The 56,305-nt window shown below is 64.9% G+C and carries 50 protein-coding genes and 1 tRNA gene (1 of these 51 running past the window's edge); 27 read left to right on the top strand and 24 right to left on the bottom strand.

The window, feature by feature from the left end:
- From olsA to mog, 9 genes are all read left to right on the top strand, one after another.
- A protein-coding gene (gene olsA, locus IE101_RS04355; RefSeq protein ID WP_189632544.1) for a lyso-ornithine lipid O-acyltransferase crosses the window boundary here: on the top strand, window positions 1-736 show its 3' portion. The gene continues 92 nt to the left of window position 1, outside the view; 736 of the gene's 828 nt are visible here — the last part of the coding sequence; its start codon lies off the left edge, out of view; its stop codon occupies window positions 734-736.
- Between the two features lie 173 nt (window positions 737-909).
- Complete coding sequence (locus IE101_RS04350; protein ID WP_189632543.1) at window positions 910-1,587, top strand: GntR family transcriptional regulator; 678 nt, start codon at window positions 910-912, stop codon at window positions 1,585-1,587.
- Between the two features lie 123 nt (window positions 1,588-1,710).
- On the top strand, window positions 1,711-3,108 hold the full coding sequence (locus tag IE101_RS04345; RefSeq protein ID WP_189632542.1) for an aspartate aminotransferase family protein: 1,398 nt from the start codon (window positions 1,711-1,713) through the stop codon (window positions 3,106-3,108).
- Between the two features lie 262 nt (window positions 3,109-3,370).
- Window positions 3,371-4,474, top strand: coding sequence for an ABC transporter substrate-binding protein (locus IE101_RS04340; RefSeq protein WP_189632541.1), 1,104 nt, complete (start codon window positions 3,371-3,373; stop codon window positions 4,472-4,474).
- Window positions 4,475-4,559: 85 nt separating this feature from the next.
- A complete protein-coding gene (locus tag IE101_RS04335; protein WP_189632540.1) occupies window positions 4,560-5,447 on the top strand; it encodes an ABC transporter permease in 888 nt (295 codons plus the stop codon).
- The gene (locus IE101_RS04330; protein ID WP_229804008.1) at window positions 5,444-6,235 is read left to right on the top strand and encodes an ABC transporter permease; all 792 of its coding nucleotides are present in this window, start codon (window positions 5,444-5,446) and stop codon (window positions 6,233-6,235) included. The genes IE101_RS04335 and IE101_RS04330 overlap by 4 nt, the downstream gene beginning before the upstream one ends.
- Entirely contained in the window at window positions 6,235-7,242 is a 1,008-nt protein-coding gene (locus IE101_RS04325) for an ABC transporter ATP-binding protein (protein WP_189632539.1), read from the top strand. Before IE101_RS04330 ends, IE101_RS04325 begins: the two co-directional genes overlap by 1 nt.
- A 96-nt stretch (window positions 7,243-7,338) precedes the next feature.
- Window positions 7,339-7,842, top strand: coding sequence for a DUF2478 domain-containing protein (locus IE101_RS04320; RefSeq protein WP_189632538.1), 504 nt, complete (start codon window positions 7,339-7,341; stop codon window positions 7,840-7,842).
- Window positions 7,839-8,366, top strand: a complete 528-nt coding sequence (mog, locus tag IE101_RS04315; RefSeq protein ID WP_189632537.1) for a molybdopterin adenylyltransferase — start codon at window positions 7,839-7,841, stop codon at window positions 8,364-8,366. Before IE101_RS04320 ends, mog begins: the two co-directional genes overlap by 4 nt.
- A gap of 6 nt (window positions 8,367-8,372) precedes the next feature.
- Here mog and IE101_RS04310 read toward each other — a convergent pair whose 3' ends face one another.
- Entirely contained in the window at window positions 8,373-9,065 is a 693-nt protein-coding gene (locus tag IE101_RS04310) for a sirohydrochlorin chelatase (protein WP_189632536.1), read from the bottom strand.
- Window positions 9,066-9,159: 94 nt separating this feature from the next.
- Here IE101_RS04310 and IE101_RS04305 point away from each other — a divergent pair, with 94 nt between their 5' ends.
- Window positions 9,160-9,828 (top strand): NnrU family protein, encoded by a 669-nt coding sequence (locus IE101_RS04305; RefSeq protein ID WP_189632535.1) that lies wholly within the window; start codon window positions 9,160-9,162, stop codon window positions 9,826-9,828.
- 2 nt (window positions 9,829-9,830) lie between these two features.
- On the opposite strand, the gene IE101_RS04300 is transcribed toward IE101_RS04305, so the two are convergent.
- From IE101_RS04300 to IE101_RS04280, 5 genes are all read right to left on the bottom strand, one after another.
- Window positions 9,831-10,784, bottom strand: coding sequence for a LysR family transcriptional regulator (locus tag IE101_RS04300; RefSeq protein WP_189632534.1), 954 nt, complete (start codon window positions 10,782-10,784; stop codon window positions 9,831-9,833).
- 73 nt (window positions 10,785-10,857) lie between these two features.
- Complete coding sequence (locus tag IE101_RS04295) at window positions 10,858-11,532, bottom strand: DUF1028 domain-containing protein (RefSeq protein WP_189632533.1); 675 nt, start codon at window positions 11,530-11,532, stop codon at window positions 10,858-10,860.
- Between the two features lie 143 nt (window positions 11,533-11,675).
- The gene (locus IE101_RS04290; RefSeq protein WP_189632532.1) at window positions 11,676-12,092 is read right to left on the bottom strand and encodes a RidA family protein; all 417 of its coding nucleotides are present in this window, start codon (window positions 12,090-12,092) and stop codon (window positions 11,676-11,678) included.
- An 11-nt stretch (window positions 12,093-12,103) separates the two neighbouring features.
- Window positions 12,104-13,381: a flavin-containing monooxygenase gene (locus tag IE101_RS04285; protein ID WP_189632531.1), complete on the bottom strand. Its 1,278-nt coding sequence runs from the start codon at window positions 13,379-13,381 to the stop codon at window positions 12,104-12,106.
- A gap of 15 nt (window positions 13,382-13,396) precedes the next feature.
- Complete coding sequence (locus tag IE101_RS04280; RefSeq protein ID WP_189632530.1) at window positions 13,397-14,530, bottom strand: aromatic ring-hydroxylating oxygenase subunit alpha; 1,134 nt, start codon at window positions 14,528-14,530, stop codon at window positions 13,397-13,399.
- Between the two features lie 448 nt (window positions 14,531-14,978).
- On the opposite strand from IE101_RS04280, the gene IE101_RS04275 reads away from it, so the two are divergent.
- The 3 genes from IE101_RS04275 (at window position 14,979) to IE101_RS04265 (ending at window position 18,183) form a co-directional block, all read left to right on the top strand.
- Window positions 14,979-15,632: a protein-L-isoaspartate O-methyltransferase family protein gene (locus tag IE101_RS04275; protein WP_189632529.1), complete on the top strand. Its 654-nt coding sequence runs from the start codon at window positions 14,979-14,981 to the stop codon at window positions 15,630-15,632.
- Window positions 15,633-15,745: 113 nt separating this feature from the next.
- On the top strand, window positions 15,746-17,155 hold the full coding sequence (locus IE101_RS04270) for a TolC family outer membrane protein (protein WP_189632528.1): 1,410 nt from the start codon (window positions 15,746-15,748) through the stop codon (window positions 17,153-17,155).
- A 119-nt stretch (window positions 17,156-17,274) separates the two neighbouring features.
- A complete protein-coding gene (locus IE101_RS04265; RefSeq protein ID WP_189632746.1) occupies window positions 17,275-18,183 on the top strand; it encodes a hypothetical protein in 909 nt (302 codons plus the stop codon).
- A 75-nt stretch (window positions 18,184-18,258) separates the two neighbouring features.
- Here IE101_RS04265 and IE101_RS04260 read toward each other — a convergent pair whose 3' ends face one another.
- Entirely contained in the window at window positions 18,259-18,585 is a 327-nt protein-coding gene (locus IE101_RS04260; RefSeq protein ID WP_189632527.1) for a DUF6280 family protein, read from the bottom strand.
- Between the two features lie 215 nt (window positions 18,586-18,800).
- On the opposite strand from IE101_RS04260, the gene efp reads away from it, so the two are divergent.
- Entirely contained in the window at window positions 18,801-19,364 is a 564-nt protein-coding gene (efp, locus tag IE101_RS04255) for an elongation factor P (RefSeq protein ID WP_189632526.1), read from the top strand.
- Window positions 19,365-19,403: 39 nt separating this feature from the next.
- Here the strand turns inward: efp and ygfZ are convergent, their stop codons facing one another.
- Together ygfZ and IE101_RS04245 are read right to left on the bottom strand one after the other, a co-directional pair.
- Window positions 19,404-20,153 (bottom strand): CAF17-like 4Fe-4S cluster assembly/insertion protein YgfZ, encoded by a 750-nt coding sequence (ygfZ, locus tag IE101_RS04250; protein WP_189632525.1) that lies wholly within the window; start codon window positions 20,151-20,153, stop codon window positions 19,404-19,406.
- Between the two features lie 3 nt (window positions 20,154-20,156).
- Window positions 20,157-21,911: an ABC transporter ATP-binding protein gene (locus tag IE101_RS04245; protein ID WP_189632524.1), complete on the bottom strand. Its 1,755-nt coding sequence runs from the start codon at window positions 21,909-21,911 to the stop codon at window positions 20,157-20,159.
- A gap of 160 nt (window positions 21,912-22,071) precedes the next feature.
- On the opposite strand from IE101_RS04245, the gene IE101_RS04240 reads away from it, so the two are divergent.
- Window positions 22,072-23,280, top strand: a complete 1,209-nt coding sequence (locus tag IE101_RS04240) for a pyridoxal-phosphate-dependent aminotransferase family protein (protein ID WP_189632523.1) — start codon at window positions 22,072-22,074, stop codon at window positions 23,278-23,280.
- Window positions 23,281-23,450: 170 nt separating this feature from the next.
- Window positions 23,451-25,280: an ATP-binding protein gene (locus IE101_RS04235; protein WP_189632522.1), complete on the top strand. Its 1,830-nt coding sequence runs from the start codon at window positions 23,451-23,453 to the stop codon at window positions 25,278-25,280.
- A 32-nt stretch (window positions 25,281-25,312) separates the two neighbouring features.
- Here the strand turns inward: IE101_RS04235 and copM are convergent, their stop codons facing one another.
- Entirely contained in the window at window positions 25,313-25,678 is a 366-nt protein-coding gene (copM, locus tag IE101_RS04230) for a CopM family metallochaperone (RefSeq protein ID WP_189632521.1), read from the bottom strand.
- A gap of 191 nt (window positions 25,679-25,869) precedes the next feature.
- Here copM and IE101_RS04225 point away from each other — a divergent pair, with 191 nt between their 5' ends.
- Window positions 25,870-26,658: a gamma-glutamyl-gamma-aminobutyrate hydrolase family protein gene (locus IE101_RS04225; protein WP_189632520.1), complete on the top strand. Its 789-nt coding sequence runs from the start codon at window positions 25,870-25,872 to the stop codon at window positions 26,656-26,658.
- Window positions 26,659-26,724: 66 nt separating this feature from the next.
- Here the strand turns inward: IE101_RS04225 and IE101_RS04220 are convergent, their stop codons facing one another.
- Together IE101_RS04220 and kynU are read right to left on the bottom strand one after the other, a co-directional pair.
- The gene (locus tag IE101_RS04220; RefSeq protein ID WP_189632519.1) at window positions 26,725-27,966 is read right to left on the bottom strand and encodes a L,D-transpeptidase; all 1,242 of its coding nucleotides are present in this window, start codon (window positions 27,964-27,966) and stop codon (window positions 26,725-26,727) included.
- A gap of 180 nt (window positions 27,967-28,146) precedes the next feature.
- Entirely contained in the window at window positions 28,147-29,343 is a 1,197-nt protein-coding gene (kynU, locus tag IE101_RS04215; protein WP_189632518.1) for a kynureninase, read from the bottom strand.
- Between the two features lie 581 nt (window positions 29,344-29,924).
- On the opposite strand from kynU, the gene IE101_RS04210 reads away from it, so the two are divergent.
- Window positions 29,925-31,499 carry a Re/Si-specific NAD(P)(+) transhydrogenase subunit alpha gene (locus IE101_RS04210; protein ID WP_189632517.1) on the top strand — a complete coding sequence of 525 codons (1,575 nt, stop codon included), beginning with the start codon at window positions 29,925-29,927 and terminating at the stop codon, window positions 31,497-31,499.
- Between the two features lie 15 nt (window positions 31,500-31,514).
- The gene (locus IE101_RS04205) at window positions 31,515-32,963 is read left to right on the top strand and encodes an NAD(P)(+) transhydrogenase (Re/Si-specific) subunit beta (protein WP_189632516.1); all 1,449 of its coding nucleotides are present in this window, start codon (window positions 31,515-31,517) and stop codon (window positions 32,961-32,963) included.
- A gap of 51 nt (window positions 32,964-33,014) precedes the next feature.
- Here IE101_RS04205 and IE101_RS04200 read toward each other — a convergent pair whose 3' ends face one another.
- Window positions 33,015-33,809 (bottom strand): carbonic anhydrase, encoded by a 795-nt coding sequence (locus IE101_RS04200; protein WP_189632515.1) that lies wholly within the window; start codon window positions 33,807-33,809, stop codon window positions 33,015-33,017.
- A gap of 187 nt (window positions 33,810-33,996) precedes the next feature.
- Here IE101_RS04200 and IE101_RS04195 point away from each other — a divergent pair, with 187 nt between their 5' ends.
- Window positions 33,997-35,283 carry a DUF3422 family protein gene (locus IE101_RS04195; RefSeq protein ID WP_189632737.1) on the top strand — a complete coding sequence of 429 codons (1,287 nt, stop codon included), beginning with the start codon at window positions 33,997-33,999 and terminating at the stop codon, window positions 35,281-35,283.
- 76 nt (window positions 35,284-35,359) lie between these two features.
- Here the strand turns inward: IE101_RS04195 and IE101_RS04190 are convergent, their stop codons facing one another.
- The 5 genes from IE101_RS04190 to IE101_RS04170 form a co-directional block, all read right to left on the bottom strand.
- Window positions 35,360-36,280, bottom strand: coding sequence for an ABC transporter permease (locus IE101_RS04190; protein ID WP_189632514.1), 921 nt, complete (start codon window positions 36,278-36,280; stop codon window positions 35,360-35,362).
- Complete coding sequence (locus tag IE101_RS04185; RefSeq protein ID WP_189632513.1) at window positions 36,273-37,280, bottom strand: ABC transporter permease; 1,008 nt, start codon at window positions 37,278-37,280, stop codon at window positions 36,273-36,275. The genes IE101_RS04190 and IE101_RS04185 overlap by 8 nt, the downstream gene beginning before the upstream one ends.
- Before the next feature lie 87 nt (window positions 37,281-37,367).
- Window positions 37,368-39,071 (bottom strand): peptide ABC transporter substrate-binding protein, encoded by a 1,704-nt coding sequence (locus IE101_RS04180; protein ID WP_189632512.1) that lies wholly within the window; start codon window positions 39,069-39,071, stop codon window positions 37,368-37,370.
- A 65-nt stretch (window positions 39,072-39,136) separates the two neighbouring features.
- Window positions 39,137-40,135 carry an ABC transporter ATP-binding protein gene (locus tag IE101_RS04175; RefSeq protein WP_189632511.1) on the bottom strand — a complete coding sequence of 333 codons (999 nt, stop codon included), beginning with the start codon at window positions 40,133-40,135 and terminating at the stop codon, window positions 39,137-39,139.
- On the bottom strand, window positions 40,128-41,150 hold the full coding sequence (locus IE101_RS04170; protein WP_189632510.1) for an ABC transporter ATP-binding protein: 1,023 nt from the start codon (window positions 41,148-41,150) through the stop codon (window positions 40,128-40,130). Before IE101_RS04170 ends, IE101_RS04175 begins: the two co-directional genes overlap by 8 nt.
- Window positions 41,151-41,368: 218 nt before the next feature.
- Here IE101_RS04170 and argE point away from each other — a divergent pair, with 218 nt between their 5' ends.
- Genes argE through IE101_RS04155 form a run of 3 tightly spaced genes read left to right on the top strand, consistent with a single transcriptional unit; the run spans window position 41,369 to window position 45,120 of the window.
- Window positions 41,369-42,550, top strand: a complete 1,182-nt coding sequence (gene argE / locus IE101_RS04165) for an acetylornithine deacetylase (RefSeq protein WP_189632509.1) — start codon at window positions 41,369-41,371, stop codon at window positions 42,548-42,550.
- The gene (locus IE101_RS04160) at window positions 42,550-43,893 is read left to right on the top strand and encodes an NAD(P)/FAD-dependent oxidoreductase (RefSeq protein WP_189632736.1); all 1,344 of its coding nucleotides are present in this window, start codon (window positions 42,550-42,552) and stop codon (window positions 43,891-43,893) included. Before argE ends, IE101_RS04160 begins: the two co-directional genes overlap by 1 nt.
- Window positions 43,894-43,950: 57 nt before the next feature.
- A complete protein-coding gene (locus IE101_RS04155) occupies window positions 43,951-45,120 on the top strand; it encodes a M20 aminoacylase family protein (protein WP_189632508.1) in 1,170 nt (389 codons plus the stop codon).
- 4 nt (window positions 45,121-45,124) lie between these two features.
- On the opposite strand, the gene IE101_RS04150 is transcribed toward IE101_RS04155, so the two are convergent.
- Together IE101_RS04150 and carA are read right to left on the bottom strand one after the other, a co-directional pair.
- Window positions 45,125-47,035, bottom strand: a complete 1,911-nt coding sequence (locus IE101_RS04150; protein WP_189632507.1) for a glycosyltransferase — start codon at window positions 47,033-47,035, stop codon at window positions 45,125-45,127.
- A 94-nt stretch (window positions 47,036-47,129) separates the two neighbouring features.
- Window positions 47,130-48,284, bottom strand: coding sequence for a glutamine-hydrolyzing carbamoyl-phosphate synthase small subunit (carA, locus tag IE101_RS04145; protein ID WP_189632506.1), 1,155 nt, complete (start codon window positions 48,282-48,284; stop codon window positions 47,130-47,132).
- A gap of 188 nt (window positions 48,285-48,472) precedes the next feature.
- On the opposite strand from carA, the gene IE101_RS04140 reads away from it, so the two are divergent.
- On the top strand, window positions 48,473-48,931 hold the full coding sequence (locus tag IE101_RS04140) for a GatB/YqeY domain-containing protein (protein ID WP_189632505.1): 459 nt from the start codon (window positions 48,473-48,475) through the stop codon (window positions 48,929-48,931).
- A gap of 40 nt (window positions 48,932-48,971) precedes the next feature.
- On the opposite strand, the gene IE101_RS04135 is transcribed toward IE101_RS04140, so the two are convergent.
- A complete protein-coding gene (locus IE101_RS04135) occupies window positions 48,972-49,472 on the bottom strand; it encodes a DUF2244 domain-containing protein (RefSeq protein WP_189632504.1) in 501 nt (166 codons plus the stop codon).
- Between the two features lie 167 nt (window positions 49,473-49,639).
- Here IE101_RS04135 and IE101_RS04130 point away from each other — a divergent pair, with 167 nt between their 5' ends.
- On the top strand, window positions 49,640-51,163 hold the full coding sequence (locus IE101_RS04130) for a calcium-binding protein (RefSeq protein WP_189632503.1): 1,524 nt from the start codon (window positions 49,640-49,642) through the stop codon (window positions 51,161-51,163).
- Between the two features lie 119 nt (window positions 51,164-51,282).
- On the opposite strand, the gene IE101_RS04125 is transcribed toward IE101_RS04130, so the two are convergent.
- The 3 genes from IE101_RS04125 to lipB form a co-directional block, all read right to left on the bottom strand.
- Window positions 51,283-52,953 carry a cytochrome c oxidase subunit I gene (locus IE101_RS04125; protein ID WP_189632502.1) on the bottom strand — a complete coding sequence of 557 codons (1,671 nt, stop codon included), beginning with the start codon at window positions 52,951-52,953 and terminating at the stop codon, window positions 51,283-51,285.
- A gap of 236 nt (window positions 52,954-53,189) precedes the next feature.
- Window positions 53,190-53,603, bottom strand: a complete 414-nt coding sequence (locus IE101_RS04120; protein ID WP_189632501.1) for a c-type cytochrome — start codon at window positions 53,601-53,603, stop codon at window positions 53,190-53,192.
- A gap of 151 nt (window positions 53,604-53,754) precedes the next feature.
- Window positions 53,755-54,441: a lipoyl(octanoyl) transferase LipB gene (gene lipB, locus IE101_RS04115; RefSeq protein WP_189632500.1), complete on the bottom strand. Its 687-nt coding sequence runs from the start codon at window positions 54,439-54,441 to the stop codon at window positions 53,755-53,757.
- A gap of 84 nt (window positions 54,442-54,525) precedes the next feature.
- On the opposite strand from lipB, the gene IE101_RS04110 reads away from it, so the two are divergent.
- Together IE101_RS04110 and IE101_RS04105 are read left to right on the top strand one after the other, a co-directional pair.
- Complete coding sequence (locus tag IE101_RS04110) at window positions 54,526-55,950, top strand: peptidoglycan-binding domain-containing protein (protein WP_189632499.1); 1,425 nt, start codon at window positions 54,526-54,528, stop codon at window positions 55,948-55,950.
- 146 nt (window positions 55,951-56,096) lie between these two features.
- Window positions 56,097-56,183: transfer RNA gene (locus tag IE101_RS04105), tRNA-Leu, on the top strand.
- Window positions 56,184-56,305: the final 122 nt, after the last annotated feature.

Below are 56,305 nucleotides of genomic sequence, written 5' to 3'. Positions count from 1 at the left end.
CGTGACCTATGGGGCGCTGCTGGTGTTCCTGCTGTTGCGGGGGATCGAGCGGCCGCTTTATGGTGTCAACCGCCCCTGGACGCCCTGGATCACGCAGGGGGTGTGTCGGGCCGCGCTGGCGATCATGGGGTTCCGCTATCACCGCAAGGGCCGGCCGATGCAGGGGCAGGGGGCGATTGTCGCCAATCACGCGGGCTGGATCGACATCTTTTCGCTGAATGCGGCGGACCGGGTTTACTTTGTGTCGAAGGATGATGTCGCGGGCTGGCCCGCCATCGGGGTTCTGGCGCGGGTGACGGGGACGATGTTCATCGCGCGCAAGGGGACCGAGGCCAAGCGCCAGCAGGAGATGATGGAAGAGCGTCTGCGTGCGGGCCATCGTCTGCTGTTCTTCCCGGAGGGCACATCGACAGATACGCTGCACGTGCTGCCCTTCAAGACACCGCTGTTTCAGGCGTTTTTCACCCATGGCATGGACCGGGTGCTGCAGATCCAGCCGGTGACGGTGGTCTATCATGCACCCAAGGGGCGGGATCCGCGGTTCTATGGCTGGTGGGCAGACATGAGCTTTGCCGGGCATCTGATGCAGGTGCTGGCGACGCCGCGGCAGGGGCGGATCGAGGTGATCTTTCACCCCCCCGTGCCGGTTGACGGATTTCCCGGCCGAAAGGAGCTGGCGGCCTATTGCGAGCGGGTGATCCGCACCGCCCATCCCCTGGTGCTGGAGCAGGGCTGAGCGGGGCAGAAGGCGGGGGCTGTCTGCCCCCGCGGCGCCTTTGGCGCCTTCCCCCGAGGATATTTCAACAACGGGAAGTTGCAGCGGTGTCGGGTCGTTCGGGACCGGGTGCGGGGCTACTTGATCAAATCCGGCCGTGGTGCCTATGGTGCCGGAAAGCCGGGGAGGTGTGCATGGACGAGAACGGGCAGGGGCAGGCAGAAACGCGCAAGGTGCCCACCCATGAGCTGACCTATCTGCGGCTGCGGGACATGGTGTTGTTTGGCGTGCTGGCGCCGGGGCAACCGGTGACGATTCAGGGGCTGATCCGCGATCTGGAGGCGGGCATGACCCCGGTGCGCGAGGCGATCCGACGGCTGACGGCCGAGGGGGCGTTGGTCCTGCATGACAACCGCCGTGTCAGCGTGCCGAAGATGACGCCGCAGCTGCTGGAGCAGCTTGTGCATGTGCGCGAGGCAGTGGAGCCGAAGCTGGCGGAGCTGGCCTGTCCGCAGGTGACGCCCGCGCTGCTGGCGCGGCTGGAGGAGATTGATGCCGGGATCGAGCCTGCGATCCGGGCGGCGGATGTGACTACCTATCTGCGGCTGAACCATGCCTTCCACTTTGCGCTTTACGAGGCGGCGGGGGCGACCGTGCTGGAGGACATTGCGCGGTCGGTCTGGCTGCGGTTCGGGCCGTCGCTGCGGGTGATCCTGTCGCGCTATATCGCGCTGGGATTGCCGGATCGCCATGCCGAGGCCCTGGCGGCCTTGCGGGCAGGGGATGCGGCGGCGCTGGCCACGGCGATCCGCGAAGACATTGCCCAGGGGGTGGATCAGGTGCGTGCGGCGCTGGCGGATGAGGCGATCTGACGGGCTGCGCTTTAATTTGATCAAATTCTTGCGCTGCGGTCGAGAAGGGCCTAGAGTGGGGGAAAGGCGTCGAATCCGGCTTGTCGGCGTTCGATCTGCCCCTATCCCCGTGTCGAGGCCAATATGAACAAGATCACCAATCACCTGCCCACGGCAGAGCTGCAGGCGCTGGACGCCGCCCATCACATGCATCCCTTCACCTCGGATGCGGCGCTGGCCAAGCGGGGCGCGCGCGTCATCACCGCGGCCAAGGGCGTCTGGCTGACGGACAGCGAGGGCAACCGCATCATCGATGGCATGGCGGGGCTCTGGTGTGTGAATGTGGGCTATGGCCGCGAGGAGCTGGCCGAGGCGGCGGCGCGGCAGATCCGCGAGCTGAGCTATTACAACACCTTCTTCATGACGACCCATGTGCCGGCGATCGCGCTGGCGGCAAAGCTGGCCCAGTTGGCGCCGGGCGATCTGAACCATGTGTTCTTCGCGTCCTCCGGGTCGGAGGCCAATGACACCAATATCCGCCTTGTGCGCCGTTATTGGGACATCAAGGGCCAGCCAGAGAAGCGCGTGATCATCGCGCGCCGCAACGGCTATCACGGGTCGACCATGGGTGGCGGCAGCCTGGGGGGCATGACCTATATCCATGCCGCCGGCGGCAAGATCGACGGGATCGAGCATATCGGCCAGCCGCATTGGTGGGCCGAGGGCGGGGACATGACCCCCGAAGAATTCGGCCTGATGCGCGCGCGCGAGCTGGAGGAGAAGATCCTTGAGCTGGGTGTCGAAAAGGTTGCGGCCTTCATCGGCGAGCCGATCCAGGGCGCGGGGGGCGTGATCGTGCCGCCCAGCACCTATTGGCCGGAAATCCAGCGCATCTGCGACAAATATGGCATTCTGCTGATCGTGGACGAGGTCATCACCGGCTTTGGCCGCACTGGCAACTGGTTTGGGAGCCAGACCTTCGGGATCAAGCCGCATATCATGACCATCGCCAAGGGGCTGTCCTCGGGCTATCAGCCGATCGGCGGGTCGATTGTCTGCGACGAGATCGCCCATGTCGTGGGCAGCGCGGATGACGATTTCAACCACGGCTATACCTATTCCGGCCATCCGGTGGCGGCGGCCGTCGCGCTGGAAAATCTGCGGATCATCGAAGAGGACGGGGTCATCGATCACGTGCGCGACGTGGCCCATCCCTATCTGGCCGAACGCTGGCACGCGCTGGCCGATCACCCGATGGTGGGCGAAACCAAGCTGGTGGGGCTGATGGGGGCGCTGCAACTGACCCCGAACAAGGAAAAGCGGGCGAAATTCGCGGCCAAACCCGGCACGGTGGGCCTGCGGACGCGCGAACGCTGCTTCCGCAACAATCTGGTCATGCGCCATGTTTATGATCGCATGATCATCTCGCCGCCGCTGGTGATCACGCCGGAAGAGATCGATGTGCTGATCGCACGGGCGCGGCTGTCGCTGGACGAAGCCTATAAGCAGGTCCGCGAAGAGGGTCTGTGGCAAGAGGCGTGATTCGCGCCAAACCGCACCGAAACGAAGAAAAAAGCGGGCGCAATATTTGCGTCCGCTTTCTTTTTGTCATCGCGCTGCTGTAACCATTCATTCCTGTGAAGTTTCGATGAAGAAAACGTAACGAAAGCGTGACAGAGTCGTTGCGCCATCACGAAATCCGCGCTTACATTCTGGTGTCACGAAAGATGCACGAAACCGTTGCACGACAAGAATAAGACGCCTCAGTCACCAACGGGGCCGAAGTGGCCCAAGGGAGATGAAGATGACGATGAAGAAATCCACCGTCGCCGTGACGCTTGCGGCGCTGCTCGCCTCGACGGGCATGGTCAGCGCGCAGTCGCTGGCTGAGATCGAGGCGGCCGCCAAGGCCGAGGGCAACCTGACGGTGATCGCGCTGCCGCACAGCTGGTGTGGCTACGGCGATGTGATCGCCGGGTTCAAGGCCAAGTATCCCGACATCGCCGTGAACGAGCTGAACCCCGATGCCGGTTCGGCCGATGAGGTCGAGGCCATTAAGGCCAACAAGGACAACAAGGGCCCGCAGGCCCCCGATGTGGTGGACGTGGGCCTGGCCTTCGGTCCGCAGATGAAGGCCGAGGGGCTGCTGCAACCCTACAAGGTTTCGACCTGGGATGAGATCCCCGAGAGCATCAAGGATGCCGAAGGCTATTGGTATGGCGACTATTACGGCGTCATGTCCTTCATCGTGAACAAGGATCTGGTCGCCAATACCCCGGCCGACTGGTCGGATCTGCTCAAGCCGGAATATGCCGGTCAGGTTGCGCTGGCAGGCGATCCGCGCGCCTCGAACCAGGCGATTCTGGGGGTTCTGGCCGCGGGCCTTTCGACCGGCGCTGCCGCGGGTGAGGCTGCTGGCAAGGCCGGGCTCGACTATTTCGCCGAGATGAACAAGGCCGGGAACTTCGTGCCGGTCATCGCCAAGGCGGGCACCATTGCCCAGGGCGCGACCCCGATCGCCATCGCATGGGACTATAACGCCCTTGCCTGGCGCGATGAGCTGGCGGGCAACCCGCCGGTCGAGGTCGTGGTGCCGAAGTCGGGCGTTCTGGCCGGGGTTTATGTGCAGGGCATCAGCGCCTATGCGCCGCACCCGAACGCCGCGAAGCTGTGGATGGAATACCTCTATTCGGATGAAGGCCAGAACCTCTGGCTGAAGGGCTATTGCCACCCGGCCCGCTTCAACGCGATGTCGGCCGCGGGCAAGCTGGATGCCGAGGCCATGTCGAAACTGCCGCCGGCCGAAAGCTATGAGGCCGCCTATTTCCCGACGCTGGAAGAGGTCGACGCCAACAAGGCCGCCGTCACCGGGGGATGGGATGCGGTCGTGGGCGCCAACGTCCAGTAACCGGACCTGAGACTGACCGACCCCGGCCTGCCACGCGCGGGCCGGGGTTCAACAATCATAATAACGATAGGGACGACCCGCGCGCATGACCCCTGCGACCCCCGCCCCCGGTACCAGACCGCCGCGGCGCCTGCCGCTGACGTGGCTGGGCATCCTGCCATTCCTGATTTTCGTGACGCTGTTCCTGATCCTGCCCACGGCCCATATCGTGATCGGGGCCTTTCAGGATCGCAGCGGGGCCTTCACGCTGCAGAACATTCGGGATCTGAATACGGGGACCATCCCGTCAAGCTATTGGATCTCTGTGAAGATTTCCGTCGCCTCGGCCGCTTTGGGGTGTCTGATCGGCTTTGCCATGGCCGCGGCGGTGACCTTCGGCGCCGTGCCGCGCTGGATCAAGGCGCCGCTGATGACCTTTTCTGGCGTGGCGTCGAACTTCGCGGGCGTGCCGTTGGCCTTTGCCTTTCTAGCCACCTTCGGGCCAGTGGGTCTGGTGACGGTTTTCCTGCGGAACAACTTTGGCATCGTGCTGCAGCGGGATCTGGGCTTCAACATCCTGTCCTTCTGGGGGCTGACGATCACCTATCTGTTCTTCCAGATCCCCCTGATGATCCTGATCATCACCCCCGCGCTTGAGGGGCTGCGCCGTGAATGGCGCGAGGCGGCCGAGGTTCTGGGCGCCACCGGCACGCAATACTGGCGCATGATCGCGCTGCCGATCCTGTTTCCGTCGCTTCTGGGGACTTTCGCGCTTCTCTTTGCCAATGCCTTCGGCGCTGTCGCGACCGCCATTGCGCTGACCGGGTCGTCGCTAAACATCGTGCCGATCCAGCTCTATGCCCAGATCCGCGGTGATGTGCTGGGGAACCCCAATCTCGGCTATGCCATGGCCTTCGGCATGATCGTGGTCACCGCGATTGCCAATCTGATCTACATCTGGCTGCGTATCCGCGCGGAACGGTGGCTGAAATGAACCCGATTGCACGTCTTTTCGGCTGGGCCGCGCTGGTCTTTGGCCTGCTTTACTTCTTCATTCCGCTCACCGGACTGGTGGAGTTTTCGCTCAAGGCGCGGCGGGGGGTCTATAGCCTTGACGCCTATGCCAAGGTCATCGGCGACCCGGAGTTTCAGGCGACCTTCGGCTATTCGGTGCTGATGGCGCTGGTGACGATCGTGATCGGGGTGCTGATCGTGGTTCCGACGGCGTTCTGGGTGCGGCTCAAGATGCCCTGGGCGCGGCCCTATGTGGAATTCATCACCCTGCTGCCGCTTGTCATCCCGGCCATCGTGATCGTCTTTGGCTATATCCGGCTTTACAATACCTCAAGCTGGCTGCCGATGACCGGGTCGGTCATGGGCACCAATATCTTGCTCGCCTTTGGATATACCGTGCTGGCGCTGCCTTACATGTATCGCGCCGTCGATACCGGCTTGCGGACCATCGATGTGGCCACACTGACCGAAGCCGCCCAAAGCCTTGGGGCAGGGTGGGGAACGATCCTTGGCCGCATCATCCTGCCGAATGTGCTGGTGGCGGTGCTGTCGGGGGCTTTCCTGACCTTTGCCATCGTGATCGGGGAATTCACGCTGGCGGCGCTGCTCGACCGTCCGGCCTTCGGCCCCTATCTTCAGCGCATTGGCGCCAACAAACCCTATGAACCCTTCGCGCTCGCGGTGATCTCCTTCGGGATCACCTGGGCCTGCATGGGGCTCATCCAGCTTGTCACCCGGTTTTCGAAACATACGAGGGCGCAGAACTGATGGCCTTTCTTGAAATCTCTCATCTGGAAAAGTCCTTCGGTGCGAACCGTGTGGTCAAGGATTTCAACCTTGACGTGGACAAGGGCGAATTCATCTCGTTGCTGGGGCCGTCGGGCTGCGGCAAGACCACGGTGCTTCGGATGGTGGCGGGGTTTGAAAACCCCTCTTCTGGCGCGATCCGCATCGGCGGCACCGATCTGGTGGGCAAGCGTCCCAACCAGCGCAATATCGGCATGGTGTTTCAGGCCTATGCGCTGTTCCCGAACCTGACGGTGGCGGAAAATGTGGGCTTTGGCCTGAAGATCAAGGGCGCCCCGCGGGCCGAGATCGACCGCCGCGTGGCCGAGATGCTGGCCCTGATCGGGCTTCCCGATCTGGGCGGTCGCTATCCGTTCCAGCTTTCGGGCGGGCAGCAGCAGCGTGTCGCGCTGGCCCGCGCGCTTGCGCCCAAACCGCAGGTCCTACTGCTGGACGAACCGCTTTCGGCGCTGGATGCGAAGGTGCGTGTCTCGCTGCGCAATGAAATCCGCGCCATTCAGCGCGAGCTGGGCATCACCACCATCTTCGTGACCCATGATCAGGAAGAGGCGCTGTCGATTTCGGACCGCATCGTCGTGATGAATGGCGGCATCGCCGATCAGGTCGGCACCCCGTTCGAGATCTATAACCGCCCCTCGACCCGCTTTGTCGCGCATTTCGTGGGGCAACTGAATGTGTTCTCGACCGATGGGGCCGGTAATCTTGCCGGGGTGCAGTTGGGCGCAGGCCGCGATTTCGCGGCCCGGCCCGAGGCGCTGCATCTGGGCCGGGCGCCCGGCACCGACATCGTGCTGCCCGCCCGCATCAGCGAGGTGCATTTCCTCGGCTCCGTCATTCGCCTGACAGCAGATGCCGCGGGGGCGCGCGTGTCGCTGGATACCTTCAACCGCCCCGATGTTCCGCCGCCCGCCATCGGCACGGATGTGGAGCTGAGCCTTTCGTCGCGCGACCTTATCCCGCTGGGCTGATCGCCTGCGACCCGGCGCCACAGCGGGGGCAGGGGGCTAATGGCCCGTTGCCCCCGCCGCCACTTCGCGCCATGGTGTCCGCAAAGCGGAGGCAGCATGCAGATCGGATATGTGTTTCAGCCCGAAAGGGGCGCAACAGATCAGCTTTTGGCGGGTCTGGCGCAGCGTCTGATCGAACGGGGTTTGCCCGTGGCGGGGGCGGTGCAGTCGAACACCGGCTGCGACCCGCAGCACTGCGACATGGACCTGCAGGTGCTGCCCGATGGTCCAGTGGTGCGGATCAGCCAGAACCTTGGTGCTGCGTCTTCGGGCTGCAGGCTCGATGCCGGCGCGCTTGAGGTGGCGGTGATGGAGGTTGCACGCCGGATGGAGGGCGCGCGGCTTGTGATCATCAACAAATTCGGCAAGCACGAATCCGAAGGCCGCGGGTTCCGTCAGTTGCTGGCCGAGGCTGCGGGCGCGGGCATCCCCGTGCTGATCGGCATCAATACCATGAACCGGCAGGCGTTCTTTGATTTTGCGGGCGATCTGGCGCAGGAAGTGCCAGTGGACGGGGCTGAAGATTGGGTTCTGGCCGCCATGGCCGAGGGGGCAGAATGACCGCGCGCATCGCTGTTCTGACCGTCTCTGACCGCGCCTCGCAAGGCGTTTACGAAGACCGCGGCGGTCCCGCGATCGAGGCCTGGCTTCGCCGCGCCATTACCAGCCCGGTCGAAGTTCACCGCGAGATCATCCCCGACGGGCGCGAGATCGTGGCGGGCGCCTTCCGCCGCTGGGCCGATGACGGTGGCGCCGATCTGATTCTGGCCACCGGGGGCACCGGACCCAGCCCGCGCGATCTGACGCCCGAGGCGATGGATGACGTGGTCGAGCGTCATTTCCCCGGCTTTGGTGAACTGATGCGCGCGGTCTCGCTGCGCGAGGTGCCGACCGCGATCCTGTCGCGGCAGGGGGCAGGGACGCGGGGCAAGACGCTGATCATCACCCTGCCGGGCAAGCCCACGGCGATTGACACCTGTCTGGATGCGGTCTTTCCGGCGGTGCCCTATTGTCTTGATCTGATGGGCGGGGGGCGGATCGAAACCGACCCGGCCATTTGCAAGGCCTTCCGCCCCAAGGCGTGATCCCGGTCAGGCGCGTTGCAGCGCCGCGGCGATCAGCCGCGCGGCATCGGCATGTTCCCCGATGGCGGGCAGCAGTTTGCCGGTGAAACCCGCTTCCGCCAGCGCGGCGGGAACGTCCTCGGCCACGTGGCCCGCGCGGGTGGCAAAGAAGGGCAGGCAGAGCGATGGCCCCGCGATGCCCCGCGCGGCGTCCTGCAGGAAGGGGTCTTCCTCGACATAGCCGGTGCGGACCGTCATCCCGGTGTCGCGGCGCAGATGCTCGGCCATTTCCTCGGTGATGGTGGCCGAGGCGCGCGAAACCTGGCTGCCATGCGCGGCCAAGACCACTGTCGCACCATCGGTCAATCCGGCGTCGCGGACCACGCGGGCAAGCAGCGCGGGCATCCCCGGATCATGCCCGAAGGCGGGCAATTGTCGCGGCGCGCTGACCCCTGCCTCGGCCAGCCGCTTGGGCAACTGACGGCGGGTGAAGAACCCTTCGGCCATGAAGAATGGATAGATCAACGCGCCGGGCAGGGCTGCCACCGCTGCCTCCAGCGCGCCGGGCATGGCCAGCGTCGTGCCGCGCACCTGCCAGCCGGGGCCAAGCCAGAACCGCACCCGCACCGCCAGTGCCTGCATCCAGGCCTGTTGCGGAACCGGGTCGGCGGGGGATCCGTGGGCCACCAGAATGGCCGAAGGGGTCGGTGTGCTGTGCATGAGGCTCTCCGTCGCACCGGGCAGGATAGGGCGGGGTCGGCGCTTGTCCACCCCCCGCCGCAGCGATAGCCTGCCCGTAAAGAAGGAGCAGCGGATGGACTGGCTGGAATTCGGGCTGGCACTGGCGGCGTTTCTGGGCAGCCATATCCTGCCCTCGCGCCCCGGGCTGAAGGGGGCGCTGGTCGCACGACTGGGGCGGGCGGGCTACGGCATGGCCTATGGCGGGCTGTCCTTGCTGCTGCTGGTCTGGGTGATCGGCGCGGCAGGCCGCGCCCCGTTCGTGGTGATCTGGGACCAGACGCTCTGGATGCGCTGGCTTGCCAATCTGGCCATGCCGGTGGCGGCCACTCTGATCGTGCTGGCGCTGGGGGCGCCTAATCCGCTCTCCTTCGGGGGCCGCGCCACGGGGTTTGATCCGGCCCGCCCGGGCATCGCAGGCGTGGTGCGCCATCCGCTGCTCTGGGCGCTGCTGATCTGGTCCGGCGTGCATCTTCTGGTCAATGGCGATCTGGCGCATGTGATGCTCTTTGGCCTTTTCGCGCTTTATGCCGTGCTGGGGATGCGGATGATCGATCGCCGCAACCGCCGCCTCTGGGGCGAGGGGCTGTGGATCACCCGTGCCTCGGGCACCTCGAACCTGCCGTTCCATGGCAATTGGCATTGCTACCGCCCCGCGCTCTGGCGCATCGCACTGGCGGCGGGGGTCTGGATCGGCCTTCTGCACCTGCATCTGCCGGTGATCGGCGTCAGTCCAATGCCATAAGGTCAGAAGTCCCGCGGCGGCCTGTCGATCCGCAGCTTCACCCCTTGCGTCCCCTCGGGCGCGACTGCCGCCTGACAATGGTCCACAAAGGCCCGCACCGTCTGTGACGCCCGCGCCCCCTCGGACAGAACCAACCCCAGCCGCATCGGCCGCACCGGCCCCCTCAGCGGCACATAGCGCAGCCGCGCGCCATCGGGGCTGCGGTCGCTCCAGGGGCGGATATTGGCGATGGAATAGCCAAAGCCCTGACCGACGAGGCTTTGCATCACCGCCATGTCGCGCGTGCGCTCGGCAATGCGAGGCCGCAGCCCAAGGCCAGTGAAGAAGGACATGAAATAATCAACCGAAATCGGCAGATCGAGCAGGATCATCGGGTGATCCGCCAGCTCTGCCGCCGACACCGCCGGCAGATGGGCCAGCGGATGCGCCTCTGGCAGGACGGCATAGGGCGGCAGGCTCGCCAGCGGCACGAACTCCAGATCCGCTGGGATATTCATCTCATAGCTCAGTGCAAGGTCCAGCGCGGCGTTCCGCAGCCCCTCAAAGATCTCCGATTGGTTCCGCTCGAACTGATGGAAGTCGACCTCGGGATGGGCATCGACAAAGCTGCGCCGCAACTGCGGCAAGACGACCTGCGCGAAGGTCAAAAGGCAGCCCACGTTCAGCGGACCACGCACCTTTCCGGTGATGGTATTGGCCAGGTCATTCAGTCGCGCGGCCTCGGCCAGCACCAGCTTGGCCTGTTCGACAAACTGCTTCCCCCCCTGCGTCAGCGACAGCCCATGGGCGTGGCGGCGCACGAAAAGGGGCAGGCCAAAGGCCTCCTCCAGTTGCGAAATCGCGGCCGAGATCGAGGGCGAAGAGACATTGACCCGCTCCGCCGCCTGCGCAATCGACCCGGCCTCGCCCACGGCGACCAGATATTCCAGTTGGCGCAGGCTGAAACGAAGAGGCATGGCAGGGCAATCCGACACAGGGCTTTTGAAAAACCTAAGTCAGGACCGGCGCCAGGCCAAGGCCCCCCCGCATTCACTCATCCCCCGGCACCCCGTAGGACGGCGCTTGGGTCGGATCTTCGGCCCGCTGGACATAGGCCGCCATCTGCGGCTTGTAGACCTCCCAGGCGGTCTGAACCGCCGCAATCGGGCAGTCCTCGGTCCAGTCACACCGCAGATCGACCAGCGGCCAGGAGAGCCGGTCCACAACCTTCAGCCCCGCCGAATGCACAGGCCCCGCCTCGCCCCCGGCAGCAAGACCCGCCTGCAAGGCCGCCATCAGTCGATCTCCCAGATGCCCGGTCGATGCCTCGAACGCCGCAACCATCGCCGCCGGAACGCCCGGGCTCGCCAGCAGATTGCCCCCCGCGGCACAGTCCCGCCCCTGCGCCTCGGCCCAGACGCCCAAAACCTGCCCACCGGAATGGATCGCCACATGCCCCGCCGCGTCCACCACCAGCAACTGACGATAGTCGATATGCGCGCGCCCCCTGGTCACCCGCCCCAGCGCCTCGGGCGCCGACAGCCCCTCGGCCAGCGCATCCAACACCAGCGGCCCCAGCGCGGGGTCGGTCACATTCTGGCTGGCCACCCCGCCCACACCCGCGCGCAGATGCGAACACCGCGCCGCCACCGCGGGCGATGAGGAAGAAATCACCATACCGAACTGCCCGGTCCGGGCGCAGCGCGCGACAAGCGAAAAGGTCATGACGTAGCTCTTTCGTCAAAGGCCGGGGGCTGTCTGCCCCCGGACCCCCGAGGATATTTGGACCAAGATGAAAACGGATCCGCTTCCCGTTGTCCAAATATCCCACGGGGGTCCGGGGGTGTGAAACCCCCGGCACTGCGGGATCAATCAGGAATGACGGCAGTGGCGTCTATTTCGACCAGCCATTCGGGCCGTGCCAGCGCTACCACGGTCAGACCGGTGCAGACCGGATGCACGCCTTTGATGTATTCGCCCATGGTACGGTAGACCGCCTCACGGTGGCGGACATCGGTCAGATAGACCACGAGCTTGACAACATGCTCCATCTTGCCGCCCGCTTCCTCGACCAGCTGGCGGATGTTCTGCATCACCTTGTGGGTCTGTTCCACCGGATCGGAAGAGGCGATGTTCTTGGCGGTATCCAGATCCTGCGGGCATTGGCCGCGCATCCAGAGCGTGGTCCCCCCGCGGGTTGCCACCGCCTGGCAAAGGTCATTGTCGAGACGCTGTTCGGGGTAGGTGTCCTTGGTGTTGAACTTGCGGTAGCGGGTATGGGCCATGGGCCTCTCCTTCATTCTGCGGCGGTTGCGGTGGCGGTATCTTCGCCGGGTCCGCGATAGGCCAGATAGGTTCTTTGTTTCGCGATGTGATCGGCCACGAATTTCGCATCATGCCAGACGCCCCAGATGAAGGACGATCCACGGCGCGACTGATAGGGCAGGCCGAGGAAATAGACCCCCGGTTCCGAGGACACGCCGCGCTGGTGGCGCGGGCGGCCCTCATCCGTCAGGGCATCGACCGCGAGCCAGCTGTAATCCTGCGTAAATCCCGTGGCCCAGATGATTGAGGTGACACCCGCCGCTGCCAGATCGAGCGTGAGGGTCGGGTCGGTCATGCAGGCGGGGTCGGCGTCGATGACGCGCGCCTCCGGCTCCGGCGGCAGCTCCATCCCGTTCCGGGCAAGCCAGGCGTCGGCCTCATCCAGCACCGACAGGTAATTGGCGTCGCCCCGGCGGATATTGGTCGCCAGGTCATTGGCGAAATGCAGGGTGCCGTTGTCGTAGCGTTCCGTCCGGCCAACCAGGCGCATCCCGCGGGCGGCGAGCTTGCGGAAATCGACCGTCTTGCCGCCATGGGCGCCGCTGACGGCGATGGTGGTATGTTCGGCGTTCTTGGGCGCGTCGGCATCCCATTTGTTCAGCACGCCCAGCCACCAAACGAAGTCGCGCCCGCGATAGGCGCGCGGCGGGCGGTCATGCGGCCCGACCGAGAGATAGACGGTGCGGCCCGCCTCCATCAGTTCTTCCGCGATCTGGGCGCCGGACGACCCCGCCCCGACCACCAGCACCGAACCGGGAGGCAGCTGTCCGGGGTTGCGGTAGCTGTTCGAATGGATCTGCATCAGCCCGTCGGACTGCGGCACCAGATCCGGCATCAGCGGGTTCTGGAAGGCGCCGGTTGCGGCAATGACATAGCGCGCCTCGATGTCGCCCGTGCTGGTGGCGATGTGGAAACCTGCGCCCCGATCATTGCGGGTGACGCGCGTCACTTCGACCCCGCAGCGGACGGGGGCGTGGAACTTTTCGGCATAGGCGACAAAGTAATCCGCCACGGCCTCTTTGCCGACGAAGGCATCGGGGTCGCCGTCGAATTCCAGGCCGGGAAAGCGGTCATGCCAGGCTGGCCCATTCGCGACCAGCGAATCCCAGCGCGCGCTGCGCCAGCGTTCCGCGATGCGGCCGCGTTCCAGCACCAGGTGGGGCACGCCCGCGCGGCTGAGGTGTTCGCTCATGGCGATGCCGGCCTGACCGGCCCCCACCACCACGGCCTCGATCTTTTCGATGGTCATCGGGTTCCTCCTGTCTCAGGCCGGGATGCGGCTGGCAAGGTATTGGGCGAATTCGAAATTCGGACGCTCCAGATGCGACAGGGGGCCGGGCTGCGCCATGTCCGAAAGAAGACCACGGTAGACCTTTTCGGTACAGCCCTTGTCTTCCACATTCACGTCATCAAGCAGCGCGCGCACGGCGGCGAGATGGGCATCCGCGGCCGGATCGGCCAGCCAGTCTTCGGACATGCCGCCCCCGAACAGCACATTCACGTGCCCCGGCCCATCGGGGGTCAGCGAGAGATACCAGAAATAGCCCGGCGTCAGTGTGATCAGCAGCGACGGGTAGATCGCCAGAAGCCAGGTCTTGCGGCGGTCGTCGCCTTCCAGAACCGTATTGCTGGGATGGGCCAGCGCCAGCGGCACGGTGTCGTTCTTCAGGATCCAGTGGTAGTTGAAGGTTTCCCCCCCGGTGGGGCAGACCATCTCTTCAAGGCGCGAGGCGCCGCCGATGGTGCCGGCGTGGCACATGGGCAGGTGGTAGCTTTCCATGAAATTCTCGGCCAGCACCTTCCAGTTGGTCGCCCAGCGGAAGGTTTCGCGGAATTTCTCCTGATAATTGGTCATGTCAAAGGGCGCGATGAGGCGCGTCACCTCGGCCAATGCCTCGGAGGGGGGCGGGGCGTCGGGGTTCAGCGTGACCATGATCCAGCCTTGCCATATCTCGCAGCGGATGGCGGGCAGGCCGAGCGCCTCTTTGCAGAAGCTTTCGTTCAACGTCATCGCCGGGGCGCCGCGAAGCGAGCCGTCGAGGTTGTAGGTCCAGGCATGATAGGGGCAGGTAATGGCGCGCACATTGCCGCGACCCTGCAGCAGGGTGGACATGCGGTGGCGGCAGACGTTCGACATCGCGCGCAGCTGGCCGTCGCGGTCGCGCAGCACGACGACGGGTTCGCCCGCAATTTCCATCGTCAGGTAGTCACCGGGGGTGGCGAGGCTTTCAGCCCGGCCCGCGCACAGCCAGTCATGGGCAAAGACGTGTTTCTGTTCCTGCGCCAGAAACTCGGCAGAGGTATAGACCGATTTCGGCATGGCATAGGCGCGTTCGAAGGGAACGGAGACATTGGCATGCAAGGCGGCAGCAGGGCTGAGCGGATCGTGCTTGTTCATGGCCGGGGTCCTGTCAGGTCGGGTAAAGGGTGATCAATGCGGGAGGAAATGGCAGGGCTTCGGTTGACATCCTGCCTGCCCCAGGGGCGCAGACCGACGCGGGACCGGCGCCGTGGGACAGACCTGCCGCCGGGCGGCATGGAAACTGTCTCGGGTCCGGGTCATCGGGGGCTCCTGTCGTGGGTCTTGGGTCAGAATGTCGCAGGTCGCATTAGGAATAAAGTAACCGATGTCTTACTTTTGATTAGGTATTACCTAACATCGGCCATGTTGGCTGCGCCACAGACCCGCGCGGATGGCGCGGTGACGCAACGACGGTCTTGTGCGCCGATCAAGATAATATATTGAAAACGGAATGCGTCCTTTGCCGCATCCGCGAAGCCGTGTTGCCGTAGGCAGGTTTCTGTGGCATGACGACAAGGATTGAAACAAGACTGACGAGTTCAGCATGACCGACTTCGCCACCCGCCGCACCATGATGGTCGACACTCAGGTCCGCCCCTCGGACGTCACCAAATTCACGATCATTGAAGCGATGCTCTCGGTCCCGCGTGAGGTCTATGTGCCCGCGGACAAGCGCGAGGCCGCCTATATGGGTGAGCATGTCCCGCTGGGGCAGGGCCGGGTGCTGATGGACCCGCGCACACTCGCCAAGATGCTGGACGCTTTGGACATCCAGCCGGGCGAGACCGTGCTGGATCTGGGCTGCGGCCTTGGCTATTCGACCGCCGTCATCGCGCGGATGGCCGAAGCTGTGGTCGCCGTCGAAGAAGATGAGGGGCTGGCCGCCGAGGCGCAGCGCACCCTTTCGGCGCAGGGCGTGGATAATGCGGCCGTTGTGGTGGGCAAGCTGGCCGAAGGCGCGGCCAAGGCGGGGCCCTATGATGTGATCACCGTGCAAGGCGCCGCCGAGGTGGTGCCCGAGGGGCTTTTGGCCCAGCTGAAGGAAGGTGGCCGGATCGGTTGCCTGTTCATGGAAGGCACCCTCGGTGTGGTGCGCGTGGGCTACAAGCGTGAGGGTGCCGTGACTTGGCGCTTTGCTTTCAACGCTTCCGCCCCCGTCCTGCCGGGTTTTGCCAAGTCCCGCGCCTTCGCGCTCTGACAGATTGATCCGTGCGCGACGGAACCGCCGCGCCCGGACGTATGACCGCCACAAGGCGGCGGCCCGCAGAGGCACGGGCACAGGCGGCAGACAGAACACACGAGGAGCAGGCGATGTTCGGACTGAAGCGTTGGATGGCAGGAACGGCGGCGGTTGCGGTGATGGCGTTCGCCCCGCAGGCGCAGGCAGAGACGCTGGGGGACGCGCTGGTTTCGGCCTACAAGACCTCGCATCTGCTGGAACAGAACCGCGCCCTTCTGGCCGTTGCGGATGAGGGCGTGGCCCAGAATATCGCGGCCCTGCGGCCTGTGATCAATTTCATCGCGGAATATGGCAAGACGCGCACCCTTGCGGACCCGACCGCGCTGACCGATCTGACCGGGCGGGAAAGCTTTCGCGAACAGGCGACGGTCAGCCTTGCGATCGAACTGACGCTGCTGGATTTCGGCCGCAGCAAGGCCCGGACCGAGGCGGCGAAAGAGGCCGTCCTTGCCACCCGCGCGGGTCTGGTCGGGGTGGAACAGGATGTGCTGCTCAAGGCCGTGCAGGCCTATGTGAATGTGCGCCTGACGCTGGAAATCCAGAACCTGCGCCAGAACTATGTCAATGTGATCAGTGAAGAGCTGCGCGCCACCAAGGACCGCTTCGATGTGGGTGAGGTGACGCGCACTGACGTCGCGCTGGCCGAGGCCACCCTGGCCGAAGCCCGCGCGGCTCTGGCTGCCGCCGAAGGCGATGTGCTGGTTGCGCGCGAGGCCTACAAGGCTGCCGTGGGCCACTATCCGGCGGTGCTGTCGGCGCCGCCGAAGGCGCCATCGCTTCCGGGCTCGCTTGATGCGGCCCTTTCGGTGGCCCGTCGCGAACATCCCAGCATCATTGCGCAGCAGCACACGGTGAAGGCCGCCGATTTGAACATTGAACTGGCCAAGGCGAACATGCGTCCCACCGTCGGCGTGAGTGGGACACTGGGCGCCTCTGGCGGGGCGGGCAGCAATCTGGATTACAATTCCCAGACGCTGGGCCTGAGCATGAGCCAGACACTTTACGCGGGCGGCAGGCTGTCTTCGCAGCTGCGTCAGGCCCAGATGCAGCGCGAGGCCGAACGCGCCGCCCTGCACCAGACTGCCGTGACGATCGAGCAGAACCTTGGCAATGCCTGGGCCCAGCTGGATGTTTCGGCCGCGCAGATTGACGCCAATAACCGTCAGATCGAAGCTGCCCGCGTGGCCTTTGAAGGGCTGCGCGAAGAGGCGAAGCTGGGTGCGCGCACCACGCTTGAAGTGCTGGATGCCGAACAGGACGTGCTGAACGCCCGCGCGGCCCGCGTGCAATCTGAGGCTGAGCGCTATTTCGCGGTCTATCAGGTGCTGGCAACCATGGGCAAGCTCACGGCCAAAGACCTGAACCTTGGCATTCCGACCTATGACGTGACGGGGTATTACAACTTCGTCAAGGATGCCCCGGTGGTCAGCTTCCAGGGGGAACAGCTGGACCGCGTGCTGAAATCTCTGGGCAAGAACTGATCCGCCTGCCGCGCCAAGGCCTTGAGGGCGCAGCAGATTGTTAACGGTCACAGCGCCTCCGTCTTGCAGGACGGGGGCGCTGTCGTTACTGTGAGGGTGCAAGCGAAAGAGGCGCGCGGATGAGCGAACCCATGACCTCGGTCGAAATTGAAGACGTCTTGTCCTCCATCCGGCGGCTGGTGGCAGAGGATTTGCGCCCTGCGGCACCCGCGCCCATAGCTGCACCTTCCCCTGTGGCCAGCCCTGCAAAGGCCCCTTTGCTTTTGACGCCTGCGCTGTTGCTGACGCCCGCTTTGCGTGTTCCGGCCGCTGAAGAGGAACCCGCGGCCGCCCCGCCGCGCGACTCTTTGGCCGGGGTGTTGAAACTGGTGGGCGAGGGGGATGCCATGGCGCGCGACACGCAGCCCGATGATCTGTTGCCGGACCCCGCGGAAGATGCCGGTCTGGGGGTATTGCCGCCAATCGCCGATCTGGTGAACACGCTCGGGGCGAAGGTGGCTGACGATCCCAGCACCGAGGACTGGTCACAGGATCTGGCTGAAGGTACGGCCCGTGCCTGGGGCGCCCCCAACTGGGAGCCTGAGATCGTTGAGGTCGATCTGGACCGCATCGAAGAGGCCGAGGTGGTGCAATTCACCTCGCCCGAGGAAGCCCGGCTGGAAGAGGCCTGGCGCGATGGCGCCTGGGCCGAGGATGCCGAACTGCACGCCGCCCCGGCCGAGCCGGAGACGCCCGAGGCCGAAGCCCCGGTCGCCGAGGTGGACCCCGCGCTGGCCGATCTGGCCGAAGCGGCAGCCTTGGCCGAGATTGCCGCCGCCGAGGATCGCGTGACCGAGGCCACCGCTGCTGCGGGCATCTTTGCCCCCGACGCCGCCGATGATTTCGATGAAGAGGCATTGCGCGAAGTGGTGCGCGACATCATCCGGGAAGAGCTGCAGGGCGCCCTTGGGGAACGGATCACCCGCAATGTCCGCAAGCTGGTGCGGGCGGAAATCAACCGCGCGCTGGCCACCCGCGATCTGGGCTGATCTGTACCACCTGTCTGACCCGAAAAGAAAAACGCGCCTTGCGGCGCGTTTTTTCGTTCACATCCCGGCTTTCGCTCAGGCGGCTTCGGCGTGTTCCAGCTCGGCGGCGTGGCGACGTTCGCTTTCTTCGCGCGACAGCGCAACAGAGGTGCGAACCCCTTTGGCCACGAATTCCATCAGGCCTTTGACGACACGCTCGTTCGGATCGATGCCCGCGCAGGACAAGACTTCACGGCCATCCCGCGACCGCGCCCAACGCGCGATCTGTTCGGGACCGTTGCCATATTTCTTGTCATCGGCAATGGCATCATCCAGAGCAGCCAGAACGACAGCCGCAAAGAGCTTGCGGGCCCGCTGACCCTGCTCGTAGTTGAATGCGGTGCTGTCGATGAAATCAGCCATTTCCGTCTTCCTGTTCTTGCTCTTGCGTATTCCGGCGCCCGCGGAATATGACGCTTTCGTGGCGATTCGGTATTCCAGCTTTTGCATAATTGCCATGCGTTATGCGCATGCCTTGCCTAAGCTGTCTACAGGATCTAGTCGAGTTGCCACGAGGACGCCGCCAAGATATAGGTGCGCCTCTTGGATAATCAAGCTTTCGTCAAGGTTCAGCCACAATGCCGAAGATCAACGGAAATGAAATCCGTCCGGGTGTCATCCTGGAACATGACGGGGGTCTTTGGGCTGCCGTTAAGGTCAACCACGTCAAGCCGGGGAAGGGGGGCGCCTTTGCACAGGTCGAACTCAAGAACCTGCGCGACGGCCGCAAGCTCAATGAACGCTTCCGGTCTGAAGACAAGGTTGATGAGGTGACGCTGGAAAACAAGGACCAGCAATTCCTCTATGAAACCGACGGGCGTCTGGTGTTCATGGATGCGGAAACCTATGAACAGATCGAGATCGACGCCGAACTGCTGGGCGACCGCCGCCCCTTCCTGCAGGACGGCATGACCGCGACGGTGCTGTTCTATGGCGAAGAGCCGCTGAGCGTGAAGATCCCGCAGAAGGTGAAATGCCGCGTGGTTGAGGCAGAGCCGGTGATCAGCGGTCAGACCGCGTCCAAAAGCTTCAAGCCGGCCGTGCTGGACAATGGCGTGCGGATCATGGTTCCGCCCTTCATCAACCAGGATGAGGATATCATCGTTCACACCGAATTGATGGAATATTCCGAGCGCGCCTGAGCGCCTCCGGATGGGCCGCCCCTCGCCGGGCGGCCTTTTTCATTCCGCCAACAGGGTGGCGCTTCCGGCGGTTAGCGGGCCATCCATGCGGTCAAAGCGCATATGGGCCAAGGCCCGCCCGCCTGACTGGGTGAACAAAACCCCAGCCTCGCGCCCGTCCGCCATCAAGATCGGGGTGCCGATCGGCGCGGCACCGCTGATCCGCAGCCGGACCAGGCCCTTTCGCAGCTCGGTCTTGTGCTTCATCCGCGCGGTGACTTCCTGCCCGACGTAACAGCCCTTGCGGAAATCGACCCCGTGCAGCCGTTCAAACCCGGCCTCAAGGATGAAGCTGTCATCCGGCACCAGTTCAACCCCGCTTTCGGGGATCAGATGCTCCACGCGGAGGGCGTCCCAGTCGATTGCGGCCTCGGCTGCGACCAGATCGGCGGGGATTTCGCCATAAAGCCGCCAGCCAAGCGCGGGGTGGCGCGGATCGGGCAGGGCGCCGTCAGGCGCCGGGCCAAGCCCGCGCACCACGCCCAAGGGGCTGGGCGTCAGCTGAACCTGCGCGCGCAGGCGATACATGGTCAGGCGCCGCAGCGTCGCGTCCGCCAGCGCCTCGGGCAGATCCAGAAGCAGGGCCTGCCCGGTGTTCACCACAAAGAAATCCGCCAGATATTTGCCCTGCGGTGTCAGCAGCGCGGCGTAGACCAGCCCCGGCACGGCAAGGCGCAGCACGTCATTGCTGACAAGGCCTTGGAGGAAGGGCAGGGCATCCGGTCCGGTCAGGGCGATCAGGCGGCGCATCGGTCAGTCCTTGAATTGCAGGCGATAGAGATCGGCATAAAGGCCGCCCTGCGCCAGAAGGCCCAGATGGGTGCCTTCCTCGACCACGCGGCCACGGTCCATCACGACGATATGGTCAGCCTCGCGCACGGTGGCAAGGCGGTGGGCAATGACAAGCGTGGTGCGGCCTTCGCCCAGACGCGCCAGCGCCTCAGAGACCACCGCCTCGGACGCGGCATCAAGGGCAGAGGTCGCTTCATCCAGCAGCAGGACCGGCGCGCCGGCAATCAGCGCCCGCGCAATGGCCACGCGCTGCCGCTGCCCACCCGACAGGGCCGATCCGCGCGGGCCTGCGGGGGTCTCCACCCCTTGCGGCAGGCGTTGCACGAAATCGGTGACATGGGCGGCATCCAGCGCCGCGGACAGCCGGTCCGCCGGAAGGTCGCGCCCCAGCGTCACATTTTCGCGGATGGTTTCGTCAAAGAGCATCGCATCCTGCGACACGACCGCAAACTGCGCCCTCAAGTCCGGCAGCGAGAGCGACGCGATATCGACGCCATTCAGGCAAATCTCGCCCGAGGTCGGCTCGGCCATGCCGGTCAGCAGGTGAAAGACCGTGGATTTCCCCGCGCCCGAGGCGCCGACAAGCGCGGTCATGGCGCCCGCCTTGGCCGTGAAGGTGACGCCGCGCAGCACCGGCACCTCCCCATAAGAAAAATGCACGTCGCGCAGGGTAATGTCGGGCACCGCCTTGGGCAGGGTCGCGCTGCCTGCCTTGGGGCGGGGGGCGGGCAGGGTGTCAAACAGGCGGAAGATGCGTTCAAGGCTGGCCGCCGCGATCTGCCAGACGCCTGCCTGATCGCCCAGACGGCGGATCGGCTGGAAGGTCAGCGCCATGGCGGTGAAGAAGGACATGAACTCGCCCGTGGTGCGGGCGCCTTCCGAAATCTCGCCCCCGGCCAGCATGAGGACGGTGAAGAACCCCACCCCGGTGACAATGTCGATCAGCGCGGGCACCGTGGCGCGGCCCATCATGGTGCGGACTTCGGCCCGGACGATGACATCCACGATGCTGCGGAACCGGTCGGTCTGGTAGCCCTCCATCCGGTTCAGCTTGATCGCCTGAATGCCGTGAAAGATTTCATCGAGCCGCGTGGCGCGACGCCCCGCCTGCGCGCGCATCTGCATGGTCTTGCGCCGGATATAGCGCTGCACGATGGCGGCGGGCGCGATCAGTACCGGCGCGCCCACCAGCGCGGCCAGCGTCCAATGCACATCAATCGACAGGGCCACCACGAAGAGCGAAATCAGGGCGATCAGATCCCGTCCGGCCCCGGTGATGATGGCCGTCCAGACCCCCTGCACCGCAGCGGTGTCACCGACCACACGCTCCATCAGCGCGCCGGGGGGATTGTCCTGGAAGAAGCGCCCGTCCAGCCGCAGGATATGGGCCAGAAGGTCGGTCTGCATCGCGGTCGAGCTACGCTGTGAAATCAGCGTCATCAGGCTTTTCGAGGACACCGAGGTGACGGCCCGCACCAGAAACAGCCCGAAGATCGCCGTGCCGACCCAGATCAGCATATCCGACCCGCCGGGGGCAAAGACCTTGTCGAACAAGGGCTCCAGCAGCCAGGACAGCGCGCCCAGCGTCGCCCCTTCGATTGTCATCAGCAGGAAGGCCACCATCATCAGCGGCGCATGGCGGCGCAGATAGCCAGACCAGAGACGCCCGAACAGGCGACGCGAGGTATAGCGCGGGTCTTGCGGCGTTTTGGGCAAGGCGGGCTCCCGGTGTTGTTGCTCTTCGGGATAGCTTGCGCGGCGCGGCTGGGCAAGGGACAGGCAGAACGCCGGGTGGGCATGGCGGAATGCAGCCCGGTTTGTTGACCTCTGCCCCGGCCGGGCCTAGCCATTGGGGGCAACAGTCGCGGAGCCGCAGATGAGCCTTGCCAACGGTCGCCCCTATCTTGCCATTCCCGGTCCATCGGTCATCCCGGATCGGGTGTTGGCCGCGATGCACCGCGCCTCGCCCAACATCTATGCCGGGGCGCTGCCCGAGATGGTCGAGACGATCTGGCCCGACCTGAAGCGCCTTGCGGGCACGCAGCACCATGCCGCCATCTACATCGTGAACGGCCATGGCGCCTGGGAGGCGGCGAATGCCAACCTCTTTTCCCGCGGCGACCGCGCGCTGGTGCTGGCGACGGGGCGGTTTGGTCACGGCTGGGCAGAAAGTGCGCAGGCCATGGGGGTGGCGGTCGAACTGCTGGATTTCGGGAAATCCGCGCCGGTCGATCTGGACCGGCTGGCCGAGGCGCTGCGGGCCGACCCTGCCCATAGGCTGCGGGCGGTGATGGTCACGCATGTCGATACGGCGTCGAGCGTGAAGAACGACATCGCGGCCATCCGCGGCGTTCTGGATGCGGTGGGCCACCCGGCGCTGCTGTGCGTCGATGCAATTGCCGCCATGGGCTGCGATGAAATGCGGATGGATGACTGGGGTGTCGATGTCATCGTGGGGGCCAGCCAGAAGGGGCTGATGGTGCCGCCGGGGTTGGGCATCCTCTGGGTGTCGGACCGGGCTTTGGCGCGGTGCCGGGACAGTGACCTTCGTACCCCCTATTGGGACTGGACGCCGCGCCTGACAGGGCGCGAATTCTGGCAGCTCTGGTGCGGGACGGCGCCGACGCATCACCTGTTCGGGCTGCGCGAAAGCCTGACCATGATCCATGAAGAGGGTCTGCCCGCCGTCTGGGCGCGCCATGCGGCGCTGGCCCGCGCGGTCTGGACCGCGTTTGACGTCTGGGGGGCCGGAAACCCCGACATCGCGCTGAACGTGGCGGACCCGGCCCACCGGGGCCATGCGGTCACCGCGGCGCGGCTGGGGGCGCCCCATGCCACGCGGCTGCGCGATTGGCTGGAAACCCGCGCCGGGGTGACATTGGGCATCGGTCTGGGCATGGCCGCGCCCGATGACCCGGCTTATCACGGCTTTTTGCGGGTCGCACATATGGGCCACGTGAACGCCCATATGACGCTTGGGGTGCTGGCCACGATGGAGGCAGGCCTGAAGGCCCTGGGGGTGCCGCATGGCGAGGGCGCCCTGTCGGCAGCGGCCGCGGTGGTGGCCGAGGCGGCCGGAGCATAAGTCCCCGTTTGAGAAAGATGACAGGAAAGTAAATGATTGATTTATGCCCTTACTGACGTTGGTATGAGGCACGCGGCTTGTTGGCCGATTTTATTGAAAGTTATTGCTGTGCCTCATTCTGTATCCAATTCAAGGACAATTCCCTTTGGTTGCAAGACCGGAGGTCGACAATGACAGACACAGACCAACTGCGGGCGCTGCGCGCCTCGACCGATCTTCTCGCAATCTGGGACGAAAACGGCGATTTTCTGGGGGCGAGCGCCGGGGTGATGGCGCTTGTATCCGATGATCCGCTGCTGGGGCTTGCGACCGAAGGCTGGACACAGCTGGCGGCGGCCCGTGCCCGGTTGGATGCCACCCATCCTGTCCAGCGTCTGAGGTTGGTCCATGCCACGGCCGGGGGCGGATGGGCGGCACTGGACTGGTGCCTGTGCACCGCGGTGGGCGGGATTGTCATCGGGCAGGCCGTGCAGGCCGAGGGCGCGCATGATGAGGTAAAGGCGGCTCTTCTGCGCGAGGCCATCGGCGCGCTGCCCGATGGTTTTGCCCTGTTCGACCCCGACGACCGGCTGGTGCTGTGGAATGCCCGTTACCTCCAGATCTTCGAGGGGCATCCCACCCCCCGGCTGGAAGGGATGCGCTTTGACGATATTGCCCAGCTTTGCTTTGACATGGGGCTGTATCGTGGGGCTGAACGGCTTGATCCCGATTATCTGACGCGCCGCATCAGTGCCCATCGTCGCGCGGATGGCGATCTGGTGCAGGAACTGCCGGACGGGACGGTCGAGATCATCAAGGAACGCCGCCTGCCCTCGGGCGGGATTGTGGGCATTCATGCGGTTGTCACGCGCCTCGCGCAGGATCACAAGGCCGCGGTCGAAGCGAGCGCCGCCAAATCCGCCTTCCTGTCGCATATGAGCCATGAGATCCGCACCCCCCTGACCGGGATTCTCGGGATGATCGACCTCATGTCGGAAGAGCCCGACCCCAACCGTCAGACCGAGATGCTGGAAACGATCCGTGCCTCGGGGCGAACCCTTCTGGGCATTGTGAACGATGTGCTGGATGTGGCCAAGATCGAGGCGGGGCGGCTGCGGCTGGAAAGCATTCCTTTTACGCCCGATGATGTGCTGCGCCCCATCCTGATGCGGCACGACTATCAGGCCCATGGCAAGGGGCTTGCGCTTGACGTGATCTGGGAGGGCACCCCCGGCCTGCGCCGTCTGGGTGATCCGCTGCGCGTGGGGCAGGTCGTGGACAATCTGGTGTCGAATGCCGTGAAGTTCACCGAACGCGGTGTGGTCCGCATCACCATCGCCAATCAGGAGGAAGGCGGCCTGGTGATCGAGGTGCAGGACAGCGGCATCGGCATGACGGCCGAACAGGTGGCCCAGCTTTCAGCCCCGTTTCAGCAGGCCGATGCCACCATTGCGCGGCGCTTCGGCGGCACCGGGCTGGGCATGGCAATCGTGGGCCATATCCTGCGCGCCTGCGGTGGTGGCATGACGGTGGACAGCGCCCCCGGCATCGGGACAAGGTTCCGCGTGGTTTTGCCCCTTCCAAGGGCGGTCGATGCGCAAGACGCGCTCGAGGCCCGGCGCGACCAGCAGCGCAAATCCTTGCGCGGCATGCGCGCGCTGGTGGCTGACGACAATTTCGTCAACCGCGAGATTTTGGGGGGATTCCTGACGAAGCTGGGCCTGCAATGCACCATGGTCGAAGACGGTGTCCGCGCGGTCGAGGCGGCAGTATCCGAGGATTTCGACATCATCCTTCTCGATATTTCGATGCCGCGGATGAGCGGCGTCGAAGCCTTGCAGGAGATGCGGCGCCAGCGCGGGCGGATGCCTCCGGTGCTGGCGGTGACGGCCTTTGCGATGGCCGATCAGGTGCAAGAGATGCGGCGACAAGGGTTTGACGGCCACCTTGGCAAGCCGTTCAGCCGTGTGGACCTTGAGGCCGAGCTGCTGCGGGTGCTGGAGGCGGCGCCCGCACCCTGACGGGGCAGGCGCCAGTTCCGGGCGGCGCGGGTTTACTTTGGCTGGCGGGCAAGCCAGTCCTGCATCCACTTGATTTCGGCCTCTTGCGCCGCAATCACCTTTTCGGCTAAGGCGCGCACCTCGGGGTCTGTGCCATGTTCCAGCACGATCTTCGCCATATCGACCGCGCCCTGATGGTGCGGGATCATCCCGGTAATGAAATCGACATCGGCATTGCCGGTATAGGCCATGCCGCCCATGCCCGCATGCATCCGGTCGTTCGCGGCGCGATAGGCTTCGGTCGAGGGACCCTCGGCCCCGCCCATCCCATGCCCCGTATGGGCGCCGTGGTCCATGTCTTCCTGTGCCAGCGCAGGGGTCGCGGCCAAAAGGACGGCGGTCAGCAGAAGCTTTTTCATGGGGTTCTCCTCTTTCTTGCGCCCACAGTCTGGCAGGTTCCAGTGGGGGAAGGGCAAGTCAACTGGGCGTGAGCGGCGGATCTGCCCATTTTGCACGCCGTCCCTGCGCGGATGCACCCCGCCGCCGGGGAAACCCCCTTCAAACGCGCGGCAGAGCAGCATAGATTCAGCAGGCGGAAGGAAGCGCCACCATGACCAGAGAACCCCGTCGCCCCGTCGTGGGCATCATCGGCAATATGTCGCTCTTGAATGAAAGCTACCCGGTCCATGCCGGGGGCACCATGAACTCCGAAGCGGTGGCCCAGGTTTCGGGCTGTCTGCCGCTGATCATCCCCTCGGACCCGCGTTTCGTCTGCGTGAATGAGCTGCTGGAGCTTTGCGACGGCTTTCTGCTGACGGGGGGGCGGCCGAATGTCCATCCGAATGAATATGGCGAAGAGCCGACGCCCGCGCATGGCGATTTCGACCGCTGCCGCGATGCGGTGACGCTGCCGTTGATCCGCGCCTGTGTTGAACGCGGTCAGCCGTTTCTGGGCATCTGCCGCGGGTTCCAAGAGGTGAACGTCGCCATGGGTGGCACGCTTTACCCCGAGATCCGCGATCTGCCGGGGCGGATGAACCACCGGATGCCGCCTGATGGATCGCTGGAAGAAAAGTTCGCCCTGCGCCATCCGGTGCGCTTTACCCCGGGCGGGGTATTTGCGCGGCTGTTTGGCGCCGAAGAGGTGATGACGAATACCCTGCATGGGCAGGGCATCAACCGTCCCGGCCCGCGTATCGTGATCGAGGGTCATGCCCCAGATGGCACGCCAGAGGCGATCTATGTGAAGGATGCTCCGGGCTTTACCCTGTCGGTGCAGTGGCACCCAGAGTGGAATGCGGCGGGCGATCCGGTCTCGCGGCCGCTGTTCACCGCCTTCGGCGCTGCGGCGCGGGAATGGGCCGCACGATCTGGGGGCAGGGCGCGCTCTGTCGCCTGAGTGGCCAGATGAGGAAAAGGGCGGCCCTTGTGGGGCCACCATTTCTCATTTCATGGCTGCGCCCGTTCAGGGGCAGGGCTTTTCAGCCGTCGGCACACAGGCGCCGCTGGCGGCCGGTGCCGCGGTCGTGGCGGCTGCCGGGGCCGGGTTGGCCGGGGCAACCGGCGCAGGCGTCGCTGCCGGAGCAGGCGCCGGAGTTGCAGGAGCCGGGGCCGGAGTTGCAGGAGCCGGGGCCGCGGGCGTCATCGGCTGCACCACCGGCGCGGTTGCGACCGGGGCTGCGGGGGCCGGAACAACGGGCGTTGCGGTCGGCGCGACCAGCGGCGCGGGGGCTGCCGGGGCGGGCGTCGCGGGGATCACCGCGGGCGCTGGGGTTACCGCAATGGCAGGCGGGGTCGCCGGGGTGGTCAGCGCGCCGGGCGTCGTCACACCTGCCAGCGGTGCCGCAGGGGCGGCGGGCAGGGCCGGGGTTGCCGGGGTGGGCGCGGGCGTCACGCCTGCGGGTGCGGTTTCGGGCGTCGCCGGGGTGGTCGCTGCCGCAGGCGTTTCCGGCTTCGGCGCGGGCTTGGGCGAGCTTTTCTTCGGCGCGGGCGGCGGCAGCTTCAGCTTGGTCGGCCGTGTCCCGTCAGCGTTCAGCACCACGACCTTCACGCCGTTCGGCACGCGTTCATACAGGTCCATCACGTCCTGGTTGATCATGCGGAAACAGCCCGACGAAGCGTTGCGCCCGATCGACTGCCACTCCGGCGTGCCGTGGATGCGGAACCCGTAGTCGACACCATTCGTCGTCAGATAGAGCGCGCGCGCGCCCAGCGGGTTGGTCGGGCCGCCGGGCTGGCCGTTTTCCCATTTCGACAGCTCGGGCTTGCGGGCGATCATTTCCGGCGGCGGGGTCCAGGTCGGCCAGTGGCGGCGGTTGGTGATCATCGCCTCACCCGCCCATTGGAAGCCGTCCTTGCCGACCGCGATGCCGTAGCGCATCGCCTTGCCCGGCGCGGTGACCAGATGCAGGGTCTTGGCCGTCGGGTCGATGATGATCGTGCCGACGGGGTCGGTGCTGGCGTATTCCACCTCCTGGCGGCGCAGATGGGCGGGAACCTTGTCCGCAGGCACGGCGGGCACGACAAAGCTGCCGTCCTGCTTGGCCGAATAGGCCTGCACGACGTCTGCGGGAACCGGAGGCGGCAATTGCGGTTCAGGGGCTTTGGTCGCCCCGGTCAGCGCCGGAGTCGTGTCCGTGGGCACGCAGGCCGAAAGCGTGCCGATCAGCACGCCGCCCATCACGATGCCCATTACAGTGCGAAGCATTTCAAACGTCTCCCGGTAATCCTCAAAGGACCTGTCATCCCAAATACACCAACCCATCGCTTAGGCGAGGGTTCCATATTCGTCCACATCTGAAAAGATCCGGCGCCGGGGCGCGGCGGCAACATTGCGCCGGATCACGGGAATGTTTTCGCCCCCCGCGCCGGCAGGGGGGCGGTGGGTTCAGGTCACGCGGGCGCGGGCGTGGTATTCGGGACGGTCCCACAGGCGGTTTGCCATGACATCGGCCAGAATCACCACCGCGGCATCCACATCTTCGGGGCCGATGAAGAGCGGGGTAAAGCCGAAGCGCAGGATATCAGGGGCGCGGAAATCGCCGATCACGCCGCGCGCAATCAGCGCCTGCATGATGGCATAGCCTTCGGGGTGGCGGAAGGACACCTGGCTGCCACGGTTGGCATGGTCGCGCGGGGTGGCAAGCTCCAGATCCGGGCAGGCGGCCTCGACCCCCGCGATGAAACGGTCGGTCAGCGCCAGCGAGGCTGCGCGGATCTCGGACATCTCGACCTGGTCCCAGATGTCGAGCGAGGCTTCCAGCGCGGCAAGCTGCAGGATCGGCGGGGTGCCGACGCGCATCCGTTCAATCCCCGCGCCGGGGCGATACTCCATGTCGAAGGCAAAGGGCGCGGCATGGCCCAGCCAGCCCGACAGCGCGGGCCGAGCCACCTCGGCATGACGGGGGGCGACATAGATGAAGGCCGGGCCGCCGGGGCCGGAGTTCAGATATTTGTAGGTGCAGCCCACGGCAAAATCGGCGCCACCGGCGGCCACCTCGACCGGCAGGGCGCCTGCGCTATGGGCCAGATCCCAGATCGCCAGCGCCCCCACCGCATGCGCGCGCGCCGTCAGCGCGGCCATGTCATGCCGACGCCCGGTGCGGTAATCGACCTCGGTCACCATCATCACGGCGACGGTTTCGTCCAGCGCCTCCATCACCGCTTCGGGCGCGACGGTGCGCAGTTCATACTCTGGCCCAAGCGTCCGGCACAGGCCCTGCGCCATGTAAAGGTCGGAAGGGAAGTTTCCGGTATCGGACAGGATCACTTTCCGCCCCGGCCGCATTTCCAGCGCGGAGGCGAGGGCCTGATAGACCTTGATCGAGAGCGTATCGCCCATGACCACGGTCCCTTTTTCGGCCCCGATCAGGCGGCCGATGCGGTCACCGATGGCGCGCGGCATCTCCATCCAGCCTGCCTTGTTCCAGCCGGTGATCAGCATCTGGCCCCATTCCTCGGTCACGGTGCGGGCGACACGGGCGGCGGTCGCGCGGGGCAGGGGGCCAAGCGAGTTGCCATCCAGGTAAATAACGCCTTCGGGCAGGTCGAACAGGCTGCGGGTCGCGGTGAAATCGGTGGTCATGGGGCGCGTCCTCCTTCGTGGCGCGCAGGGTGCGACGGGCGCGGGCGCGCTGCAAGGCCCGCGTGTGGCGTGACCTAAGGGAAGCGCAGAGAAAATGATTTATTCGCCAAGGGGTTTTGGAGGTTGCAAAGCTGCAAATCGCGCGGATGATGCCGTTCACAAGCGACGGAAGGTCGCAGTTGCGCGGGCGAATGGACCATTTTCCACGGTCGGGGCGCCGGTGTGACGGGGGAAAAGAAAGGAACGGGTGTCAGCTTTGCTGAATTTGCAGAATCACCCCAAACGGTCGTTCAGGCCGGGCGCGCAGCGGGTGCGCCCGGTTGTCGTGCGGGCCGTGGGGCGGGCGCTGCAGATTGGGCAAGCGCAGCTCTGCGCTGCCCCCGGTGGCCATGTCGTGTCGGGGGCCGTCCGGTCGCCGGGGCGGGCGATTCTGCTGCGGCAAAAGACGCAGCGGCAAGATTGCTGCATGGCAGAAAGTAGGCTTTGAAATTTTCTTGCGCGACGGATACGATTCTTGCGCGCTCGGGTAACGAGTATGGGACAAGCCGCGCCGAAAGGCGCCTGAGAACGGGGGAGAGTCCGTGAAGATCGGGGCACCGAGAGAGATATATGCCGGGGAGAACCGGGTCGCGCTGACGCCGGATTCGGCGGTTCAGCTGCAGAAACTGGGTCACACTTGCGTGGTGGAGACCGGGGCGGGTCTGAAGGCCGGGTTCTCGGACGAGACCTATGCCAAGGCGGGGGTCGAGGTTCTGCCCTCGGCCGAGGCGGTCTTTGCGGCGGCGGATGTCGTGGTGAAGGTGCGCGGCCCCGAGCCGTCGGAAGTGGCGCTGCTGCGTCAGGGCCAGACGCTGATCAGCTTCTTCTGGCCGGCACAGAACCCGGATCTGCTCGAGGCGGCCAAGGCCCGCGGTGCGACCGTGGTGGCGATGGACATGGTGCCGCGCATCAGCCGCGCGCAGAAGATGGACGCGCTGTCCTCGATGGCCAATATCGCGGGCTACCGCGCGGTGATCGAGGCGGGCAACAACTTTGGTCGCTTCTTTACCGGTCAGGTGACGGCAGCGGGCAAGGTGCCCCCGGCCAAGGTGCTGATCGTGGGCGCAGGCGTGGCGGGTCTTGCCGCCATCGGCACCTCGACGAGCCTTGGCGCCATCACGCTGGCCTTCGACGTGCGCCCCGAAGTGGCCGAACAGATCGAGAGCATGGGCGCCGAGTTCGTCTATCTCGACTTCGCCGATCAGGTGCAGGACGGCGCGGCGACGGGCGGCTATGCGGCCCCCTCCAGCCCGGAATTCCGTGACGCGCAGCTCAAGAAGTTCCGCGAACTTGCGCCCGACATGGATATCGTCATCACCACCGCGCTGATCCCCGGCCGCCCGGCACCCAAGCTGTGGACCGAGGACATGGTGGCCATGATGAAGCCCGGCTCGGTCATCGTGGACCTTGCGGCCGAACGCGGCGGCAACTGCGACCTGACGGTGCCCGACCAGAAGATCGTCACGGAAAATGGCGTGACCATCGTGGGTTACACCGATTTCCCCAGCCGGATGGCGGCGCAGGCCTCGACGCTTTATGCCACCAATATCCGCCATATGCTGACGGATCTTACGCCCAAGAAGGACGGTGTGATCTTCCACAACATGGAAGATGACGTGATCCGTGGCGCGACCGTGACGCATGAAGGCGCGATCACCTTCCCGCCGCCGCCGCCCAAGGTGGCCGCCATCGCCGCGCAAAAGCCCAAGGAAAAGCCCAAGGAGCTGACGCCCGAGGAGAAGCGCGCCAAGGAGACCGCGGCCTTCAAGGCACAGACCCGCAATCAGGTGGCAATGCTGCTGATCGGCGGCGGGCTGATCCTGCTGGCCGGTCTTTACGCGCCTGCAAGCTTCATGTCGCATTTCATCGTCTTCGTGCTGTCGGTCTATGTCGGCGTGCAGGTGATCTGGAATGTCTCGCACAGCCTGCACACGCCGCTGATGGCGGTCACGAATGCGATCTCGTCGATCATCATCCTGGGCGCGCTGATGCAGATCGGGTCGGGAAACTGGCTGGTCGTGATCCTTGCGGCGCTGTCGGTCTTCATGGCCGGGATCAACATCTTCGGTGGCTTCATGGTCACCCGGCGGATGCTCGCCATGTTCCAGAAGTCGTAAGGGGGAGGCCGAGCAATGGAATACGGATTCACCACGGCCGCCTATGTCGTTGCGGCAGTTCTGTTCATTCAATCGCTGGGCGGGCTTTCCGGCCAGGAAAGCGCCAAGCGCGCGGTGTGGTATGGCATTGTCGGCATGGCGCTGGCGGTGGCGGCCACGCTTTACGGCCCCGGGGCGGGCAACTGGCTCGTGTCGGTCGTGATGATCGTCGTGGGGGGCGTGATCGGCTGGTATGTCGCACAGCGCGTGCAGATGACCGAGATGCCGCAACTGGTTGCTGCCATGCACAGCCTTGTCGGCCTTGCGGCGGTGTTCATCGGTTACAACACCCATATCGAACTCGCCGTCGTCCAAGGCATGGATGCGGCGGCGCAAGAGGCGGCGACGGGCTTTGCCGCCACCTTGGCGCACAAGCTGCATGATCCGATGGCCGGGGCGCTGATTTCCATTCTGCGGGTGGAAACCTTCCTCGGCGTCTTCATCGGGGCCGTCACCTTCACCGGCTCGGTCATCGCCTTCGGCAAACTCGCGGGCAAGGTGGATGGCAAGGCCAAGAAACTGCCGGGCGGCCATGTGCTGAACGCGGGCGCGGCGCTGATCTCGATCGCGCTTCTGGTGGTCTATCTGCAAAGCGGCTCGACGCTGGCGCTTCTGGTGATGACGCTGGCCGCGCTCTTCATCGGCTATCACCTGATCATGGGCATCGGCGGCGCCGACATGCCGGTCGTGGTGTCGATGCTGAACAGCTATTCCGGCTGGGCAGCGGCGGCCATCGGCTTCTCGCTCTCGAACGACCTGCTGATCGTGGTGGGCGCGCTTGTGGGTTCGTCGGGTGCGATCCTCAGCTACATCATGTGCAAGGCGATGAACCGCAGCTTCATCAGCGTGATCCTCGGCGGCTTCGGCGGCACGACGGGCCCCGCGATGGAGGTCACGGGTGAACAGATCGCGATCGACGCCGATGGCGTGGCGGCGGCGCTGAATGATGCCGACAGCATCATCATCATCCCGGGCTACGGCATGGCGGTGGCGCAGGCCCAGCAAAGCGTGTCGGAACTGACGCGCAAGCTGCGCGCCAAGGGCAAGAATGTGCGCTTTGCCATTCACCCTGTGGCGGGCCGTCTGCCGGGGCACATGAACGTGCTGCTGGCCGAGGCGAAGGTGCCCTATGACATCGTGCTGGAGATGGACGAGATCAACGAGGACTTCCCCGAAACCGATATCGCCATCGTCATCGGCTCGAATGACATCGTGAACCCCGCCGCACAGGAAGACCCCAACAGCCCCATCGCCGGCATGCCGGTGCTGGAATGCTGGAAGGCCAAGCAGGTCTTCGTGTCCAAGCGCGGTCAGGGCACCGGCTATTCGGGCATCGAGAACCCGCTCTTCTACAAGGAAAACACCCGCATGTTCTATGGCGACGCCAAAAAGAGCATCGACCAGCTCCTCCCCATGATCGACTGATCCGGGCGCAGGAATGCAAGGAAGCGGGCGGGGGAAACCCCGCCCGTTTTCTTATGTGCCGGTCTCCAGTAGCCGCAGCTCCAGCGTGTCGATGTCATAATAGGCGCCAACGAGGCGCAGTTCTCCGGCCTCGACCAACTCGCGGATGACCGCACTCATCATCAGCAGTGTCTGCACACCGACGCGCACATTGGCCTGGGCCACCGCCTCCACGAAAGGGTGATTGTGCGACGACCGCTCCCCCTCAAGGGGCGTGACCTGGATCGCGGGTTCCATCAGGCGCAGCAGATCGGTCAGATTGTCGCCCACCTCGGCCTCGTCAATGGCGCCCTTGACCGCGCCGCAGTGGCTATGCCCCAGGACCATGATCGCCTTTGCCCCGGCTACCTTGGTGGCATATTCAAAGCTGCCCACGATCTCGGTTGTGGGGACGTTTCCGGCCACACGGGCGCAGAAGATGTCTCCGATCTGCTGGTTGAAGATCAGCTCGGGCGCCACGCGGGAATCAATGCAACTGAGAATGCAGGCAAAAGGTGTCTGCTTTTCCGCCGTGGCCAGCGCCTCAGCCCGCAGGTCGCATTGCAGGCTTGCCCCGGCCTGAAAGCGCTGATGCCCCGCGATCAGCCGCTCCACCGCCTCATCCGGTGTCATCACCGCCTGCATGCCCGCGTTGAAGGGCGCGCATTCATCGCCGGTCAGCGCGGCGGCCTCGGGGGCGCCCCCTTCGGCAAAGGCGCGCAGCGGCGCCCCCAGCACCACCCCGCCCAAACCAAGCGCCAGCAGATGCCGCCGATTTGGGCGCATCAGACGCGCGGCGGGGGGCGGGGGAAGACAGCTGTCACACATGGGGGGCTCCGGCTCGGGCAGGGGGCTTTCCTGCCCATAACGGCCCCAATCCCGCAAAGTTTGAGCGCCCCCGGCATGTTGCGTAAAAACAAGTATGCGCAGGCATACCGTCAAGCGGCTGAAAAGGCATATAAATCTGTCATCCCCTCGTTAAGGTCCGCCAAAGCCCTGCATGTCTTGGTTCCCCATGCCCGCCATTGCCGACCATCCGCTGCGCTATGCGCTTGTCAACGAATTGCACGCCCGGCCCTTTCCGGCGCTGGCTGCCCCCTGCATGGCCGCCTATGTCGCCATCAAGGAACCGGTCGAAGCACAGAACCGCGACCGCGGCCGCGACCGGGCGCATCTCATCGCGCTGCTCGACCGGCACGGCTCTGCCCATCCCCAGCCCGAGGCCACCCATTTCTCCGGCCCCATCGGCCGGGCGGAATTGAAATGGGAAAGCCACACCGAGTTCGTGACCTATTCCGCCTTCAGCCCCGGCGTCTCGGTCCGGCCCTTCGATCCGGCGGAATCGGGCGTCTTTCCTGCCGACTGGATCGCCGCCGCACCGGGAAAACGGATGGTTTCGCTGCTCGTGCGGGTGGAACGGATGCCTGCCAGCCATGACGACATGCTGGCCGCCATTGACGATTGGTTCGTGGCCGAAAGCCTTGCGGTTTCGGCAGTCGTTGACGGCGCTGCAGTGATTGCCGGCGATTTCCGCATTGATCCCGCGGGTCAAATGCGCTTTGCCGTCTTCGTCCGCGACGGGGTGGGCCAAAGGCGGATCGGCCGCATCGTCCAGCGCCTCTGCGAGATCGAGACCTACCGCGCCATGTCCATGCTGGGCCTCAACCGCGCGCGCGATCTTTCGGGTCGCCTGAACGCGCTCGACCCCCGTCTCTCGGACCTCGTCTCCGCGCTTGACGTGATGGACCGCTCGCCCGAGGTGCTGCTGGATGATCTCCTCAAGATCTCGGCCGAACTCGAAAGCCTCGCCGTCCGCTGCGCCTTCCGCTTCGGTGCAACCGGCGCCTACGAGGCACTGGTGAACCAGCGCATTTCCGTCCTGCGCGAAGAACGCATCGATGGTCGCCAGACCTTCTCCGAATTCATGATGCGCCGTTACGATCCGGCCATGCGCACGGTGAAATCGACCGAAACCCGGCTCAAGACCATGCTGGAACGCGCCGCCCGCGCGGCCGAGCTGCTAAGAACCCGCGTCGATGTGGAACGCAGCGCACAAAACCAGCGGCTCCTCGAAAGCATGGACCGCCGCGCCGACCTGCAGCTGCGGCTGCAACACACGGTTGAAGGCCTCTCGGTCGTGGCAATCAGCTACTATGCCGTCAGCCTCGCTTCTTATGCCGCCTATCCGCTCGCCAAGGCCGCGCATCTGTCGAAAGAGGCGATGATGGCACTCCTGGTCCCACCCGTCATCGCGGGCGTCTGGCTCATGCTGCGGCGCATCAAACGCAGCATGGGCCACTGATCCTGCTTCCCGTTGTGGAAATATCCCACGGGGGTCCGGGGGTGTGAAACCCCCGGCCCAAGGCCACCATCCGCGTTCAGCGTCCGCGGATGCGCGGGTCCAGCGCATCGCGCAACCCGTCGCCGATATAATTGACCGACAGCACCGTGAGCGAGATCGCCAGACCCGGCCAGATCACCCGCTCGGGGTAGGTACGGATCACGTCGATCCCGTCATAGAGAAGCCGCCCCCAAGTCGGGAAATCCGGCGGGAAACCAAGGCCGAGGAAGCTCAGCACGCTTTCGGTAATGATCGCCGCGGCAATCCCCAGCGTCGCCGCCACCAGCACCGGCGACAGCACATTGGGCAGGATGTGGCGCAGGATGATCCGCCGCGCGGGGGTGCCGATGGACCGGGCCGCCAGAACGAATTCCCGCTCTTTCAACGCCAGCACCTCGCCCCGCACGATCCGGGCCGCATGCATCCAGCTTGTCACCCCGATCGCCAGCACGATCAGCAGGAAAGTGCCCAGACGCGGGCCGACCACCGCGGCCGTCGCCTCGGCAAAAAGCATCATCATCACCAACAGCAGCGGCAGCAGCGGCAGCGCAAGGAACATGTCCGTCAGCCGCATCAACAGCCCGTCGGCCCGGCGGAAATAACCCGCCAGCACCCCGATGGTGGTGCCGATGAAGATGGCGACCAGCATGGCTACCGTGCCTACGGCGAGCGAAATCCGCCCCCCGAACATCATCCGCGCCAGGATATCGCGCCCCAGTTGATCGGTGCCCAGCGGGTGGTCCCAGCTTGGCGGGCGGTTCCGCAGCCGGATCATCTTCACCGGGTCCGGATCGATGAAATTCGGATCAATCCGCCAGATCATCGGGCCGACCACCACAAAGGCAGCCAGCAACAGGAACAGGAACAGCGCAGCCATCGCGCCGCGGTGCTGCCGGAACTGCACCCAGACATCACGCCATTGGCTGCGGGGTTTTTCAAGGCGGGGGGCATCAGTCATAGCGGATCCGCGGATCAAGGATGCCGTAGAGGATATCGGCAATCAGGTTGAAGACGACGATCAGCACGGCAAAGATAAAGGTGATGGTCTGCACCGTGGGCAGGTCGCTGACATGGATGGCGCCGATCAGCGCCGCACCGATGCCATTGATCTTGAAGATCTGCTCGGTCACGATGGCGCCGCCAAAGACCGTGGGCATCCCCAACGCAATCACCGTCACCACGGGGATGAGCGAGTTGCGCATCACATGTTTCAGCAGCACCGTCCGTTCCGTCATGCCCTTCGCGCGGGCGGTGCGGACATAATCCTGGTTCAGGTTCTCCAGCACCGAGGAGCGGGTATAGCGGCTGATCTCGGCCGCATTGAACAGGGCCAGCACCGTGACGGGCAGGGCCATCTGCTTGATCATCTTCACGAAGCTGTCCCAGTCCATCACCGACAGGTTGGTGTCATAGATCGTGGGGAACCAGCCCAGCTTGATGGCGAAGATCAGGATCAGCACATTGCCGGTGAAGAAGGTCGGCACCGAAAACCCGGCCATGGCAAAGAAGGTTCCGGCCTGATCGAACCAGCTGTACTGGCGGTAGGCCGAATAGATCCCGATGGGCAGGGCCACCAGAATCCCGATCAGATAGGCGGTGCCCACCACGGTCAGCGTCTGGGGCAGACGTTCCCCGATCAGCTGGAACACAGGCACTTTCGACTGCCAGGAAATGATCCGCTGCGCGCCATCGGCGAAATTGGTGCCGAAGGCCGCGTCCAGCGCATACTGCGGCTCGACGATGAAAAACTGTTTCAACCAAAGAAGATAGCGCACCATCACCGGCTGATCTGCACCCAATGCGGCCATCATCTTCTGGCGCACTTCCGGCGGCACGGTCAGCGGAATATCCGACATCGGGCTGCCGGGGGCAAAATCGACCAGCAGAAAGATGACCAGTGAAATAAGCAACAGCGTCGGGATCGCGGTCAGCAATCGCCGGAGGGTAAAGGTCAGCATGGGGCCCCGCGGTTCTTGTTCTTGTTGCCGTCATTGACAGGGGGGCACGGCGACAGAATCGCCGCGCCCGTGCATGTCGCGGTCAGATCACTTCACGCGGACCCAGTCCTGGGCATTCCAGAGCTCGGTATCCCACGAGTTCATGATAAAGCGGTCGATGGTGTTCGACTGCGCCGAGAAACGGCCGCGGTCCACCAGCGGGATGACGACGTTGCTGTCCTTGGTCAGCATGTCGTTCAGCTTCTTCACCAGCTCGGCGCGCTTGGCCGGTTCGGCGGTGCCCGACAGTTCCTTGACCATGGCGTCATAGGCCGGGTCGCAGAAGCGGTTCACGTTCTCGCCTTGCCACTGGTTGTCGGGGCCGGGGATCTTGTTGCAGAGATACTGCGACATGTAAGGCTCGGGGTCGGTGCCGTCGAAGTTGTTGGCATACATCTCGACGTCGGCATAGAACTTCTGGAAGGTGTCGGGCGAACCCGCATCCCCGCCGAAGAACACGCCCGGATCGATCGACTTCAGCTCGACCTCGATGCCGATCTCGTTCCACCAGCCCTTGACCAGGGCCTGGAAGTCCTGACGAACCGGGTTGACCGTGGTCTGATAGACGATGGACAGCTTCTTGCCGTCCTTGTCGACAATGCCGTCGCCATCGGTATCGGTCCAGCCGGCATCGGCCAGCAGCTTCTTCGCACCTTCGATGTCCTGCGTCAGGCAGCCGGTGTTGTCGCTGGCATATTCGGCCGGGGCGGGGACCAGGTTGCAGGTCGGACGGCCCGCGCCGCCATAGCCCACTTCCACCAGAACGTTGCGGTCAATCGCCATCGACAGTGCCTGACGCACGCGCGCATCCGAGAAGATCGGGTGGGGGTGCTTGACGGTCGAACGCTCGCCCTCGGGCAGGTCCGCCGACGGGTCGGTCATGTTGATCTCGATCCGCTCGACCAGCGTGCCGAAGGCATTGACGAACTGGCCCTTGCCACCCGCCGCCATCTGGGCCTGCTGTTCAGGGTTGATCTGGGTGTTCCAGGCGTAATCGAATTCGCCGGTTTCCATCACGGCCGATGCTGCGGCCAGCGCGTCGCCGCCGCCCTTGACGGTCACGGTCGCGAAGGCGGGTTTTTCGGGATCACGATAATTGGGGTTCGCGGCCAGCGTCACCACATCGTTCACCTTGAAATCGGTTACCATGAAGGGGCCGGTGCCGATCGGTTTCGAATTCGGCTCGGTGCAGCTTGCGGCCGCAGCGCCAAGGCAGGCTTCGAATTGCGCCTTTTGCAGGATCGGCGCGGTGCCGCCGGTGAAGGGCTGATAGGGGTAAGGCTTCGGCCCTTCGAAATTCACCACCACGGTCTGATCATCGGGGGTGTCGATCGACTTGATGCCTTCATATTTCGCGCTCTGGGCGCAGCCGCCTTCCGGGTGGGTGCAATATTCCCAGGTGAATTTCACGTCGGCCGAGGTGACGGGCGTGCCGTCCGACCACAGCAGGCCATCTTTCAGCTTCCACGTGATCGAGGTCAGATCCGCCGCCACGCCGCCATTTTCCAGCGTCGGGATTTCTGCCGCGAGACGCGGGAAAAGCTGGCCGTTCTGGTCAAAGCCCGCCAGCGGTTCCAGCACGAGCGAGCCGACCTCGACATCCTTGGTGCCCGAGGACAGATAGGCGTTGAGCGTCGAAACCGCCTGATAATACAGGATTTTCAATTCGCCATCGCTGCCACGTTCGGCATGGGCCGCGGGGGCCAGCGCAAAGGCTGCGGCCGCGCCCATCAGGATCGTTTTCAACTTCATGTTTTGGGTTTCTCCATGTTGGTCAGGCGTCGAAGACTGCCGGTCTTGCCGGCGCTGGCCCCGGTTCAGCCGGGGCTCGGGTTCACAAGATGGCAGGCCACCTGCCGGCCGGGTTCGGCCTCGATCAGCCGGGGTTCGACCTCGCGGCAGATCGGCATCACCTTGGGGCAGCGGGTGCAGAAATTGCAGCCGCGCGGCGGATTGGCGGGCGAGGGCACATCCCCCCGCAGGATGATGCGCTGACGCGCCCCTTCGCGGCTGGGATCGGGTTCCGGCACGGCCGACAGCAGCGCCTCGGCATAGGGGTGCAGGGGGCGGGCATAAAGCGCATCACGCGGGCTGATTTCCGCGATCTGGCCCAGATACATCACCGCCACGCGGTCGGCGATATGGCGCACCATCGACAGGTCATGGCTGATGAAAAGATAGGTCAGCCCCAGCCGCTCCTGCAGATCTTCCAGCAGGTTCACCACCTGCGCCTGGATCGAGACATCCAGCGCGGCGATCGGTTCGTCGCAGACAATGAACTTGGGGTTCAGCGCCAGGGCCCGCGCAATCCCGATGCGTTGTCGCTGCCCGCCCGAAAACGCATAGGGATAGCGGTTGGCAAAGGCACGGTTCAGCCCGACCTGATCCATCAGCTCATAGACCCGCGCCAACTTTTCATCGCGCGAAAGCGTGGTGTGTTCGTCCAGCGGTTCGCGGATGATGTCGGCCACGGTCATGCGCGGATTGAGGCTGGCCTGCGGGTCCTGAAAGACCATCTGCATGACCGGGCGCTTTTTCCGCAGGGCCTCGGCCGAGAGGGCGGGAACCTCATCGCCGTCGATCACGACCGACCCGGCCGTGGGTTCGTAAAGCCGCAGGATCGCCCGGCCGACGGTGGATTTGCCGCAGCCGGATTCGCCCACAAGGCCCAGCGTTTCGCCCTGCCGGATCTCAAAACTCACGTCATCCACCGCCTTCACGTCGCCGCTGTGGCGGCGCATCAGGCCGGAATGGATCGGGAAATACATCTTCAGGTTCCGCACCTGAACCAGCGGTTTCGGCTCGGCGTCAAGCATGGGCGGCCTCACTTGGGGCAGGGGCGGTCCAGTGGCAGGCCACGTCATGGCCTGCGCCCACCGGCAGTCCGTCCACTCCACGACGGGCGGGGTTTTCGGTGCGGCAGCGGTCAAAGGCATGGGCGCAGCGCGCGGCAAAGGGACAGGCCGTCGGCGCGGCGCTGAGGATCGGGGGCTGCCCCTCAATCGCGGCAAGGCGGCCTTCGCGCGCGCCGGACAGTTTCGGGATCGTGCGCAGCAGGGCGCGGGTATAGGGGTGCTGGGGTTGGCCGAATACCTCGCGCACGGGGCCCTGTTCGGCGACCTGTCCGCCATACATCACCATCACCCGATCAGCGATGCCCGCGATGACGCCAAGGTCATGGGTGATCCAGATGATCGCCATGCCCAGCTTCTGCCGCAGCTCTTTCACCAGTTCGAGAATCTGGGCCTGAATGGTCACATCCAGTGCGGTCGTGGGTTCATCGGCGATCAGCACTTCGGGGTCACAGGCCAGCGCAATGGCGATCATCACGCGCTGCCGCATCCCCCCCGAAAACTGGTGCGGATAGCTTTTCAACCGCTTGCGCGCATCGGGGATGCCCACCAGCTCCAGCAGCTCCACCGCGCGGGCCTCGGCCTCGGGCTTGGACATGCCCTTGTGGACGCGCAGCGGCTCCATGATCTGGCTGCCCACCGTGAACACGGGGTTGAGCGAGGTCATCGGGTCCTGGAAGACGAACCCGATCCGGGCGCCGCGCACCTTGCGAAGCTCTTCGGGGCGGGCTTTCAGTAGGTCGGTTCCGCCCAGCAGAACCTGCCCCCCGCAGACATCGGCCGGGGGCGAGGGCAAGAGCCCGATCAGTGACATCATGGTCACCGATTTCCCAGATCCGCTTTCGCCGACTACGCCCAGCAACTCGCCCGGGCGGAGACTGAAACTCACATCATTGACGGCATGAACCTCTCCGCTGCGGGTGCGGAAAACGGTCTTCAGGCCACGGACCTCAAGAACGGGCTTAGCCCCATCGGGCATAGGCATTACCCCCAAGTGCATTGTTTTTATTGGCCCTTTTTCGGGCTTCTTTGGGCTGCGGTCGTTGACCGACTGGTCAAGTGTTAGCCATTTTTCCGCACCGAGCAAGCGGCTTTGGCAAAGTGACGTATCGCAATGGCAGGTTGACTTGGCGTCACGGCGCCGGACTTGCGTTTCGCCTCGGGCGCGGTCAGGCTTGCCGCAAACCGGAGATGCCAATGTCCACCCCCACCCCCACCCCCGAACGCCTGAGCCCGCGGCAAATTCTTGACCGGCTGGTTGCCTTTCCCAGCGTCAGCCGCGACAGCAACCTGCCGCTGGTGGACTGGGTCGAGGGCTATCTGGCGGGATGGGGCGTCCGGTCGCACCGGGTCTACAACGCCGAGCGCACGAAAGCCGCGCTTTATGCCAGCGTCGGCCCGGAAGTGGCGGGCGGCGTGATCCTGTCGGGGCATACCGATGTCGTCCCGGTCGATGGGCAAGCTTGGACCTCTGACCCCTGGACCGTGGTTGAACGGGACGGGCGGCTTTTCGGCCGTGGGGTCTGCGACATGAAGGGGTTTGACGCGCTGGCGCTGGCTGCCGTGCCGCTGGCGTTGGAACGGGGCGTGAAGCGCCCGCTCCAGATTGCCCTGTCCTATGATGAGGAACTTGGCTGCGTCGGCGCCCCGCCGATGATCGCCGCGATGGCCGCCGGTCTGCCGCGGGCCAGCGCTGTGGTGGTGGGTGAGCCGTCCATGATGAAGATGGTGAACGGCCACAAGGGCGGCCACGGCTTTCAGGTGCAGATCGACGGGTTCGAGGTGCATAGCTCGATCCTTCACACCGGGGTCAACGCGATCATGGAAGGCGCGCGGCTGATTTCCTGGGTGAACCAGATCAACGCCGAAAACCGCGCCAAGCCCGTGACGCATCTTGCCGCGCTGTTTGATCCGCCTTGGACGACGGCGCATGTCGGCACGATTCAGGGTGGTACGGCGGAAAACATCACCGCGAAATCCTGCACCTTCGGTCTCGGGTTCCGCTGTGTGCCGGGGGAAGATCCGCTCGACTGGGTCGCCCGCCTGCGGGCCGAGGCGGCGCGGATCGAGGCCGCCATGCAAGTCATCCGCCCCGAGGCGCGCATCACCCTGCACGAGAAATTCTATGTCCCGCCGCTGGTTCCCGAAACCGCAGGCGCGGCCGAGGCGCTGGTCCGCCGCCTGACCGGCGACAACGGCACCATGGTTGTCAGCTATGGGACCGAGGCCGGGCAGTTCCAGGCCGAGGGCTATTCCGCCGTGGTCTGCGGCCCCGGCGATATCGCGCAGGCGCATCAGCCCGACGAATGGCTCTCGGTCGCGCAGTTCGAGGCGGGCTGGCGCTTCATGCAGGATCTGGTCGAGGATCTGTGCCGATGATGCCTTTCCCGATCTCGGAGGCTACGGCCCTGCGCCATGCCGACCCTGCGCCCAAGGCTTGCGATGTTGTGGTGATCGGCGGTGGCGTGATCGGGGTGATGACCGCCTGGTTTCTGGCCGAGGCGGGGCAGCGGGTGGTGCTGTGTGAAAAGGGCCGGATCGCGGGCGAACAGAGCAGCCGGAACTGGGGCTGGATTCGCCAGCAGGGCCGCGACTATGCCGAGCTGCCGATCATGATGGAAAGCCTGCGGATCTGGCAGGGCCTGTCACAGGAATTCGGCCCCGATCTGGGCTTCCGTCAGGGTGGGGTGCTTTACCTCGCGCGCACCGAGGCCGAAATGGCGGGCTTTCAGGACTGGCTCGATGGTGCGCGGGGTTTTGGCGTCGATACCCGGATGCTGGACCGGGCCGAGGTCGCGCAGCAGGTATCTGGCGCGGCGGCGCCCTGGACCGGGGCGCTTTTCACGCCGTCGGATGCGCGGGCCGAGCCTTGGGTTGCGGTCCCGATTCTGGCCCAGGGGGCGGTGGCGCGGGGGGCGGTGCTGGTCGAAAACTGTGCCGTGCGCGCGCTCGATCTGGCGGGCGGGCGTGTCTCGGGGGTGATTACCGAACAGGGCCGCATCGCCTGTGATCAGGTGGTGCTGGCGGGCGGGGCCTGGTCTGCGCTTTTCGCGCGGGCCGCGGAGGTGAACCTGCCGCAACTGTCGGTCAAGGCCACCGTGATGGCGACGATGCCCTTGCCCGAGGTCTTTGCCGGCAATGCCGCGGATGACCGCTTTGCCTTTCGCCGCCGGCAGGATGGCGGCTATTCGCTGGCGCCCGGCGCGGCACATGATTTCTATCTGGGCCCCGATGCCTTCCGCCACTTTGGCGCCTACCTGCCCGTGTTACGCAAGGATTTCCGTGCCACGCGCTTTCACCCCAAGGCCCCGGCGGATTACCCCGATGGCTGGGGCACGCCGCGCCATTGGTCGCCCGACGCGATCAGCCCGTTTGAACGCCAGCGCGTGCTGAACCCGGCCCCCTCGGCCCGGATCATGTCCGAGGTCTGCGCGGCCTTCGCCTCAGCCTTCCCCGCGATCGGCACGCCACCGCTGCGCGCGGCCTGGGCCGGGATGATCGACACCATGCCGGATGTCGTGCCGGTGATCGACCGCGTTGCCAGCATCCCCGGCTTCACCATCGCCACCGGCCTCAGCGGTCACGGCTTTGGCATCGGCCCCGGCATGGGGCGCGTGATCGCCGATCTGGTGCTGGGCCGCCACACGGGCCACGATCTGTCCCGCTTCCGAGTGTCGCGTTTTACCGATGGATCAAAAATCACGCTTGGGCCCTCGCTCTGACGGTTGTGGCCGTCGCGCGGATGGATCAGCCTTGGCGCATCAATGAAGGAGCCTTCCATGCCCCCGAAGAACCGATTTGCAGAGCTTTTGCCTGAAATCACCGCCTGGCGCCGCGATTTCCACGAAAACCCCGAACTTCTGTTCGAGGTGCATCGCACCGCCGCCAAAGTGGCCGAGCTTCTCCGCAGCTTTGGCTGCGATGAGGTGGTGGAAGGCATCGGCCGCACGGGCGTGGTGGGGGTGATCAAGGGGCGCACCGATGCTTCGGGCCGCGTGGTCGGCCTGCGCGCCGATATGGATGCCCTGCCGATCATCGAACAGACCGGGCTGGAATACGCAAGCAAGACCCCCGGCAAGATGCATGCCTGCGGTCATGACGGCCATACCGCCATGCTGCTGGGGGCGGCGAAATATCTGGCCGAGACGCGCAATTTCGACGGCACCGCCGTGGTGATCTTCCAGCCCGCCGAAGAGGGCGGCGGCGGCGGGCGCGAGATGGTGAATGATGGCATGATGGACCGCTGGAACATTCAGGAGGTCTACGGGATGCACAATATGCCCGGCATCCCCGTCGGCCATTTCGCCATCCGCCCCGGCGCGATCATGGCCGCCGCTGATCAGTTCGAAATCACCGTGACCGGCAAGGGGGGCCATGCCGCGAAGCCCCATGAATGCGTCGATTCGACCGTGGTGGCCGCCCATATCATCGTGGCGGCGCAGACCATTGCCAGCCGCACCGTTGATCCGCTGAAGCAGGTTGTGGTGTCGATCTGCACCGTGCAGACCGATTCCACCGCGCATAATGTGATCCCTCAGGTGGTGAAGATGAAGGGGACCGTCCGCACCATGGACCCGGCGGTGCAGGATCAGGTCGAACAGCGCCTGAAAGAGGTGGTCGAAGGCACGGCGCTCGCGCTTGGTGCGCGGGCCGAGCTTGCCTATCAGCGCGGCTATCCTGTCACCATCAACGCCGAGGATGAAACGCGCCATGCCGTCGCCGTGGCCGAGGCGGTTTCGGGTCAGGTCGATGCGGCGACCCCACCGCTGATGGGGGCCGAGGATTTCAGCTATATGCTGAATGCCCGACCGGGTGCCTATATCTTCCTGGGGAATGGCGATACCGCGATGGTCCATCATCCGGCCTACAACTTTGATGACAATGCCATTCCCTTCGGCGCCAGCTGGTATGCCGGGATGGTCGAGACGCGGATGCCCGCAACCGCCTGACCCCTCATTCCGATGGCCCCGCATCGGCGGGGCTGTCGAAATGGCCATGGCTGGTCTTGTCCCAGTAAAAGGGTTTGCAGGTCAGCTCCCACAGCGCCTTGTAAGAGGCCAGCGCCCCCAGCGGGAAGTAAAGATGCAGTACTGGCGCCCAAAGCGGAGAGATCCGGTTGGGCGTCAGCCGCAGCGCCACCACCGTCAGGCTAAGAAGCAGAACCTCGGTCGCCAGAAATAGCCCCACCAGCGCGCCATGCCACAGATCGGGCAGGGCCGTCAGCACCGGATGGGGCAGGCCCAGCGGGACGATCCAGAAGCTCCACATCACCGGGGCCAGCACATATTGCGACAGGGTGGTCAGGAAAAACACCTGAAAGCCCAGGAACTTCCACCATCCCAATTGCCGCAGCAACGCGCGCGGGGCGCGCATATGCACCGCATAGGTCATGAAATAGCCTTTCAGCCAGCGGGACCGCTGTTTCACCCAGGGCAGGGCGCGGCAATTGGCTTCCTCGAACGTGGTGGTGGCGATCAGCTCTGTCCGATAGCCGTGCCGGGCCAGTCGCATGCCCAGGTCGGCATCTTCGGTCACGTTGAAGGCATCCCATGCGCCAAGGCGTTCCAGCGCAGCCTTTCGGAAGAAAAGCGTGGTCCCGCCCAGCGGGATGGGCAGCCCCATCCGCGCCAGTCCCGGCAGGATGATGCGGAACCAGCTGGCATATTCCATCGTGAAGCAACGGCTGAGCCAATTGGTGCGCGGGTTGTAGAAATCCAGCACCCCCTGAAGGCAGGCGACCTCGGGACCACGATTGAGAAAACGCTGCGCCACCTTGCGGATCTGATCGGGCTCGGGGGCATCTTCGGCATCATAGACGCCGATGATGCTGCCCCGGCATTGCGTCAGCGCATGGTTCAGCGCGCGCGGCTTGGTCTTGAGCGGCCCGTCCGGCACCACGACCACCCGCATCCAGACGGGCAGCGCCGCGCGGGCCAGTGCGCGGCGGGTGATCTGGTCCTTTTCTTCGACCACCAGCAGGATTTCGAGCAGTTCGCGCGGATAATCGAGCCTGGAAAGCCGCTTCACCAGCCGCGTCGCGATATTCCCCTCTTTATAAAGCGCGACCATGACCGAGACGCTGGGCAGGCTATGGGCCAAAACCTCCGGTCCTTCAGGCGCGGGGCGGCGCAGGGCGGCAAAGATCGCGGCCCCCTTCATCGCGGTGGCAAGCGCGAGGGTGATGAGACACCAGAGCGTCACCGCCCATAGCATCAGCATCGGCGCAGCGAGCGTCAGGGCCAGCGTCAAGGCCAGCGCCGCGCGCACCCAGAACTGATGATGGGGCTGCCCCCAGTTGCGACAACTTTCGCCTTCGGGCACGCGGAGAAGCGCTGCCCGATCCAGCGCCGGGCCACGGGCGGCGAGAACTGCCGTCTCCAGCGCGGTGGGCGTGGTCAGTACCGGGGACACGCGGCCAAAGAGCGCCTCAAGTGCAGGACGCTGGCGAAGAAAATCCTCGGGCCGGGTGGTGGCGACCAGCACCAGATCCCCGATCGCCTGCCAAGGGACCAGCCCGTCCCGCAGGCAGCTCTCGGCCCCGAGCTGGTCGAGCAGACGCGGGTCGGGCGCGCGCGCGGCAAGGTCGGCCTCCTCCAGATCCCAATGGCGGGCGAGGGCGCGGCGCAGCACAGGTTCCGCGATCAGCCCGCGCCGTAGCAGGATTTCGGTCAGCGAGCCGCCCTGTTCCGCCCGCAGCGCCAGTGCCTGGAGCAGGTCGTCGGGCTGGACGACCCCGTCGCGCAGCAGCCCGAGGGCGAGCGTCTCGGCCGGGGCCGCCGTTTCGGCAACCGGAGCCACCAGCGCCAACCGCGGCGCGCGGGCTGCGGGTTCGGGCAGGGGGACAAGGCGGGGGCGCGCGGCCATGGCGATCTCGGGTTGCTTGGCCCAACCCTCGCCCGAAAATAGTTAAGGCCCGGTTAATCCAACCGGGCCTTGAAACAGGGGTCTGATCTGGGGATCACGCGCTGCGGCGGGCGCGCATCGCCTCGGCAAAGCGTTCGAACAGATAGAAGCTGTCCTGCGGGCCGGGCGAGGCTTCGGGGTGGTGCTGGACCGAGAATACGGGCTTGCCTTCCACCGCGATGCCGCAGTTGGTCCCGTCAAAGAGCGAGACATGCGTCTCGATCACGCCGGCGGGCAGGGTCTGGGTATCGACGGTAAAGCCGTGGTTCATCGAGGTGATTTCGACCTTGCCGGTGCCCACTTCCTTGACCGGGTGGTTGGCGCCGTGGTGGCCGTGGCCCATCTTCACCGTTTTGGCGCCGAGCGCGAGGGCAAGCATCTGGTGCCCAAGGCAGATACCGAAAACCGGCAGGTCTTTCTTCAGCACATCCTGGATCATCGGCACGGCATAGGCGCCGGTTGCCGCCGGGTCCCCCGGGCCGTTCGACAGGAAAACGCCCTCGGGGTTATGGGCCAGCACCTCTTCGGCGGTGGCGGTCGCAGGCAGCACGATCACATCGCAGCCCGCCGAGGCAAGGCAGCGCAGGATATTGCGCTTGGCACCATAGTCGATGGCCACGACGCGCAGCCCGTCGCCTTCGCGGGCGGAATAGCCCTCGGGCCAGGCCCACCGTTGTTCGTTCCAGCGATAGCTTTGCGCGCAGGTCACGTCCTTGGCGAGATCAAGCCCCACCAGACCCTTCCAGGCACGAGCCTTGGCGACCAGCGCGGCAATGTCGAAATTTCCGTTCGGATCATGGGCAAGGGCAACATGCGGGGCGCCCTGCTGGCGGATCGCGCGGGTCAGGCGGCGGGTGTCGATGCCGCCGATGCCGATGCGGCCTTTGGACAGCATCCAATCCTGCAGATCCGCGGTCGAGCGCCAGTTCGACGGTTCGGTCGGGTCCCATTTCACCACCATCCCGGCGGCCACGGGTTCGCCCGTTTCGTCATCTTCGACGTTCACGCCGGTATTGCCGATATGGGGGAAGGTGAAGGTGACGATCTGGCCTGCATAGGACGGATCGGTCATGATTTCCTGATAGCCGGTCATCGCGGTGTTGAACACCAGCTCTGCGACGGTTTCCCCAATCGCACCAAAGCCTTGACCGTAGAAAATCGAGCCGTCTGCAAGGGCGAGGCAGGCGGTTGGGGCTTTCAGCTTGGGCATGGCGACTCTCCGGATAAACGGGCTGGAACCTACGGGCAGGGGGGGGCGGGGTCAAGGGCTTTGCGGGTGCAGAAAAATGAATTCTGTTCAGTAACAAAATCAACGGGTTATCGAAAATTGCAGCAGTTGTGTTACAGGCCGTGAACAGATAAGGTCGCGAACTGGTGAAACCGCAGGACGGATGTTCCATGACGATGCGCGACCAGCTTCAGACGGCGCTGAAAGAAGCGATGAAGGCGAAAGAGGTGGACCGCCTCTCGACTCTGCGCCTGATCAACGCCGCAATCAAGGATCGTGAGATTGCCCTGCGTGGCGAAGGCGATGGCGGCGTGGTCGATGATGCGGCCATTCTGGCCATTCTCGGCCGCATGGTGAAACAGCGCCAGGAAAGCGCCCGCGCATACGAAGAGGGCGGGCGGCTTGAGCTGGCGGAGAAAGAACTGGCTGAAATCGGGGTGATTTCCGAATTCCTGCCGCGCCAGCTTTCGGCTGATGAGGTGCGCGCGGCCATTGCCGCCGCCATTGCCGAGGCGGGGGCGACCAGCATCCGCGATATGGGCAAGGTCATGGCCGTCCTCAAGGCCAAATATACCGGCCAGATGGATTTCGGTGCCGTTGGCCCGCAGGTGAAAGACCAGCTGGGCTGAAGCCCGGCGCGGGCGCGGGTGACCACCCGCGCCTGTTCCCTTACGCGCCCCGGGCCTCGCCCCGCAGGGCGCGCCGCAATTCCCATTCCAGCTGCTTACGCTCGTCATCCGTCAGGAAGGCGCCGATCTCGACCTCGCGCGGGCCGCCGGTCAGGGTCAGGTAATGCGGCACCGGCCCCCCCGTTTCGTGCCGGATCACCCGCACCCAATGGGGGTTGGCCTCCCATGTCTGATGGGCGCCGCGCGGGCCGTGACGTTCCAGCGTGACCCGGGCAGACGCAAGGACCATATCCTCAAGGATTTCGCCATCTCGGTAAGACCGTTCGAGCGCCCACCAGATCGCGCCGACGGCGGCAAGCAGAAACGGCAGCAAGGCCCACATCACCATGGACCCCAGGACCGCCAGCAAAGGCAGGCAGATCAGCAGGGCCGTTCCGCCAATGAACCACACAAACCCCCGCCGCGGCAGCGACCGATAGGGCCAGAGATGCAGCCGCGCGATTTCGTCGCCGGACGAGGGGGGAAGCCATTCATAGGGCATGATTGGCAATTCTAGCGTGCCCGCCCCCGAAGAAAAGGGGCAGGCATCGGACCTCTGCACGGTCTGCGTGTGCGCTTCATCAGACCTTGGGCTGAAGCCGCGGGGCGCAACGCCCGGTATGTCTTTCGCAGAGAGGGCGCGGTGCCCATGACAGAAGGATCCAAGAGATGAGTGATTCAGGCGATCGTTACAGATTTGATTTCTCGGCCGATGGACTGACCGTGTTGCGCGCCTATGAACAGGATGACGACGGCACCTATGACCGGGACGACCTTGATCCGGGCGAAAGCTATACGCTTTATGGCAATGCGATCCTGCATGTCGAAGGCAGCGGTTCGGATGCGGAATGGGGCATCTACGTGCAGGAACCGGGGGCCACTACCTGGATCGAGGCTGTGGATGGCCATGGCACCCTCGACCCGACCCTGATCCCCAGCATCCTGTCGCGTCTGGGTGTCGATGACGGCGAAGATGATGACGACGATGAGGAGGAGGACGAAGACGAAGACGATGATGGCGGCATCATCGGGGGTGATCGCTATCGCATCGTGTTTGACGACAGCGGGGCCGTATCGCAACTGTGGGAGATCAAGGACAACGGGCGCGAAGAGCGTGAGTGGATTTCGCCCGACGAAACCTACAGCCATATTGGCGATTACGTGGTGAAGACCGAACGCGAAGACGGCGGCCAGGAATGGGAAATCTATCGGCTTGATGCCGCCAGCGGTCTGTTCGTCGAGGTTGCCGACGGTCGTGGCACGATCACCCTGACCGAAGCCGCTTTGGCAAGTCTTGTCGCCGCTGAAGATGGGATCGCCGAAGACCCGGAAAACGATGACGACGACCGCTTTGAAGGCTCGGAAGACGATGACGACTTCTTGGGCGGCAGCGATGATGACGGCGATGATGTCTACATGGGCGGCGCCGGTGTCGATCAGGTGACTTTCAGTGGCACCGCGGCCGTGACGGTCAACCTGGGTTTGTCACAGTTCCAGAATTCGGGCCGCGGCTATGACCGCTTCGTCGATATCGAGGAAATCCGTGCCGCCAATGGACGTGACCGTCTGGTCGGCGATTCCGATGACAACCGTTTTGACTGCGTGGCGGGTGATGACAGCGCCAGTGGCGGCAGTGGCGACGATACCGTCAATGGTGGTGCGGGCAATGACCAGATCGCAGGCGGTGTGGGCGATGACAGCGTTGTTGGTGGCCTCGGCAATGATCAGGGCAATGGCGGTGACGGGGCCGATGATCTTTTTGGCAATGAGGGCGCAGACACGCTGAACGGCGGGCAGGGGAATGATGATCTGCGCGGCGGCGCCGGATCGGATGATCTGTTCGGCGGGGCAGGGGGCGATACGATCACGGGCGGTGCGGGGGCTGATGACCTGACCGGCGGCGGTGGCGCGGATGTGTTCGATTTCAATACGGCCGGCGAAATCGGCCGCTCGACCGCGCATGACATCGTGATGGATTTCACCCGCGGCGTCGATCACCTTGACTTCAGCGCCTTCGATTTTGATTTCATCCGCTCGGATCGCTTCAGCGCCGACGACATGGCCGAGCTGCGCTTCACCCGGACCGACACCGGCATCCGTCTGATCGGTGATGTGAACGGGGATGGGGTGGCCGATTTCGCGCTCGAGGTAAACAGCGTAAGCCGCATCAGCGAAGATGATCTGATGCTCTGACCCCAGACGACAGACATGAAAGGCCGGGCAGTCCACCCGGCCTTTTTTCTTGGGCTCTGGCCAAAGCAAAAGGCCCCGGGTTGCACCCGGGGCCTTTGCAGTTTCTTCATCCGACAGGATCAGTGGGCGTGGCCCTTGTCCCAGTCTTCCCGCTTCGGCAGCTGCTCGAAAGTATGCTCCGGCGGCGGGCAGGGCAGCGTCCATTCCAGCGTGTCGGCATATTCGTTCCAGTAGTTCTTCTCGGTCACGCGCTTGCCTGCGAACAGGGTGTAGAACACGATGAAGATGAACAGAACGAACGAGGCGAAGGCCAGGAAGGCGCCATAGGACGAGATCTTGTTCCAGTAGGCAAAGGCTTCCGGATAGTCGATGTACCGGCGCGGCATGCCCTGACGGCCCAGGAAGTGCTGCGGGAAGAAGGTCAGGTTGGCCCCGATGAACATCATCCAGAAGTGCAGCTTGCCCAGGAATTCCGGGTATTGACGGCCCGACATCTTGCCGATCCAGAAATAGACCCCGGAGAAGATGCAGAAGGCAGCGCCCAGCGACATGGTGTAGTGGAAGTGCGCCACGACATAGTAGGTGTCATGGTAGGCGCGGTCGATGCCAGCCTGGCTGAGGACGATCCCGGTCACGCCACCGATGGTGAAGAGGAACAGGAAGCCCAGCGAGAAGAGCATCGGGGTCTTGAACTCGATCGAACCGCCCCACATCGTCGCGATCCACGAGAAGATCTTGATCCCGGTCGGCACCGCGATGACCATGGTGGCGGTCATGAAGTAAGCCTGCTGGGTCAGCGACATGCCGACGGTGTACATGTGGTGCGCCCAGACGACGAAGCCCAGAACACCGATACCGACCATCGCATAGACCATCGGCAGATAGCCGAAGATCGGCTTGCGCGAGAAGGTCGCGATGACCTGCGAGGCAATCCCGAAGCCCGGCACGATCACGATATACACTTCCGGGTGGCCGAAGAACCACAGGATGTGCTGATAGAGGATCGGGTCACCGCCGCCCGAGGGCTGGAAGAAGGTGGTGCCGAAGTTGCGGTCGGTCAGCAGCATGGTGATGGCGCCGGCCAGAACCGGCAGCGACAGCAGGATCAGCCATGCGGTCACGAACACCGACCAGGCGAACAGCGGAACCTTGTGCATGGTCATGCCAGGCGCGCGCATGTTCAGGAAGGTGGTGATGATGTTGATCGCACCCAGGATCGACGAGGCACCCGACAGGTGAACCGCGAAGATCGCGAGGTCCATCGCGTATCCGCCTTCCGAGGTCGAGAGCGGCGGGTACAGCACCCAGCCCACGCCCGCGCCGAGCTGGTCATTGCCACCCGGCGAGAAGACCGAGGCCACGGCCAGCGAGGTGCCGGCGACATAGAGCCAGAACGACAGGTTATTCAGGCGCGGGAAGGCCATGTCCGGCGCGCCGATCTGCAGCGGCATGAAGTAGTTGCCGAAACCGCCGAACAGCGCCGGGATGACCACGAAGAACATCATCAGCACGCCATGGGCGGTGATCGAAACGTTCCAGAGGTGGCCGTTCGGCGTGCAGGCCTGTGCCGCATCGGCAAACAGGCGTGCGCCTTCCAGGCACATGTGCTGCACACCCGGCTCCATGAGCTCAAGGCGCATGAAGACGGTGAACATCACCGAGAGCAGACCGGTCAGGCCCGCGATGAAAAGGTAAAGGATCCCGATGTCCTTGTGGTTCGTCGACATGAACCAGCGGGTAAAGAACCCGCGAGTGTCATGGTCGTGGCCATGAATGGCTGCGTCGGCCATTGGCGCCTCCCGTTGCGTTGCTCGAACAGGGCGGCCGGGAGGGAATCCCGCCGCCTGATGCCCCCGTTCTAGAGCGGGGAGCCTTCGGCGGCAATGCAGACTTTGATCCAGATCAAAAAACCTGGGGGGGTGCGCAAGGGATCTGCGTCAGTTTGTCGCGGCTTGCGGGGCCGACTGCGCAGCAATTTGCGCGAAAGGCTGCGCCGGGTCGGCGGACCGACCCGGCCGGGGTCATGTCACTGTTTGACCGAGGCGAGATAAGCGGCCATGTCCTCGCCGCCCTTGGCGAGCTTGAAGGTCATCTTCGATTTGGCGGCCGGATCGCCCAGCTGCTCTTGCAGCCATTTGCTCGGATCGGCGAGATAGGCGGCCAGCGAGGCCTCATCCCAGATCACACCCTTGGCGCCGACGGCCACCGTCGCGTCGCCGTATTTGAAATCGGCGACACCGCCGACAGCGCGGCCCACCACGCCATAAAGGTTCGGGCCGGTCTTGCCGCCCTTCTGGATGGCGGTGCCGTCATCGGCGATGATCGAATGGCAGGCTTTGCACTTCTTGAAATCCGCCTCGCCCTTTGCGGCATCACCGGCGAACGCGGGGGCGGCGATGGCAAGCGTGGCAAGGACGGTTGCGGTCAGGGAAAGCTTCATGGTCGTGTCCTTCGTTGGCGTCTGGCTGCGTTGGTCTGCCCGAGGGCGCTGGCCGGGGTTTGCACCCCGCCCCGTCTTCTGACTTAGCGGCCTACGGGCGACTCGGCTATTAGACAATGAGACAGGCTGTCGCTGCCATGCTTGATTTATGTCAAGCAGCCGGATCGGCGGAAACCGCACAGGAGGCCGGTTCTTCCCAGACGCGGTCGAAAGTCGCCATCAGGGCTGCGTCCAGATCGGCCATCGTGACCGGCAGGCCCAGATCGACCAGGCTGGTGACACCGTGGTCGCGGATGCCGCAGGGCACGATGCCGGAAAAATGCGACAGATCGGGTTCCACATTGATGGAAATCCCATGAAAGCTGACCCATTTGCGGATCTTGATCCCGATGGCGGCGATCTTGTCCTCGGTCAGGCTGCCGTCGGGCAGGCGAGGCTTGTCGGGGCGCTGCACCCAGACGCCGACACGCCCGTCGCGGATTTCGCCGGTCACGTTGAATTCGGCCAGCGCGGCGATGACCCATTTTTCCAGCTTGCGGACAAAACAGCGCACATCGCCGCCCCGGCGCTTCACGTCGAGCATGACATAGATGATGCGCTGGCCGGGGCCGTGATAGGTATATTGCCCACCACGCCCGACGGCGAAAACGGGAAAGCGGTCAGGCTCCACCAGATCTTCGATGCGGGCCGAGGTGCCTGCCGTATAAAGTGGCGGGTGTTCCAGCAGCCAGATCGCCTCATCGGCGGTGCCTGCGGCGATGGCGGCGGCGCGGGCCTCCATCGCGGCCAGTGTTTCGGCATAGGGGCTGTGCCCGTCCAGATGCACCCATTCGACCATCACGATCCCCTTTATTTTCTCGCATTCAGGCCCTGTCATGCTAGGCTGGACAGGATTTTTCAACGCCTTTTCAGGAGTCGTGCCATGAAAGCCATGACCGTCGCAACATCCTGCGCGCTGTCGGCCGCGCTTGCATTTACCCCCGCCGCCCCCGTGCGTGCCGATGCCGGTGATGCCATCGCGGGAGCCATTGTCGGTGGGCTGATCGGCCATGCGATTGCCAAGGACCAGCAGCGCCGCAAGGCCACGACCCAGCAGCAACAATCCGCACCGCGCAAAACCAGCGGCATTTCCGCCGCGCAGCGCGAACAGAACCGCGAGGTGCAAACCGCGCTCAACCATTTCGGGTATGATGTGGGCACGCCGGACGGGGCGCTGGGGCCGAAGTCGCGATCGGCCATTTCCTCTTATCAGGCGACGCTGGGCTATCCGCCCTCGGGGCAGCTGACGGATTATGAACGCACGATCCTTGTGACGGCCTATCATCGCGCGGTGGCGGGTGGCCCTGCGGTGATGCAGATCGTTGGCAATAGTCCAATGGGGATGCGGGCGCTGCTTCTGGCGCAGCGCGATGAAATGGCAGGGGTGCCGGGGCAGGCTGCGGCCTCGACCTCGGGGGCTGCGGCCCCCGCAGCGGCGGCTGGCGCGGCGCTGCCTGCACTTGTGGCCGAACCTGCTCCGGCTGCCCCGGCGGCGCCGACGGCGTTGCCGTCCTTCGGGGGGGCGCTCGTTTCGCTCAGTTCGCATTGCAATACGGTCGCGCTGAAGACCAATGCCAATGGCGGCTATGCCACCCTCGCTGCGATGCCGGATCCGGCGCAGGCGCTGTCAGAGCAATTCTGCCTGTCGCGCGCCGCCGCGATCCAGCAGGGGGAGGAAATGGCCCGCGCCGTGCCCGGCGTGACGCCGACGCAGGTCGCTGAACAGTGCAAGGCCTTTGGTCCGGTGCTGAAGGAACATGTCTCGGCCGTGTCGCTTCGCCCTGCGCCGGACGTGCTGGCCGGGGTGCAGCAGTTCATCGCTGGCAGCGGCATGTCCCCGGCGCAGCTCTCGGGTACTGCGAAGATCTGCCTCGGCGTGGGCTATGCAACCGATGACATGGATGTGGCGCTGGGGTCTGCGCTGGTGCTGACCGCGCTGGGAGAGACGGGTTATGCCGCGCTGCCCGGGCATCACCTGGCCGATGGTATCGGGGCCACGCGGCGCCCGGACCTGGCGCTTGGCTGGTTCGAACAGGGGCAGGGGGCCGTTTCGGGCCTTCCGGGGGCAACGCCCGGTCAGGCTGATCTGGTCCGCAAGGCCGTCTTTGTCATCAACGGTCGCAGCGAGGCTGCGCCTTCGGCCTTGCCGGTTCTGGCCCCTGCCGCGCCGGAGGTGGTGGTCGAGGCCGCGCCTGCGGCCGCCGCGCCTGCGGCTGTGGCTGCCGAAGCCCCGGCGATGAACCCTGCCGTGGCAGGCCAGGCCGTATCGGCCCTGACGGCCTTGCCCCGATTGATGCTGGGCAACTGACCTTTGGTCACTTGTCGCCGGATCGGTGTCGTTTTCTTACCGGTTCGGCGGCGGGCTACCGGAACAAATTTTTTGCGCGAAGGCCCAGAATCCCCTTTTCATCGGTTCGGGCCTTCGTTAAACACCCTCTCACCAAGCCAGAACATGCGGTTGTGGCGGAATTGGTAGACGCGCAGCGTTGAGGTCGCTGTGGGGTAACACCCGTGAAGGTTCGAGTCCTTTCAACCGCACCATCCCTTCGGGGAAGCAAAAAACGCCGCGCCTTCGGGTCGCGGCGTTTTGCTTTTGCGCTCTGCAGTTTCGGTGCCGTCTATCCGGCCTCCGACCGATCAGTTGCAAATTGCGACAATCCGGC

Source organism: Gemmobacter lanyuensis, from assembly GCF_014652355.1.
Classification (GTDB): Bacteria; Pseudomonadota; Alphaproteobacteria; order Rhodobacterales; family Rhodobacteraceae; genus Gemmobacter; species Gemmobacter lanyuensis.
The sequence above is the reverse complement of the archived record's forward strand: the minus strand, read 5'-3'. Positions and strand labels throughout refer to the sequence as shown.

Excerpts from the sequence above, each read along its gene's own strand:
- IE101_RS04350 (WP_189632543.1), top strand. The coding sequence starts at position 910 with ATGGACGAGAACGGGCAGGGGCAGGCAGAAACGCGCAAGGTGCCCACC.
- IE101_RS04345 (WP_189632542.1), top strand. The coding sequence starts at position 1,711 with ATGAACAAGATCACCAATCACCTGCCCACGGCAGAGCTGCAGGCGCTG.
- IE101_RS04340 (WP_189632541.1), top strand. The coding sequence starts at position 3,371 with ATGACGATGAAGAAATCCACCGTCGCCGTGACGCTTGCGGCGCTGCTC.
- IE101_RS04335 (WP_189632540.1), top strand. The coding sequence starts at position 4,560 with ATGACCCCTGCGACCCCCGCCCCCGGTACCAGACCGCCGCGGCGCCTG.
- IE101_RS04330 (WP_229804008.1), top strand. The coding sequence starts at position 5,444 with ATGAACCCGATTGCACGTCTTTTCGGCTGGGCCGCGCTGGTCTTTGGC.
- IE101_RS04325 (WP_189632539.1), top strand. The coding sequence starts at position 6,235 with ATGGCCTTTCTTGAAATCTCTCATCTGGAAAAGTCCTTCGGTGCGAAC.
- IE101_RS04320 (WP_189632538.1), top strand. The coding sequence starts at position 7,339 with ATGCAGATCGGATATGTGTTTCAGCCCGAAAGGGGCGCAACAGATCAG.
- mog (WP_189632537.1), top strand. The coding sequence starts at position 7,839 with ATGACCGCGCGCATCGCTGTTCTGACCGTCTCTGACCGCGCCTCGCAA.
- IE101_RS04310 (WP_189632536.1), bottom strand. The coding sequence starts at position 9,065 with ATGCACAGCACACCGACCCCTTCGGCCATTCTGGTGGCCCACGGATCC.
- IE101_RS04305 (WP_189632535.1), top strand. The coding sequence starts at position 9,160 with ATGGACTGGCTGGAATTCGGGCTGGCACTGGCGGCGTTTCTGGGCAGC.
- IE101_RS04300 (WP_189632534.1), bottom strand. The coding sequence starts at position 10,784 with ATGCCTCTTCGTTTCAGCCTGCGCCAACTGGAATATCTGGTCGCCGTG.
- IE101_RS04295 (WP_189632533.1), bottom strand. The coding sequence starts at position 11,532 with ATGACCTTTTCGCTTGTCGCGCGCTGCGCCCGGACCGGGCAGTTCGGT.
- IE101_RS04290 (WP_189632532.1), bottom strand. The coding sequence starts at position 12,092 with ATGGCCCATACCCGCTACCGCAAGTTCAACACCAAGGACACCTACCCC.
- IE101_RS04285 (WP_189632531.1), bottom strand. The coding sequence starts at position 13,381 with ATGACCATCGAAAAGATCGAGGCCGTGGTGGTGGGGGCCGGTCAGGCC.
- IE101_RS04280 (WP_189632530.1), bottom strand. The coding sequence starts at position 14,530 with ATGAACAAGCACGATCCGCTCAGCCCTGCTGCCGCCTTGCATGCCAAT.
- IE101_RS04275 (WP_189632529.1), top strand. The coding sequence starts at position 14,979 with ATGACCGACTTCGCCACCCGCCGCACCATGATGGTCGACACTCAGGTC.
- IE101_RS04270 (WP_189632528.1), top strand. The coding sequence starts at position 15,746 with ATGTTCGGACTGAAGCGTTGGATGGCAGGAACGGCGGCGGTTGCGGTG.
- IE101_RS04265 (WP_189632746.1), top strand. The coding sequence starts at position 17,275 with ATGAGCGAACCCATGACCTCGGTCGAAATTGAAGACGTCTTGTCCTCC.
- IE101_RS04260 (WP_189632527.1), bottom strand. The coding sequence starts at position 18,585 with ATGGCTGATTTCATCGACAGCACCGCATTCAACTACGAGCAGGGTCAG.
- efp (WP_189632526.1), top strand. The coding sequence starts at position 18,801 with ATGCCGAAGATCAACGGAAATGAAATCCGTCCGGGTGTCATCCTGGAA.
- ygfZ (WP_189632525.1), bottom strand. The coding sequence starts at position 20,153 with ATGCGCCGCCTGATCGCCCTGACCGGACCGGATGCCCTGCCCTTCCTC.
- IE101_RS04240 (WP_189632523.1), top strand. The coding sequence starts at position 22,072 with ATGAGCCTTGCCAACGGTCGCCCCTATCTTGCCATTCCCGGTCCATCG.
- IE101_RS04235 (WP_189632522.1), top strand. The coding sequence starts at position 23,451 with ATGACAGACACAGACCAACTGCGGGCGCTGCGCGCCTCGACCGATCTT.
- copM (WP_189632521.1), bottom strand. The coding sequence starts at position 25,678 with ATGAAAAAGCTTCTGCTGACCGCCGTCCTTTTGGCCGCGACCCCTGCG.
- IE101_RS04225 (WP_189632520.1), top strand. The coding sequence starts at position 25,870 with ATGACCAGAGAACCCCGTCGCCCCGTCGTGGGCATCATCGGCAATATG.
- IE101_RS04220 (WP_189632519.1), bottom strand. The coding sequence starts at position 27,966 with ATGCTTCGCACTGTAATGGGCATCGTGATGGGCGGCGTGCTGATCGGC.
- kynU (WP_189632518.1), bottom strand. The coding sequence starts at position 29,343 with ATGACCACCGATTTCACCGCGACCCGCAGCCTGTTCGACCTGCCCGAA.
- IE101_RS04205 (WP_189632516.1), top strand. The coding sequence starts at position 31,515 with ATGGAATACGGATTCACCACGGCCGCCTATGTCGTTGCGGCAGTTCTG.
- IE101_RS04200 (WP_189632515.1), bottom strand. The coding sequence starts at position 33,809 with ATGTGTGACAGCTGTCTTCCCCCGCCCCCCGCCGCGCGTCTGATGCGC.
- IE101_RS04195 (WP_189632737.1), top strand. The coding sequence starts at position 33,997 with ATGCCCGCCATTGCCGACCATCCGCTGCGCTATGCGCTTGTCAACGAA.
- IE101_RS04190 (WP_189632514.1), bottom strand. The coding sequence starts at position 36,280 with ATGACTGATGCCCCCCGCCTTGAAAAACCCCGCAGCCAATGGCGTGAT.
- IE101_RS04185 (WP_189632513.1), bottom strand. The coding sequence starts at position 37,280 with ATGCTGACCTTTACCCTCCGGCGATTGCTGACCGCGATCCCGACGCTG.
- IE101_RS04180 (WP_189632512.1), bottom strand. The coding sequence starts at position 39,071 with ATGAAGTTGAAAACGATCCTGATGGGCGCGGCCGCAGCCTTTGCGCTG.
- IE101_RS04175 (WP_189632511.1), bottom strand. The coding sequence starts at position 40,135 with ATGCTTGACGCCGAGCCGAAACCGCTGGTTCAGGTGCGGAACCTGAAG.
- IE101_RS04170 (WP_189632510.1), bottom strand. The coding sequence starts at position 41,150 with ATGCCCGATGGGGCTAAGCCCGTTCTTGAGGTCCGTGGCCTGAAGACC.
- argE (WP_189632509.1), top strand. The coding sequence starts at position 41,369 with ATGTCCACCCCCACCCCCACCCCCGAACGCCTGAGCCCGCGGCAAATT.
- IE101_RS04160 (WP_189632736.1), top strand. The coding sequence starts at position 42,550 with ATGCCTTTCCCGATCTCGGAGGCTACGGCCCTGCGCCATGCCGACCCT.
- IE101_RS04155 (WP_189632508.1), top strand. The coding sequence starts at position 43,951 with ATGCCCCCGAAGAACCGATTTGCAGAGCTTTTGCCTGAAATCACCGCC.
- IE101_RS04150 (WP_189632507.1), bottom strand. The coding sequence starts at position 47,035 with ATGGCCGCGCGCCCCCGCCTTGTCCCCCTGCCCGAACCCGCAGCCCGC.
- carA (WP_189632506.1), bottom strand. The coding sequence starts at position 48,284 with ATGCCCAAGCTGAAAGCCCCAACCGCCTGCCTCGCCCTTGCAGACGGC.
- IE101_RS04140 (WP_189632505.1), top strand. The coding sequence starts at position 48,473 with ATGACGATGCGCGACCAGCTTCAGACGGCGCTGAAAGAAGCGATGAAG.
- IE101_RS04135 (WP_189632504.1), bottom strand. The coding sequence starts at position 49,472 with ATGCCCTATGAATGGCTTCCCCCCTCGTCCGGCGACGAAATCGCGCGG.
- IE101_RS04130 (WP_189632503.1), top strand. The coding sequence starts at position 49,640 with ATGAGTGATTCAGGCGATCGTTACAGATTTGATTTCTCGGCCGATGGA.
- IE101_RS04125 (WP_189632502.1), bottom strand. The coding sequence starts at position 52,953 with ATGGCCGACGCAGCCATTCATGGCCACGACCATGACACTCGCGGGTTC.
- IE101_RS04120 (WP_189632501.1), bottom strand. The coding sequence starts at position 53,603 with ATGAAGCTTTCCCTGACCGCAACCGTCCTTGCCACGCTTGCCATCGCC.
- lipB (WP_189632500.1), bottom strand. The coding sequence starts at position 54,441 with ATGGTCGAATGGGTGCATCTGGACGGGCACAGCCCCTATGCCGAAACA.
- IE101_RS04110 (WP_189632499.1), top strand. The coding sequence starts at position 54,526 with ATGAAAGCCATGACCGTCGCAACATCCTGCGCGCTGTCGGCCGCGCTT.